We start from the raw sequence: 57,671 nt of genomic DNA on the forward strand, positions 1-57,671 counted from the left end.
ACGGGTCCTGCCCGTACACCGGCTGCCCGTACTGGTCGTACTGCTGCTCGTACGGCTGCTCGTACGGCTGCTGCTCGTACGACTGCGGCTGCTGCGGCTGCTGGTACGCCTGGTAGCCCTGCTGCTGGTAGCCGTACGGGTCCTGCCCGTACACCGGCTGCCCGTACTGGTCGTACTGCTGCTCGTACGGCTGCTCGTACGGCTGCTGCTCGTACGACTGCGGCTGCTGCTGCGGCTGCTGGTAGCCCTGGTACGGCTGCTGGTACTGCCCGGTGGACCAGTCCTCCGGCCGCCGGCCGTCGCTGCGATCAGTCATGCACCGCTCCTGGATCAGTCCCCGCGCGGCGCGTACAGCGCCCGCTTGTCGATGTAGCGGACCACGCCGTCCGGGACGAGGTACCAGACCGGCTCGCCCTTGGCGACCCGGTTGCGGCAGTCCGTGGAGGAGATGGCCAGCGCCGGGACCTCCACCAGGGAGACCCCGCCCACCGGAAGCCCGGCGTCCGACAGAGTGTGCCCCGGGCGCGTGCATCCGATGAAGTGGGCCAGCGAGAAGAGTTCGTCGGAGTCGCGCCAGGAGAGGATCTGGGCGAGCGCGTCGGCGCCGGTGATGAAGAAGAGGTCGGCGTCCGGGTGCAGGGCGTGCAGGTCGCGCAGGGTGTCGACGGTGTACGTCGGGCCCTGGCGGTCGATGTCGATCCGGCTGACCGAGAACTGCGGGTTCTCGGCGGTGGCGATGACCGTCATCAGGTAGCGGTCCTCGGCCGGGGTGACCTGGCGGTCGCTCTTCTGCCACGGCTGCCCGGTCGGCACGAAGATCACTTCGTCCAGGTGGAACGCGCTCGCGACCTCACTGGCGGCGACGAGGTGGCCGTGGTGGATCGGGTCGAAAGTGCCGCCCATGACGCCGAGGCGCTTCTTCACCGGTTCCGGTCCGCCGGGATTCCCGGCCTGCTCTCCCATGCCGCCACACCTTACGCGACACCCGTTACGGTGCGGGAACGGCCGGGTGGGGGTTCTCCGCAGATGCGTGAGGGAGCGGCCGGCCGGTGGCCGGACGCTCCCCGAGCGGTCCGCGCGGCCGGCTCAGCGGTCCCGGTTGAAGCGGGTGGTGATGAAGAGCAGGAGCAGCAGGATGAACAGCGCGGCGCCACCGGTCAGGGCCGGGTTCAGGCTGTCGTGGTTGCCCCCCTCGCCCTCGGCGAGAAGGTTCAGAACGGGGAGTGCGGCAGCAGTGCTCATGGTCGGCGGGACCTTCTCGGCTCGGTGAACGGACCTGTGGGTGGTTCCGGGCCGGTGAGGGCCCACCCGTCATCGTACGGGGGGTTACACGGCAACCGCTCGGCGGCCCACCGCCGCTGACCGGGCGTGAGCACGAGCCGGGGGAACGGGCGGCGGCCGGGCGGCGATCGAACCGCGTAAGGGCCGCGAAAGGGCCGTGAAAGCACCGCTGACGAGCCGGGGGCAGGCCGCCGACGAACCGGGGGGCGGGCCCGGGAAGGCGGTCCTAGTTGTTCTTGAAGGCGCGGGCCATGATCCAGATCAGCAGGCCGATGCCCACGAAGGACGCGACAACGATGATCCGCAGGAACAGGCCCGGACCGGTCTCGTCGGAGATGGGCGCGGCCAGGCTGACAAGCGTGTCGGTGGACATCTGCGGGGGCTCCTCGAACTGCTCGGTACCGCGGCCGGATCCGGTCTCGGTCGTCCAGGCCTCAGGTTAAACCGGCCTCACACCGACGCCGCCCACCGGCCCCGGTGACGCGCCCGCCGACCGCGGTGACGCGCCCGCCGGCCCCGCGGGGGAGCCCGCGTACGCTGCCCCGGGGACGAGTACGCAACCGCACGCGTTGCACAGACAGTCGTTGCAGGCGAAGACCAGCGGGGGGCGGGCCAGCGGGCCGCGGCCGCCGTCGACCAGGAGGTACTCAGACCATGACCGACACGACCGTGAAGACGCCGAGCCGCCGCCGCGAGCGCTTCCCCGGGATCTCCACCCGGGCCTGGGAGCACCCGGCGGACCGCTCGGCCCTGGTCGCGCTGCGCAAGCTCACGGGCTTCGACGACATCCTCAAGAAGCTCGCCGGCCTGGTCTCCGAGCGGGCGGTCCGGCTGATGTTCCTGGCCACCGCCGTGAAGACCTCCGAGCGCCAGTTCCCGGAGCTGCACACCATGGTGCGCGACGCCGCGTACGTGCTCGACCTGGAGCGGGTCCCCGACCTGTACGTCTCCCAGGACCCGACGGTCAACGCGTACTGCATCGGCATCGACACCCCGATCATCGTGGTCACCAGCGGCCTGGTCGAGCTGCTCGACGAGGAGGAGCTGCGCTCGGTCATCGGCCACGAGGTCGGGCACGCGATGTCCGGCCACGCCGTCTACCGGACGATGCTGATGATCCTCACCAACATCGCCACCCGGATCGCCTGGGTGCCGCTCGGCAACCTGGCGATCACCGCGATCATCACCGCGCTCAAGGAGTGGTTCCGCAAGGCGGAGCTGTCCAGCGACCGGGCCGGCCTGCTCGCCGGGCAGGACCTCCAGGCGTCCATGCGGGCCCTGATGAAGCTGGCCGGCGGCCACAACCTGGCCGAGATGAACGTCGACGCCTTCCTGGAGCAGGCCGAGGAGTACGACAAGGCCGGCGATCTGCGCGACGGCGTGCTCAAGGTGCTCCAGCTGCTGCCGCAGACCCACCCCTTCGCGGTGGTGCGGGTCGCCCAGCTGAAGAAGTGGGCGGAGAGCGACGACTACCGCTCGATCATGGCCGGCGCCTACCCGCGCCGCGCGGACGACCCGGACACCTCGGTCTCCGAGCAGTGGAAGGCCGCCGCCGAGCACTACACCACCTCGGTCAAGGAGAGCAAGGACCCGCTGATGGGCCTGCTCCGGGACGTCGCCGGCGGCGCCGCGACCGTCGGCGGCAAGCTCCGCGACACCTTCACCGGCGCCGCCGGCCGCAACGGTTCCTCGGGCAACGGTTCCTCGGGCAACGGCTCCTCGGACCGCGACGGCAGCTGACCCCCGCCCCACGACGGCGGCCGGTGTCCCAGCCCGGGGCACCGGCCGCCGCGCCGTTCCACCGCCCGTTCCACAGCCCGTTCCACCACCCGGCCCCGCCGCCGCCCGCCCCACCGCCCGGGCCGCCTCAGCCGCCCGCGAGCACCCCGCACACCTGCCAGCCGGGCCGGGCGTGGTTGCCGGGGTCGACGGGCGTCGGCGGCGCGACCACCGTGCCCTGCGCGGTGGCCAGCACCGGCTGCAGGAAGCCCGCCATCGAGGTGTCGCAGGGCTCCGGTCCGGCCTGGAGCACCGAGTCCACCAGCCGCAGCTGGGCCGAGGCCAGGTCCACCCGGTCGAACTCGAAGGTCAGCTGCCGCCGCACGGTCTCCAGGGTGACCGGTGCTCCGGCCGGGGCCCCGGCCGGCTTCAGCGCGTAGACGAAGGTGTGGTCGGTGGTGATCTGCAGGGTCCCGCTGTCCGCCTCGTCGATCCGCATCGCGCCGGCCACCTTCACGGTGTTCGAGTCCAGCGCGACCTGCGCCGGGTCGAAGCGGACGATCCAGCCGGTCACCGCGTGGTGCCGGTCGTCCACCGGCTGCGCCACGCTCGCGTCGAACTCCGCCTGCTCACCGGGCGTGACGAAGGCCCGCACCTCGGCGGTGGCGCCCTGGACCAGCGCGGCCGGGGAGAGCGAGGAGGCGACCAGGTAGCGCTGGACGGTGTCGAGCGCCTTGGCCACCTCGACCCGGCTGAAGTGCTCGGTGGCGGCCGCGGTCGGGGTGTTCAGCCCGATCGTGCCCTCCCCGTACCCGGGTTGCAGCGCGGCGAACGGGTCCGCCGGGTCGGCGACCGGACGGACCGCCGACGCCGGGCTCAACGCGACCAGGCTGACGGTCAGTTGACTGCCCTCGGGCCGCACCGCCGTCCCCCTCGGCGAGCTCACCCCGAAGTACACCGCGGCCCCGAAGGCGAGCAGGATGAGCAGCAGCAGGATGAACGCCTGGCGCGGGACGGTGCCCAGCGGGCCGAGCCGCACCCGCGGCCGGGTGGCCTTGCCGAAGGAGCTCGCCAACCGCTCCCGGGCGGAGAGTTCCTGGATGCGGGCAGCCCGCACGAACGATTCGTCGAAGACGACGGACCGGAATTCGTCCTCGTTGCCGGAACCACCCTCGGGCGTACCCTCCGGAGGCTCTCTCGGGTCACCCACACCACCAGGGTAGGCCGACACCAGCGCCGCCACGAGGGTGCGGGCGCACATTCCCGGGAACGCTCGGTGACCACCGCCCCGGGGCGTGCGCCCGCGCCAGGACGGCTGCTAGCCCGCCGGCGCCGTGACCACCAGCGGAGGCTCGGCCGGGGCCTGCCCCGGATCGAGCCCGGCGCTGCTGCTGCCGGACTCGGGGCGCCGGGGCGCGCCCGAGGGGCCGCCCACGCCCTGGTAGATCGCCGCGACCGCGATCGCCACCAGGCCCACGCCCATGATCACGGCGAGCACCCAGGCCACCGGCCGGTGCCAGCGCTGCTGGGCCACGTACCGCCCGCGGGAGCGCACCGGGTCGTAGCCGCGTCGCCACCTCCCCCGGAGCCGGCGGTCGGCCGCCCGGCCCGGCCCCGACCAGGGATCGGGGTAGAGGTGGTCCGCGTCGAGCCCGCTCGGGTACGGACGCAGCTCCAGCGGCAGTCCGTCCCCCGCCGGGGCGTCACGGCCCCAGCCCGGGCCCGCGGCATCCGGCTCGAACCGGGCCTCGGCGGCGGCGAGTTGCCGCTCCTTGGCGGTCGGCTCGTGCACGGCGGCGGACCGGACGAAGGCCTCATCGAAGACCACGGTGGCGAACTCGTCGTCCGCACCACCGTGGTCGGCGCCGTCGGGGTACGGGAAGCCCCCCACATCCTCAGCCACGGATTCAGCGTATTACCGGCCGGGCGATTTGTCTGTGGCTCCCGGCAGTTGGTCCGTCACACGTGTGACGGCGGCCCCTCACCCCTCGTTCAGCGACCGTCCGCGTCCCCGCCGACCGTCTGCGTGACCTCGCCCCGCACGTGCCCGTCACCAGTGACGATGTACTTGGTGCTGGTGAGCTCGGGCAGGCCCATCGGGCCGCGGGCGTGCAGCTTCTGGGTGGAGATGCCGATCTCCGCGCCGAAGCCGAACTCACCGCCGTCGGTGAAGCGGGTGGAGGCGTTGACGGCCACCGTGGTGGAGTCGACCAACCGGGTGAACCGGCGGGCGGCGGCCTGCGAGGTGGTGACGATCGCCTCGGTGTGGCCGGAGGACCAGCGGCGGATGTGCTCGACGGCGGCGTCCAGCGAGGGCACCACGGCGGCGGCCAGGTCCAGCGACAGGTACTCGGCGCCCCAGTCCTCGTCGGTGGCCGGCACCACGGTGGCCGGGCCGCCCTCGGCCGCCTTGCGCACCGCCTCGTCGCCGTGCACCGTCACCCCGGCCTCGGCGAGCGCCGCCAGCGCGAGCGGTAGGAAGGCGTCCGCGACGTCCTGGTGGACCAGCAGCGTCTCCGCCGCGTTGCAGACGCTGACCCGCTGCGCCTTGGAGTTCAGCAGGATGCCGACGGCCATCGCCAGGTCCGTCTCGGCGTCCACGTAGACGTGGCAGTTGCCGGTGCCGGTCTCGATCACCGGGACGGTCGAGCCCTCGACCACGGTGCGGATCAGCGAGGCGCCGCCGCGCGGGATCAGCACGTCCACGTAGCCGCGGGCGCGCATCAGCTCCTGCACCGAGTCCCGGCTCTCCCCGGGCACCAGCTGGACCGCGTCGGCGGGCAGCCCGGCCGCGGCGACGGCGTCGCGCACCACGGCGACCAGCGCGGTGTTGGAGCGGTAGGCCGAGGCGGAGCCGCGCAGCAGCACCGCGTTGCCGGACTTGAGGCAGAGCGCGGCGGCGTCCGCGGTCACGTTCGGACGGGCCTCGTAGATGATGCCGACCACGCCGAGCGGCACCCGGACCTGCCGCACGTCCAGGCCGTTGGGCAGGGTGTAGCCGCGCACCACCTCGCCGACCGGGTCGGGCAGGCCGGCCACGTCGCGCACGTCGGAGGCGATCGCGGCGATCCGCTCGTCGGTCAGGGTCAGCCGGTCGATCACCGACTCGGCGGTGCCGGCCGCCCGGGCCCGCTCCACGTCTTCGGCGTTGGCCGCGACGATCTCGGCACTGCGGGCCACCAGGGCGTCCGCGACCGCCAGCAACGCGGCGTCCTTCGCGGCGCGCGGCAGCGGGGCGAGCACGGCGGCGGCTTCCCGGGCTCGGCGCGCTACGGCGAGGACGGGGCTGTCGGCGGGGGCGAGATCGCTGGTCATGCCGCCAAGGGTAGCGACGCGCCCGCCCCGCCCGGAGGCCATTTCGCCCGATGAGACGCCGCCCCGACGATCCCGGCCCGCGCATCCCCGGCCCGCCCGTCCCGCCGCGGCCCCGCCCGGGCGGCTCGGTACCGGCGGCTCAGCACGGGCGGCTCAGTACGGGTGCACGCCGCCCAGGTGCGGCGGCGGATCGCCGAAGCCCTCCGCCACCCGCTTGTGGTACGTCGCCCGGTCGACCACCTCCAGCCCGACGATCTCCCAGGGCGGCAGCTTCGCGGTGACCTTGTGCTCGCCCCACAGCCGCAGCGCGATGGCCGCCGCGTCGTGCAGGTCCCGGGCCTGCTCCCAGTAGCGGATCTCCGCGTGGTCCGCCGCGTAGCGGGCGGTCAGGAAGAACGAGTGGTCGTGCGCCAGCTGCTCCAGTGAGGCGCGCAGCGAGGACAGCGGGGTGACCTGCCCGGCCACGCTCAGCACCACGTGCCACAGCCGGGCCTGCTCGGGGACCGTGGGCGGCTGGGCCGCCCGGTCGCGTTCGGGCCGCATTCTGCGCGCCCCGCCGGGCCTCTGCGACGGCGGACCGCCCGGCTCGGCGGGGCCGTCCCCGCGCCCGCCGTCGATGCTGGTCAGCCGCCGGCCCGCCGTCCCTGCGGTCAGCGCTGCCTCGCGCCTGCGTTCCACCGGCGGCCTCCTGTTCGGCGATGTCCTGTCGTCCCCACCGGCCCCGTCGACCCTCGGCCGACCGGTACGGCTGCGCCCCTCGTGGCCCGTGGCCGGGCCGCTCCCGGTACGGAGCGGCCCGCCGTCCGCGCTGCGCCGGTCGGCTGGGCGGCCGGTGCCAGACAGGCGCCGGGCCGGTCAGCCGCGCAGAACGACCAGGTCGTCGCGGTGGACGACCTCGCGCTCGTACGCGGCGCCGAACTCCTGGGCCAGGTCGCGGGTGGACCGGCCGAGCAGGCGGGGCAACTCCCTCGCATCAAAGTTGACCAGTCCGCGGGCCACGATGTGGCCGTTTTCGGCAAGAAGGTCCACCGGATCACCCGCGGCGAACTCCCCGTCGACCTTGGTGACCCCGGCCGGCAGCAGCGAGGCGCCGCCGGAGACGACCGCCCGGACGGCCCCCTCGTCCAGGTGCAGCGCCCCGCGCGGGCTGCTCGCGTGGGCCAGCCAGAGCATCCGGTCGGAGGTCCGGCTGCCGGTGCGCAGGAAGAGCGTGCCGGTGGGCCGGCCGGCCAGTGCGTCGGCGGCCTGGCTGGCGGCGGTGAGCACCACCGGGATGCCCGCGCCGGTGGCGATCCGGGCCGCCTCGACCTTGGTGACCATGCCGCCGGTGCCGACCCCGGCCTTGCCGGCGCTGCCGATCTCGATGCCGTCGAGGTCCTGCGGGCCGCCCACCTCGGCGATCCGGCTGGTGCCGGGGCGGGAGGGGTCGCCGTCGTACAGGCCGTCCACGTCGGAGAGCAGCACCAGCAGGTCGGCCCGGACCAGGTGGGCGACCAGGGCGGCGAGCCGGTCGTTGTCGCCGAACTTGATTTCGGCGGTGGCGACGGTGTCGTTCTCGTTGACGATCGGCATCGCGCCCATCGCCAGCAGCTGGTCCAGGGTGCGGTAGGCGTTGCGGTAGTGGGCGCGGCGGCTGGCGTCCTCGGCGGTGAGCAGCACCTGGCCGACCCTGATCCCGTACCGGGCGAAGGAGGCGGTGTAGCGGGCGACCAGCAGGCCCTGGCCGACGCTGGCGGCGGCCTGCTGGCGGGCCAGGTCCTTGGGCCGCCTGTCCAGGCCGAGCGGGGCGAGCCCGGCGGCGATCGCGCCGGAGGAGACGAGCACGACCTCCGGCGCCCCGGGGCGGGCGCGCAGCTTGGCGAGCGCGTCCACCAGGGCGTCGACGCGGTCCGCGTCCAGGCCGCCGGCCGCCGTGGTCAGGGAGGAGGAGCCGACCTTGACGACGATCCGCCGCGCGGTCAGCACCTCGTCCCGCAGAGAGTCCTCGCTCATCTCGCTGTACGCCCTTCCGGTGTGATGCGGGTACGCCGGGGCCGGGCCCGGCCGTCACCCCCGCAATCTACGCGATCGACGCAGGTCGCCCGCGAGGTGTTTCACCGGCTGGACCCGGCCTGGTCACGGGCTCGCCACAGCCCGGTCGGCAATCCGGATGGCTGGTATGGTCCCTGACCGCAAGCCAGATCGGGGGACGGCTTCTTGCCCGCTGGACCCATGTCGTCATCGACCCTTCCTGTCACGACGGGCGGCGCCGCACTGGGCAAAGGCCGGCAACGGTCGCGGCCGCGCGCCCAGGAGAAAAGCGCATCATGCGTTCGTACACCACCAAGCTGACCGTCGCCGCGCTCGCGGCGGCCACCGCCCTGTCGCTCGCGGCCTGCGGGCCGGACAACGCCGACCCGGCCGCTCCGGCGGGCGGCTCGACCGGTGCCGCTCCGGCGCCGACCGGCGGCACTCCGGCACCCGCCACCGGGGGTGCGGCCGGCGGGGGTGCCGCGACCGGCGGCGCGACCGCCGCCCCGTCGGGTGCGGCCACCGGCGGCGCGGCGGGCGCCCCGGGCACCGCCGGTGCGGCGGGCGGCGGGGCCGCCGGCGGAGCCGTCCCGGCGGCCGCCAGCAGCGTGAAGGTCGGCCAGAGCGCCACCGTGGACTTCGCCGACAAGACCGCCAAGGTCGCCACCAAGCTGGAGATCACCGTCACCGGCATCGAGGTCGGCTCGCTCCAGGAGCTCACCGCCGCCAAGGTCAACACCGTCGGCCTGGACAACCGCACCCCGATGTACGTCAGCTACACCATCAAGAACCTCGGGGACGCCAGCCTCTCCTTCACCGCCCCGGACTCGAAGTTCGTCGTCTTCGACAGCACCGGCAAGAAGGGCATCAACGTCATCAGCGCCGCCAACCCGCTGCCCAAGTGCACCGGCGCGAAGTTCCAGGGCGTCGCCAAGGGCGCCGAGGCCAAGGGCTGCACCATCATCGCCACCACCGGCAACACCCCGGCCGCGGTCGGCTACACCGACCTGGTGGACCCGCTGAAGCTCCAGGCCTCCTGGACCAAGTGACGCACCGTCAGTCATGAGCGACGCGAACGGCCCCCGCCGGCTGGACAGTCGGCGGGGGCCGTTCGGCTCGGCGGGCTACCGGGCTCGGCAGTCCTCGTCGTCAGTCCTCGTCGTCAGTCCTCGTCGTCGTCGCCCTCGATGGCGGCCTGGCGGCCGCTGGAGAGCGCCTCGAAGGCGAGGAACTCGGCCTCGGCGGCGTCCCGGCCCTTCTGCTTCTCGCGGCGGCGGTCGACCGCCGGACGCTGGGTCTCCATGCGGTGGTCCTCACCGCGGCGGCCGAGCATCTCGGCGCCGGCGGCCATGGTCGGCTCCCAGTCGAAGACGACGGCGTTGTCGTCCGGGCCGATGATGACGGTGTCGCCCTCGTGGGCCCCGACCTTCCACAGCTTCTCCTCGACACCGAGGCGGGCCAGCCGGTCGGCGAGGTAGCCGACGGCCTCGTCGTTGCTGAAGTCGGTCTGGCGGACCCAGCGCTCCGGCTTGGTGCCGCGGATGCGGTAGGCGCCGTCCTCCTCCTCGATCGTGAAGCCCTCGTCGTCGACGGCCTTGGGCCGCAGCACGATCCGGGTGGACTCCTCGGCCGGCTTGGCGGCGCGCGCGCCGGCGACGATCCCGGCCATCGCGAAGCTCAGCTCGCGCAGGCCCTTGCGGGAGGCGGCGGAGACCTCGAACACCCGGTAGCCGCGCTCCTCCAGGGAGGCGCGGGTCAGGTCCGCGATGTCCTGGCCGTCCGGGACGTCCACCTTGTTGAGCGCGACCAGGCGCGGGCGGTCGTCCAGGCCGCCGTACTCGGCGAGCTCGGCCTCGATCGTCTCCAGGTCGGTCAGCGGGTCGCGGCCGGGCTCCAGGGTGGCGCAGTCCAGCACGTGCACCAGCACCGAGCAGCGCTCCACGTGGCGCAGGAACTCCAGGCCCAGGCCGCGGCCCTGGCTGGCGCCCGGGATCAGGCCGGGCACGTCGGCGACGGTGTAGACGGTGTCGCCCGCGGTGACCACGCCGAGGTTGGGGATCAGGGTGGTGAACGGGTAGTCCGCGATCTTCGGCTTGGCGGCGGAGAGCACCGAGATCAGCGAGGACTTGCCGGCGCTCGGGTAGCCGACCAGGGCCACGTCGGCGACGGACTTGAGCTCCATGACGATGTCACGGGTCTCGCCGGGCTCGCCGAGCAGCGCGAAGCCGGGCGCCTTGCGGCGGGCCGAGGCCAGCGCGGCGTTGCCGAGGCCGCCGCGGCCGCCCTGGGCGGCGACGAAGCTGGTGCCGTGCCCGACCAGGTCGGCCAGCACGTCGCCCTTGCGGTCCAGCACCACGGTGCCGTCCGGCACCAGCAGGACGAGGTCCTCGCCGTCCGCGCCGGTGCGGTGGCCGCCCGCGCCCGGCTTGCCGTTGGTGGCCTTGCGCTTGGGCGAGTGGTGGTACTCGAGCAGGGTGGTGACCTGCGAGTCCACGGTGAGGATGACGCTGCCGCCCTCACCGCCGTTGCCGCCGTCCGGGCCGCCGAGCGGCTTGAACTTCTCGCGGTGCACGGAGGCGCAGCCGTGGCCCCCGTTACCCGCGGCGACATGAAGTTCGACGCGGTCCACGAAGGTGGTCATGGGTGTGCCTCCAGTGCGCGAGAGTCTGCTTGCTACCTGCGTAAAGCGTGAAGGGTGGACCGGAGAATTCCGGCCCACCCCTCACTGTGAGTCTTCCGGGACCCAGGAGGTCCGGTCAGACTCGGGAGTCCGCGGGGACTCAGGCCTCGACGGCCACGATGTTGACGACCTTGCGGCCGCGACGGTTGCCGAACTGCACCGCACCGGCGGTCAGCGCGAACAGGGTGTCGTCGCCACCACGGCCGACACCGGCACCCGGGTGGAAGTGGGTGCCGCGCTGGCGGACGAGGATCTCGCCGGCCGAGACGACCTGGCCACCGAAGCGCTTCACGCCGAGGCGCTGGGCGTTCGAGTCACGGCCGTTACGAGTAGAGCTTGCGCCCTTCTTGTGTGCCATTTTTCGCTATCCCCTTACTTGCTGACCGAGTCGATGCTCGTGATGCGCACCGCGGTGTGCTGCTGACGGTGACCCTGACGACGGCGGTAGCCGGTCTTGTTCTTGTAGCGCAGGATGACGATCTTGTCACCCTTGGTCTGGTCGACCACCTCGGCGTGAGCCTTCACGCCGGCCAGGACCCACGGGTCGGAGGTGACGGCGTCACCGTCGACGACGAGGAGGGTCGAGAGCTCGACCGAGTCACCCGGCTTGGCCTCGATACGGTCGATCTCCAGCACGTCGCCCACGGCGACCTTGTGCTGGCGGCCGCCTGCGCGAACGATCGCGTACATGCGGTACCTGCTTTCCTTGCTCGGTCGGAACCCCCGACGCCAGCCACCTGGGTACGGACACAGGAGCCTCCTCCCGGCCCCCCGCGCGGACGCGGCGACCTCGGGAAGGTGATGTGCTCGGGAGCATGGCGTAGACACGCCGATGGTCAAGAATACGGACCGGCCGCCCGGGGGGCAAACCGGCCCGTACGGCCCGGCGCGGGATCACTCCCGCCCCGGGCGTGGGCATCACTCGGCCGCCGTATCACCCTCGGCGGCCGCGGCCTTCTTGGCCGCCGCGCTCGTCCGCTTGGTGGCGGTCTTGCGGGCGGTGGTCTTCTTGGCCGCCGCGGTGGTCTTCTTGGCGGCGGTCTTCTTCGCGGCGGTCTTGCGGGCGGCCCGCTTCTTCGGCGCCGGGGCCTCCTCGGCCGGAGCCTCGGCGGCGGCCTCGGGGGCCTCCGTGGCCTCAGCGGCCTCGGGAGCCTCGGCGACGACCGCGGCCTCCGCGACCACGACCGGCTCGCCCGGAGCCTCGGCGGCGGCCTCGGCGGCGGTTTCCGCGACCGCCGGGGCGGCGGCCTCCAGGGCCGCCTCCAGCGCCGCCTCGGCCTTCGCCTGGAGCACCACGATCTCGGCGCTGTCCGGGGAACCCGCCGGAGCGGTCGCCTTGCGCACCGCGCGGCGACGCGGACGGCCCGCCGGAGCGGCGGCCGGGGCCTCGGCCACGGGGGCCTCGACGACGGGGGCCGCCACGGCCTGCGCGACCTCCTCGGCCGGAGCCTCGACGCCCGGGACCTCCAGGGCCAGCTGGCCCTCGATCTCCTCGCGCACCGGCTCGGCCGGCTCGGCGACGGCCTCGGCCGACTCGGACAGGATGGTCACCACGGCCTCGACGGCCTGCGGCTCCTCGTGGCCCGCGCCGCCCTTGCCCCGGCGACGGCGCTTGCCGCCGCCCGCGCCGGCCTCGCCCGCCGCCACGGGGGCGTGGACGTGGGCGCTCGGCTGCTCCATGTGGACGATCACGCCGCGGCCGTTGCAGTGCACGCACGGCTCGGAGAAGGACTCCAGCAGGCCCTGGCCGACCCGCTTGCGGGTCATCTGGACCAGGCCCAGCGAGGTGACCTCGGCCACCTGGTGCTTGGTCCGGTCCCGGCCCAGGCACTCCAGCAGACGGCGCAGCACCAGGTCGCGGTTGGACTCCAGCACCATGTCGATGAAGTCGATCACGATGATGCCGCCGAGGTCGCGCAGCCGCAGCTGGCGCACGATCTCCTCGGCCGCCTCGATGTTGTTCCGGGTGACCGTCTCCTCCAGGTTGCCGCCCTGGCCGACGAACTTCCCGGTGTTGACGTCGATGACGACCATCGCCTCGGTGCGGTCGATCACCAGCGAACCGCCGCTGGGCAGCCAGACCTTGCGGTCCAGCGCCTTCATCAGCTGCTCGTCGATCCGGTAGGTGGCGAAGACGTCCACCTCGGAGGTCCACCGCTGGAGCCGCTCGGCGAGGTCCGGGGCCACGTTGGAGACGTACTCGTGGATGGTCTTCCACGCCTCGTCGCCGGAGACGATGACCTTGCTGAAGTCCTCGTTGAAGATGTCGCGGACGACCCGGACGGTCATGTCCGGCTCGCCGTACAGCAGCGCCGGGGCGTTGCCGGTCGCGGCCTTCTTCTGGATGTCCTCCCACTGCTGCTGGAGGCGCTGGACGTCGCGGGTCAGCTCCTCCTCGGAGGCGCCCTCGGCGGCGGTGCGCACGATGACGCCCGCGTCGTCCGGGACGATCTTCTTGAGGATCTGCTTCAGCCGGGCGCGCTCGTTCTCCGGGAGCTTGCGCGAGATGCCGGTCATCGAGCCCTCGGGCACGTACACCAGGTAGCGGCCGGGCAGCGAGATCTGGCTGGTCAGGCGGGCGCCCTTGTGGCCGATCGGGTCCTTGGAGACCTGCACCAGCACGGACTGGCCGGACTTCAGCACCGACTCGATCCGGCGCGGGCCGCCGTGGCCGCCCAGCGCGCCGAAGTTGACCTCGCCGGCGTACAGCACCGCGTTGCGGCCCTTGCCGATGTCGACGAAGGCGGCCTCCATCGACGGCAGCACGTTCTGGACCTTGCCCAGGTAGACGTTGCCGACGTACGAGGTGGCCTGCTCCTTGTTGACGTAGTGCTCGACCAGCACGCCGTCCTCGAGGACGCCGATCTGGGTGCGCTGGCCGCTCTGGCGCACCACCATGACGCGCTCGACCGACTCGCGGCGGGCCAGGAACTCGGCCTCGGTGATGATCGGCACCCGGCGGCGGCCCAGCTCGCGGCCCTCGCGGCGGCGCTGCTTCTTGGCCTCCAGACGGGTCGAGCCCTTGATGGACTGCACCTCGTCCGGGTCGAAGGACGGCTCGGTGGAGCGGCGGCGCGGCTCGCGCACCTTCACCACCGTGCGGACGCCGTCCTCGGTGGTCTCGGCGGTCTCGACGGCGCCGGCCTCACCGCTGCGGCGACGGCGGCGACGGCGGCGGCGCGACGAGGACAGGCCGGCGGCCAGGTCGTCGTCCTCCTCGCCCTCGTCCTCGGCGATCGCCTCGGCCGGCTCCTCGGCGGCGGGCTGCTCGGTCTCGACGGCCTCGGCGGCCTCGAACTCCTCGGCCTCGCCACGGCGACGGCGGCGGCCACCCCGGCGGCGACGGCGCGACGGACGGCCGTCCTCCTCCCACTCGCCCTCGGTCTCCGGACCGGCGGCGGGGGCCTCCACGGCGGGCGCCTCGGCCACCGGGGCCTCGACGACGGGCGCCGGGGCCGGAGCCTTCACCGGAGCCTTCGCCGGTGCCTTCGCCGGTGCCTGGGCGGCCGACTTGCGGCGGGTCGGCTCGACCCGGGTGCGGACCCGGCGACGACGGCCGACACCGCTGTACTCGAACTCGTCCTCGTCCTCCGCGCGCTCGGCCGCGGCCGGGGCGGCCTCGGCCTGCACCGGGGCGACGGCGGGCTGCTGCGGCGCGGCCGCGGCGGACGCGGCCGGCGTGGACGGCGCGACGAAGGGGGCGGGCTCCTGGAACACCGGCGCCTGGAAGATCGCGGTGGCCGGGCGGACGGCGCGGCGGCGCACCCGGTGGTGCGGCTCGGCCTCGGCGGCCGGGGCGGCAGCGGCGGGCTGGGCCGTCGGCTCGGCGGCGGCCTTGGCGGCGGGGGCCTCGGTGGCGGCCTCGGCGGCCTCCTCCTCGGGCTCCTCCTCGACCGCGGGCTCCTCGGCCTGCGGCTCCTCCACCGGAGCCTCGACGACCGGCGCGGCCTCGACCACGCGACGGCGGCGGGGCCGGCGGGCCGGAGCGGCCGGGGCCTCCTCGGCCACCGGCTCGGCGGCGGGGGCCTCGACGACCGGCGCCTCGGCGACGGGCGCCTCGGTCGCGGGGGCACCGGCAGGCGCCTCGGCACGCTTGCGGGTACGGCGGGCCCGGACGGGCTTCTCGACGACCTCGGCCTTCTCGACAGCCTCGGTCTTCTCGACGGCCTCGGCCTTCTCCGCCTTGGCGGCCCTGCCGGCCTTCGCGGCCTTCGGAGCCTTCACGGCGGTCTCGGCCGCCGGGGCCTGCTCGGTCTCCGGCGCGGTCACCACGATCGGGGTGGCCTCCGGCGCCCCGGCCGGGGCCTCGGCACGCTTGCGGGTACGGCGGGCCCGGACGGGCTTCTCGGCGACCGGCTCGGCCGCCGGCTCCACGGCCGGAGCCGGGGTGGCCGCGGCCACCGGAGCCTCGGCCGGCAGCACCGTCTCGGCCGCCTCGGCGGCCGCGCCCTGCGGGGTGCCCGCCGGGCGGGACACCGCGCGGCGACGGCGGCGCGGCGGCGCGGCGGACGCGCCCTCGCCACCGGTCGCGGCGGTTTCGTTCTGTTCCGTGGCCGCAGTCTGCTGCGGATCGGTGTTATCGAGCATGCGGGTGGATCTCCCGTCAGGCCCCCGGGCTCCGCATCCGGGCACGGCACGGCTCCGCTGGGCGGCCGGCATCGAGACGATGCCTGGACCGGACCCTTTGACGGTGCCGCCGCGCGGACGCGAGGCCGCACAGGGGCTCGTAGTCTCGCTCGGCGCCCCGCGCTCGGCGGGGTGTCGAAAGTCTTCTGGTCTGACCAGTCTTCTGAGGTTTTCCCAAGCTGCGCCGTCCCCCAACCCCGGGTGGCTCCCGGACGGGGTCCCGGACCGGCCGACCTTCCTGGTCGGCAGGCCCCGGGTGGCGGGCCTGCGCTGCGACGACGCTCGCTCCCCTGGGGAGCCGCGGGAACCCTGGAGGACCGTCGGGCCCAGTGAGGCACTGGGCCCGGCCTCCCCCCGCTAGGCGGACGCGGTAGCGTGCGGCCCTGCGGCCGGCTCCGAGCCGACCGGGACCGCCGCGCGGTCGAGCGCCAGCGGGTCGGTCACCGTGCCGGTCTCCTCATCGAGCGGCCCCTGCGCCAGCCTGGTCACCTCTGCGGGGACCGGCGGCGCCAGGTCGGCCGTCGCACGGAGACCGGACAATACGTCGTCGGGTCGTACGGCGGGTGTGGCGTGTCGTACTACCAGGCGCAGTATCGCACAGGGACGGCCGGTCCGAACATCGCGGTCGGTTCCGGCCCCGGCGGCCGCACCGGCCTCGACCAGGGCCGGGACGGCTTCCAGCGCCGCCACCGCACCCCGCGCGTCGAAGACCCGCAGGCCGTTCTTGGTGCGGCGCTCGACCTCGACCCGCTCGGCGGCGAGGAAACGCGCGACCGCGTCGGCGGCCACCTCCGGCTCCACGCCGTCCAGTCGGAGCAGCCACTCGGAGGCCTCCAGGCGCTCCACGAAGTTCGGCGTCCGCACCTCGACCGCGTCGATCACGTCCAGGCCCGGCGGCAGCGACTCGTCCAGCTGCGCCCGCAGTTGCTCGGGGTCGCGGACGGCGGCCAGGCCGATCTCCAGGTACTCCGCCTCGCTCGCCACCCCGGTCGGGGCCGCGTTGGCGTAGGAGACCTTCGGGTGCGGGGTGAAGCCGGCCGAGTAGGCCATCGGAACGGCGGACCGGCGCAGGGCGCGCTCGAAGGCGCGCTGGAAGTCGCGGTGGCTGGTGAAGCGGAGCCGGCCGCGCTTGGTGTAGCGGAGACGAATCCGCTGCACCGTCGGCGCGGGCGGCGGACCGTCGGGCGTACGGCGTGCCAGGGTCGCTCAGTCCTTAGTCAGTTGTCCCCGTCCGGCGTGGCGTCTTCCCGCCACTGTCCGGACTCTGTCATCTCAAAGGGTACGCGCCCCACCAGCCCCCTCGCTCCGCCCCTGGTCAGCCTCGGCTCCGGGCACACCGCGACCCCCGGCCGAAACCTTCCGGCCGGGGGTCGCGGATGTGAGACGCGCTACTTGTTGACGACCGTCAGGGGCAGCATCTTCTTGCCGGTGGGGCCGATCTGGATGTGGGTGTCCATCTGGGGGCAGACGCCGCAGTCGAAGCACGGGGTCCAGCGGCAGTCGTCGACCTCGACCTCCTCCAGGGCGTCCTGCCAGTCCTCCCAGAGCCAGTCCTTGTCGAGGCCGCTGTCCAGGTGGTCCCAGGGCAGCACCTCCTCGTAGGTGCGCTCGCGGGTGGTGTACCAGTCGACGTCGACGCCGGTGCCGGACAGGGCCTTGTCGGCGCAGGCCATCCAGCGGTCGTAGGAGAAGTACTCGCGCCAGCCGTCGAAGCGGCCGCCGTCCTCGTAGACCGCGCGGATGATCGCGCCGACCCGGCGGTCACCGCGGGAGAGCAGGCCCTCGACGATGCCGGGCTTGCCGTCGTGGTAGCGGTAGCCGATGTTCTTGCCGTACTTGCGGTCGCCGCGGATCGAGTCGCGCAGCTTGGCCAGGCGGGCGTCGGTGTCCTCGGCGGACAGCTGCGGGGCCCACTGGAACGGGGTGTGCGGCTTGGGCACGAACCCGCCGATGGAGACGGTGCAGCGGATGTCGTTCTGGCCGGTGACCTCGCGGCCCTTCTGGATGACGTTCTTCGCCATCTCGCCGATCTGGAGCACGTCCTCGTCGGTCTCGGTCGGCAGGCCGCACATGAAGTACAGCTTCACCTGGCGCCAGCCGTTGCCGTACGCGGTGGCGACGGTGCGGATCAGGTCCTCCTCCGACACCATCTTGTTGATCACCTTGCGCATGCGCTCGCTGCCGCCCTCGGGGGCGAAGGTGAGGCCCGAGCGGCGCCCGTTGCGGGACAGCTCGTTGGCGAGGTCGATGTTGAAGGCGTCGACGCGGGTGGACGGCAGCGACAGACCGATCTTGTCCTCGGTGTAGCGGTCCGCCAGGCCCTTGGCGATGTCGCCGATCTCGGTGTGGTCGGCGCTGGACAGCGACAGCAGGCCGACCTCCTCGAAGCCGGTCGCCTTCAGCCCGCGCTCCACCATCTCGCCGATGCCGGTGATGCTTCGCTCCCGCACGGGGCGCGTGATCATGCCGGCCTGGCAGAAGCGGCAGCCGCGGGTGCAGCCGCGGAAGATCTCCACGGACATCCGCTCGTGCACCGTCTCCGCGAGCGGGACCAGCGGCTGCTTCGGGTACGGCCACTCGTCCAGGTCCATCACGGTGTGCTTGGACACCCGCCACGGCACGCCCGGGGCGTTCGGCACGACGCGGCCGATCCGGCCGTCGGCCAGGTACTCCACGTCGTAGAACTTCGGGACGTACACCCCGCCGGTGCGGGCCAGGCGCAGCAGCAGCTCGTCGCGGCCGCCCGGGCGGCCCTCGGCCTTCCAGGCGCGGGTGATGTCGGTGATGTCGAGCACGGCCTGCTCGCCGTCGCCGACCACCGCCGCGTCCAGGAAGTCCGCGATCGGCTCCGGGTTGAAGGCCGCGTGGCCGCCGGCCAGGACGATCGGGTCCTCGTCGGTGCGGTCCTTGGCCTCCAGCGGGATGCCGGCGAGGTCGAGCGCGGTGAGCATGTTGGTGTAGCCGAGCTCGGTGGAGAACGACAGCCCGAAGACGTCGAAGGCCTTGACCGGGCGGTGGGCGTCCACGGTGAACTGCGGGACGTCGTGCTCGCGCATCAGCGCCTCGAGGTCCGGCCAGACGCTGTAGGTGCGCTCGGCGAGCACACCCTCGCGCTCGTTCAGCACCTCGTAGAGGATCATGACGCCCTGGTTGGGCAGGCCGACCTCGTAGGCGTCGGGGTACATCAACGCCCAGCGGACGTCGCAGGCGTCCCAGTCCTTGACGGTCGAGTTGAGCTCGCCGCCGACGTACTGGATCGGCTTCTGGACGTGCGGGAGGAGGGCCTCCAGGCGTGGGAAGACCGATTCGACAGTCATGTACTAGGAACCCTTACGACGTGATTCGGTGCCGCGAGTCGGCACGGGAGGGGTGACCCTCAAGGGTAGCCCAATCCGGGGAACGGGCCGTCTGCCCCGGTTCACGGGCCCCGCGCGCTCCGGCGCCTCCCGGGCGGCCGGCATCCGCCCGTGCCCGCTGGTGCCCGCCGCCGCCCGCCCCGGCACGCGCAGTGCGCGCCCGCCGGGCGGCGCCGTCCGCCGTTGACACGCCCGGACGGGCCGTGCGGTACTGACAGGGCTCCGCCAAAGAGACCTGCACCCCTTCCGGACAAGGAAGTTGAGTCGTACGCTCGGCCCCCGTCCGTTTTCCGGCCGGCGCGACCTCCCTCACCACGGGGCTGCTCCGGCACGGCCCCGTCCGCCCCGCCAGGCCCCGTCCCGGCTCCGCTCGGCCGCCGTCCCCGGCCCGCGGCGCCCCGCCCCGTCCCCGCACCCGCCCTCGTCCCCGCCCGCACGCCGTGCCCGGCGGCGCACCCGCACGCCCGCGCCCCGGCGGCCGTACGACCGGCGCAAGGAGAACCATGACCGACACCGGTCGGCGGATCCGCCCCCTCCGGCCCCTCGACGCCCGGCCGGCCCGCTACCCCACGCCGGCCCAGGCCGAGTCCGCCGCCCGGCGGCTCGCCCTGCGGCACCCGGACCGCTGCCGGCTGCGCGAGGTGGGCCGCTCCCGGGCCGGGCGCCCGCTGATGCTGCTCTCCGTGGACCGCGGGCCGCACGCGGTGCTGGTGGTCGGCGGCCCGCACCCCAACGAGCCGATCGGCACCGCGGGGACCGTCCGGCTCGCCGAGGTGCTGCTGGACCGCCCCGCCCGCCCCGGTCTCTCCTGGCACCTGCTGCTCTGCCTCGACCCGGACGGTGCCGCGCTCAACGCCGGCTGGCTGGACGGCCCGCTCACCATGCGGCGCCACTACGAGCACTTCTTCCGCCCCTCCTTCGAGGAGCAGCCCGAACTGCTGCCCGCCGCCGGCTCCGGCCGCCCGCCGATGCCGGAGAGCCTGGCGCTGACCGGCCTGATCGACGAGCTGCGCCCCTTCCTCCAGTGCTCGCTGCATGGGGTGGACTTCGGTGGCGCGTTCGCCCAGCTCACCCGCCCGGTCCGGGGCCTGGCCGGGCGCTTCGCCCGCTCCGCGCAGCGGGCCGGCGTCCCGCTCGACGTGGACTCCTACGACGCGATCGGCTGGGCCAGCCCGGACCCCGGCACCTATCTGATGCCGTCCCCGGGCGCCGGGGGTTCCCGGGCCCTGCCAGACGAGCCGGAGCTGTCCACCTGGTCGTACGCGGCCCGGTACGGCGCGGTCACCGCGGTGCTGGAGGTCCCGATGTGGGCCGTCGACGCGGTCGGCGACGCCCGTCCCCACCCGGCCGGGGCGCAGGCCCTCGCGGCGGCCGCCCGCGACCTCACCGCGCGTGCCGGGGAGCTCGCCGCCCTGCTCCCGGGCGTCGCCGCGCGGCGGGACGAGGCCCACGGCCACGAGGCGTACGGCCCGCTGCTGCGCACCGCCGGGTCCAGCCTGGCGGTCGCCCCGCGGGTGGCCGAGGAGTGGCTGGAGCGCTGGGGCGCCGAGCCGCTCACCACCTCCCGGGTGACCACCGCCGAACTGGTCGCGGCCCGCGTGCCGTTGCGGGTCGCGTCGGTCCTGCTGCGGCTGCTCGCCGACGCCCGAGGCCCCGCCGCCGAGGCCGCCCGCGACCGCGCCCGCGCCGTCGTCACCGACAGCCTCGACCGGCTGCGCCACCGTTTCGGCGCCCGCTGGGTCCCCGTCCAGGAGCAGCTCGCCCACCAGACCCGGGCCGTCCTCGGCACCGCCGACTGCCTCCTCCGGTAGCCCGGGCCGGACCGGGCCGCCGGGCTGCCCGAAGGGCACTCCCGCATCCGCCCGACTCGCCCGCCATGAAAGCGAGTTGGCGACCGCCGCCGGCCGGGCGGGGCGCAGGGGCCGGACACGACGGCGGGGCCGGCCCGGGAAGTCCCCGACCGGCCCCGCCGCGCGGCGCGCTCAGGCCGCTATCGGCCGCTGGCTCCGCACCGCCTGGAGCAGCCCGACGGCCATCCAGTTCGCGAACATCGAGGAGCCGCCGTACGAGACGAACGGCAGCGGGATGCCCGCGACCGGCATGATGCCCAGGCACATCCCTATGTTCTCGAAGGCCTGGAAGGACAGCCAGGCGATGACCCCGGCCGCCACGATCGTCCCGTACAGGTCGGTCGCCTGCCGGGCGATCCGGCAGGCCCGCCAGAGGATGACGCCGACCAGCGCGATGATCGCCAGCGCCCCGACGAAGCCCAGCTCCTCGCCGGCCACGGTGAACACGAAGTCGGTCTGCTGCTCCGGCACGAACTGCCCGACGGTCTGGGTGCCGTGGAACAGCCCCTTGCCGGTCAGCCCGCCCGAGCCGATCGCGATCCGGGCCTGCGCGGTGTTGTAGCCGACGCCGTTCGGGTCCAGCTGCGGGTTGGCGAAGGCGGCGAAGCGGTCGATCTGGTACTGGCTCAGCAGCCCGAACTTCCAGATCGCCACGCACCCGGCGGCACCCGCCATCAGCAGGCCGAGCACCCAGCGGTTCGCCGCGCCCGAGCCGAGCAGGATGCCCAGCACGATCGCGGCCATCACCATCACCGAGCCGGCGTCCGGCATGAGCATCACTATGGCCATCGGCAGCCCGGCCCAGAGCAGTCCCCGGAACACCGCCCGGTGCGAGGGGAACTCCCGCTCCCCCGCGTCCACCTGGTCGGACAGCACGACCGCCATCGCCAGCACGATCGCGAGCTTCGCGAACTCGGCCGGCTGGATCGAGAAGCCGCCGCCGAGCTGGATCCACGAGTGCGCGCCGTTGATGGTCGAGCCCAGCGGGCTGAGCGTCGCCAGCAGCATCAGGATCACGCCGACGTACAGGAACGGCACGATCGTGCGGAAGCGCCGGCTCCCTATCGCTATCACCACGGAGCACAGCACCAGCCCGACCACGAAGTTGGTCAGGTGCCGGTACAGGAAGTACTGCGGGTCCCCGTGGGTCAGCGAGTCGCGCCCGCGGGTGGCCGACCAGACGAGCAGCGAGCTGCCGGCCGAGAGGGCCAGCGCGGCGAGCAGCAGTATCCAGTCCAGCCGCCAGAGCGGGGAGTCCTTGGCCAGGGCCTTGGAGACCCCGCTGCGCTGGGGGGCCAGCCGCAGCTGCCGGTACGAGCCGTAGGAGGTCATGCCCGTCCCCTTCCCGGTCCGCGCTTGGGTTCGAGCGCGGCGTCGGCCGCGGTGTACGACGCCGGGCGGTCGGCCGGTGGCGCCTGGTCGAGGAAGGCCGTCGCGGGGGCCGGTGCGGCGGCCGCGTCGAGCAGCCCGGGGGCCGGCCGGGCGGCGGCCGTGTCGAGCAGCGCCGGAGCCGGTGCGGCGGCCGGGGCCTGGGCGCCCGGCGCCGCGTCGGCGCCGTACGAGACCGGCTTGATGATCGCGGTGCCGTCCGGGTTGAACTTCGGCAGCTCGGCCTGCGGCGCGGGCAGCAGCGCCTTGGTGTTGTCGACGTTGCCCTTGTCGTCCACGCCGTACATCGCCTGGTAGATCCGGCGGACGGCGTCACCGGAACCGCCGGAGCCGGTGCCGCCCTGGCTTATCGTCATGACGATCGCGTAGTCCTTGCTGTACGTCGCCAGCCAGGAGGTGGTCTGCTTGCCCTCGACCTCGGCGGTGCCGGTCTTGGCGTGCAGCGCGATTTTGTCCTGCGGCCAGCCGGCCTGCGAGAACTTCCAGGCGGCGGTACCGCTCTTGACGACGCCCTCGGTGGCCTGGTTGATGTAGCTCAGCAGCTTCTCGTCGCCGGGGAACTTGGCGTCCGCCTGCGGGGCGATCTCGCGGACGAGGTCCCCGCCCGGGTTTATCACCGCCTTGGCGATGGTCGGCCGGTAGAAGGTGCCGCCGTTGGCCAGCGCCGAGTAGATCCGGGCCATCTGGACCGGGGTGACGAGGGTGTCGCCCTGGCCGATCGCGAAGTTGACGGCGTCACCGGCGCGCATCTGGTAGCCGTCGACGCAGTTCTCCCGGGCGATCTGGTCGGAGTAGCTGTTGCCGCCCTTCTGCCCCTGGGCGCACCAGGCGTCCTTGTTGTTGTCGTAGAAGGACTGCTTCCACTGCCGGTCCGGCACCCGGCCGGTCACCTCGGACGGCAGGTCGATGCCGGTCTTGGCGCCGAGGCCGAACTGGTGGGCGGTCTTGAAGAACCAGTCGCCCGGCTCCTTCTTCGGCTTGATGCCGCCGTCCTTCACCCATTGGTCGTTCGCCAGGCCGTAGAAGACGGTGTCGCAGGAGACCTCCAGGGCCTTCTCCAGCGTGATGGAGCCGAAGCTCTCGCTCTCGAAGTTCTTGAACTCGCGACCGCCGATGACCATGCTCTTGGGGCACGGGTAGGTGCCGTCCAGCGAGTAGCCGGCCTGGACGGCGGCGGTGGTGGAGATGACCTTGAAGGTCGAACCGGGGGCGGACTGACCCTGTATGGCCCGGTTCAGCAGCGGGAAGTTGGACTCCTTGCTGGTCAGCGCCTGGTAGTCCTTGCCGCTGATGCCGCCCACCCAGAGGTTCGGGTCGTAGGTCGGGGCGCTGGCCATCGCGATGATCTGCCCGGTGTGCACGTCCATCACCACGGCGGCACCGGAGTCGGCCTCGTAGTTGCGGTTGGTGACCTTGTCGAAGGTGTTCCGGGCGTCGTTCATGGCCTGCGCCAGGTTGTCCTCGACCACCTTCTGCACCCGGGCGTCGATGCTGGTGACCAGGTTGTCGCCGGTCTGCGGGGCGACGGTGCCGGCGTTGCCGATCACCCGGCCGAGGTTGTCGACCTCCAGCTTGGTGATGCCCGCGGTGCCGCGCAGGTCGCGGTCGTACACCGACTCCAGGCCGGCCCGCCCGATCTGGTCGGCCGGCAGGTAGCGGTCCAGGCCGGTCTTGGCGGCGGTCTTGCCGACCTCCTCGTCGGTGACCGGCGAGAGGTAGCCGAGCACCTGGGCCATGTTGGCGCCCTCGGCGCCGGTGTAGCGGCGCACGGCGGTGGGCTGCGCGGTGACCCCGGGGAAGTCCTCGCGGCGCTCCATTATCTGCATCGCCTGCTGGGTGGTCGCCTCCTTGGTGACCGGGATCGGCTGGTACGGCGAACCGTTCCAGCAGGGCTGCGGGGTCTTGGCGTCGCAGAGCCGGACCTTCTCCTGCACGTCCTTGGCGGGCATCCCCAGCACCTCGGCCAGCCGGGACAGCACCGCCTTGCCGCCGTCCTTCTGCTGGAGCAGCGAGGTGCGGCTGACCGAGACCACCAGCCGGGTCTCGTTGCCGGCCAGCACCCGCCCGGAGGCGTCCAGGATCTCGCCGCGGACGGCCGGCTCGACCACCTCGCGGATGTGGTTGCCGGTCGCCTTGGCGGTGTACTCCTTGGCGTTGCGGATCTGCAGGTACCACAGCCGCCCGCCGAGGGTGGCGAGCAGCGACAGCACCAGGATCTGCAGCACCACCAGACGGATCGTCACCCTCCGGGTGCGGCCGGTCTCGGGGATGTTGCTCACGTCTCGTGCGCTCCAGGATGCGGGGAGGTCGGGAGGTCGGGTGTCGGGGCCGGACCGGTTACGGGCGGCGGACGAAGCCGGGCAGGCGCCGCTTCTTGTACGACGGGCCGGACGAGGCCTCGCGGGTGGTGCGGTAGCGGGCCAGGGTGCCGAGGCCGGAGCCGCTCTCGTCGTCGTCCGCGGCGGCCACCGGGTCGCGCCCGAAGCGGCGGCCGAGGTACATCACCAGCGGCACCACGAAGGGCGCCAGCAGCAGGTCGTACAGCAGGGCGCTGATCACCAGTCCGCCGAGGCCGACGTGCCGGGCCGCGGTGTCGCCGACCAGGGCGCCGACCATCGCGTAGAGCAGGGTGGAGGCGACCGCCGCGGCGCCGACGACCAGCAGCGAGCCGGCCACCGAGCGCTGGCGGCCGTGGTCCGGGCGCAGCAGTCCGGCGGCGTAGCCCATCAGGCAGAGCACCAGGGCGTAGCGGCCGATCGCGTGGTCGGAGGGCGGTGCGAGGTCGGCCAGCAGGCCTCCGGCGAAGCCGACCAGGCAGCCGCCGGTGGGCCCGTAGACCATGGCCAGGCCGACCACGACGAGCAGCAGTATGTCCGGGGTGGCTCCCGGGAGCTGGAGCCGGCCGAAGACGCTGACCTGGAGGATCAGGCCGAACAGGACGAGGCAGGCGGAGACGGGGATGCGGGCGAGGCGCATGGCTCAGTTCCCCCCAGTGGGCTTGGCGGGCGGGGCGGCGGGCGCGGTGGCCGGGGCCGGGCCGGGCGCGGAGGCCGGGACCTGGCCCGGTGCGGCGGTCGGCTGGCCCGCGGCGGGGGCTGGCGGCAGGACGGCGTCGCGCGGGTCGGCGCGCGGCGGCACGACCACGACGCCGACCAGGTCCAGCCGGGTGAACTGGACGAAGGGCTCGACCAGGACGGTCTTGGTCAGCTGGCCGGCGTTGGCCTGGACCTCGACGACCTTGCCGACCGGGACGCCGGGCACGAAGGGGCGGCCGCTCTGCGAGCCGAAGGTGACCAGCCGGTCGCCGGCCTTGACCTGGGCCTTGCCGTTGAGCAGCGAGACCTTCATCGGGCTGTCGCCGCCGCCGGAGGCGAAGCCGATCTCGCCGGTGCCCTCCAGTCGGGTGCCGGCCGAGAAGCCGGGGTCGGAGGCGAGCAGCACGGTGGCGGTGGTCGGGGCGACGGTGGTGATCCGGCCGACCAGGCCCTGGCCGTTGATCACCGTCATGTCGCGGGTGAGGCCGTCGTCGCTGCCGGCGTCGATGGTGATGGTCCAGGAGAAGCCCTGGGCCGGGCCGATCGCGATGACCTGGGCCGCCTTGACGGTGTAGCCGCCGGCTCCGGCGGTGCGCAGCAGGTCGTCCAGCTGCTTGGTGCGCCCGGTGGCCATGTCGGAGGAGGCGAGCTTCTGCCGCAGTTCGGTGTTCTCGCGGGCGAGCTGGTCGGTGCGGCCGCTGTCGGTGGCCGCGTCCCGGAAGGCGCGGACGGTGTCGGCGACCGGGTCCACGACGGTGGCGGCGCCGCGCTCGACCGGTCCGAGGACACTGGCGGCGGCGTGCCGGGCCGGGCCGAGCGGGGAGTCCTCACCGCCCTTGATGTCCACGGTGATGAGCGCGAAGGCGACGGCCACCAGCAGGATGAGCAGCAGCCGGCTCTCTCGTGTGTCCCTCACGGTGCTGGTACTGCCCCTTCGTACCTGGCCGCCGCCCGGGGCTGTGGGGCCCGGGCGGCGGCCCGTTCAGTCGAGTGTCGGATGTGACGCGTGGTGCCGGTGGTGCGGCGGCCTGTCAACGACGCGGCGAGGCGTCGAGTACCTGCTGGAGCGCCTCGAACTCCTCGACGCACTTGCCGGAGCCGAGGGCGACGGAGTCGAGCGGGTTCTCCGCGATGTGGATCGGCATGCCGGTCTCGCGGCGCAGCCGCTCGTCCAGGCCGCGCAGCAGGGCGCCGCCGCCGGTGAGCACGATGCCCCGGTCCATGACGTCGCCGGCCAGCTCGGGCGGGCACTGGTCGAGGGTGGTCTTGACCGCGTCGATGATCGAGTTGACGGGCTCGTCGATGGCCTCGCGCACCTCGGCGGCGGAGATCACCACGGTCTTGGGCAGGCCGCTGACCAGGTCGCGGCCGCGGATCTCGGCGTGCTCGTCCTTCTCGCCCTCCAGGCCGAAGGCGCTGCCGATGCTCATCTTGATCTGCTCGGCGCTGCGCTCGCCGAGGAGCAGCGAGTACTCCTTCTTGATGTGCTGGACGATCGCGTTGTCCAGCTCGTCGCCGGCCACCCGGATGGACTGGGCGGTGACGATGCCGCCGAGCGAGATCACGGCGACCTCGGTGGTGCCGCCGCCGATGTCGACGACCATGTTGCCGGTGGCCTCGTGGACGGGCAGGCCGGCGCCGATCGCGGCGGCCATCGGCTCCTCGATGATGTGCACCTGGCGGGCGCCGGCCTGCGAGGAGGCCTCGATGACGGCGCGGCGCTCGACGCCGGTGATGCCGGAGGGCACGCAGACCACGACGCGGGGGCGGGCGAGGTAGCGGCGGCGGTGGATCTTGAGGATGAAGTACCGCAGCATGCGCTCGGTGATCTCGAAGTCGGCGATCACGCCGTCCTTGAGCGGGCGGATGGCGACGATGTTGCCCGGGGTGCGGCCGATCATCTTCTTGGCCTCGGCGCCGACCGCGAGGATCCCGCCGGTGTTGGTGTTCACCGCGACGACGGACGGCTCGTTCAGGACGATGCCCTTGCCCCTGACGTACACCAGCGTGTTGGCTGTTCCGAGGTCGATCGCCAAGTCGCGGCCGATGAACGACAGGTTGCTCGCCATGGGGTGTGGGTGCCTTCCCGGGCTCGGAGTTCATGGGGGGGTGGACGGATGCGCGCGCCCACGCTTGGGCGGAGACCAGCTGAGCTGCCTTACCGGGCCCTTGAGTCGCGTCCATCGTAGTCACGCCTCGCGGTACGGACGTCGACGTGGGGCATGCCGTCCATTGTCCGGGGCGTGATCGCATCTCCGAGGATTGGGACGCCGTGTCGGCACCCCCAGTTCCCTATTTCACGATAAGAATGCCCCGGCCGGGCCAATGGTCCCGACCGGGGCGGTACTAACGTCCCGCCGGGCGTGTCGCCCGGTTCCCGCCCGCCTGATCAGGCGTGCGCGGGGAAGAAGATCTTGATCTCGCGCTCGGCGGACTCCGGGGAGTCGGAGGCGTGGATCAGGTTCTCGCGGGTGATCGTCGCGTAGTCGCCGCGGATGGTGCCGGCCCCGGCCTCCAGCGGGTTGGTGGCGCCGGCCAGCATGCGGATGCCCTTGACGACCTCCTCGCCCTCGACGATCAGCGCGATCGACGGGCCGGAGGTCATGAACTCCAGCAGCGGCTCGTAGAACGGGCGGCCGACGTGCTCCGCGTAGTGCTGCTCCAGCGTCGCCCGGTCGAAGGTGCGCAGCTCGACGGCGGCGAACCGCCAGCCGGCCTTGCGCTCGATGCGGCTGATGATCTCGCCGGCCAGGCCGCGGCGGACGGCGTCGGGCTTGAGCAGGACGAGAGTGCGCTGGGACACGGTGCGTCTCCTGGGGATTCGGTTCGGCAGACAGGTTCGGCAGACAGTCGGGCGACGAGCGGCGCCGACAGGGCAGAGGTTACCTTGCGTACACGGCGTGTCGGTCCGCCGGTCCGGGCCTCAGACCTGTACGGCGGCGGCCTCCGCGGCGGCCCGGGCGGCCTTGAACTCGTCCACCTTGCGGCCGTAGTGCACCGAGCACCACCACAGGCCGGCGAAGACCACGCCGAGGCCGAACATGGTCGGCAGGATGAAGCCGGCGGCGATCAGTCCGATCTGCAGCGCCCAGCCGATCTGCACCGCGCCGGGGCGGTTGATCATGCCGCAGAGCAGCACGCACAGCGCCATCGCGATGCCGCTGACCGTCCAGATCTCCGCGGTGGAGACATCGGAGAGCCGCATCGCGACCAGCGCCGCGAACATGATCAACAAGAATTCGCCGATCAGCGTCGAGGAGCAGAGCGTCCTCATGTCACTTCCTCCCGAGCAGCAGGCGGGCCTCGCCCACCGTGATGACCGAACCGGTGACCAGCACCCCGGCGCCGCCGAGGTCGCCCTCCTCCTCGGCGAGGGTGACGGCGGCGGCGATGGCGTCGTCGAGGCGGGGCTCCACCTGGACGCGGTCCTCGCCGAAGACCTCGACGGCCAGGGCGGCGAGCGCGTCGACGTCCATCGCGCGGTGGGTGGAGTTCTGGGTGATGACCACCTCGGCCAGGATCGGCTCGAAGGCCTCCAGCACGCCGGCCACGTCCTTGTCCCCGGAGGTGCCGATCACGCCGACGAGCCGGGTGAAGCCGAAGGACTCGGTGAGCGCGGCCACGGTGGCGCGGGCGCCGTGCGGGTTGTGGGCGGCGTCCAGGACGATCGTGGGGCTGCGGCGGACGACCTCCAGGCGGCCCGGCGAGGAGACGCCGGAGAAGGCCTGGCGGATCTTGTCCACGTCCAGCTGCCCGCCGCGCGCGCCGCCGACGCCGAAGAAGGCCTCGACCGCGGCCAGGGCGAGGGCCGCGTTGTGCGCCTGGTACTCGCCGTGCAGCGGGATGAAGACGTCCTCGTACTCCTCGCCGCCGAGTCCGCGCAGCGTCACCAGCTGGCCGCCGACGGCGAGTTCACGGCGGATCACGCCGAACTCCATGCCCTCGCGGGCGACCGTGGCGTCCACCTCGACGGCGCGGCGCAGGATGGTCTGGGCGGCGTCCAGCTGCTGCTGGGCGACGACGGCGACGGCGCCGGACTTGATGATCCCGGACTTCTCGACCGCGATCTCGCCGGTGGTCTCGCCGAGCTTGTCGGTGTGGTCCAGCCCGATCGGGGTGATCACCGCGACGGCGGCGTCGATGACGTTGGTGGCGTCCCAGGAGCCGCCCATGCCGACCTCGACCACGGCGACGTCCACCGGGGCGTCGGCGAAGGCCGCGTAGGCCATGCCGGTCAGCACCTCGAAGAAGGACATCGGCACCGGCTGCGCCGCGTCGACCATCTGCACGTAGGGCTCGATGTCGCGGTAGACCTCGACGAAGCGCTCGGGGGTGATCGGGGCGCCGTCCAGGCTGATCCGCTCGGTGACGGACTCCACGTGCGGGCTGGTGTAGCGGCCCGTGCGCAGCTCGAAGGCGTTGAGCAGCTGCTCGATCATCCGGGCGGTGGAGGTCTTGCCGTTGGTGCCGGTGATGTGGATGGAGGGGAAGGACCGCTGGGGCTGGCCCAGGATGTCCATCAGCGCCTCGATCCGGTCGAGCGAGGGCTCCAGCTTGTTCTCCGGCCAGCGCTTGGAGAGCTCCGCCTCCACGTCGCGCAGGGCGTCGCCGGTGCCGCCGTCGGCGGGGCGGATGGTGTACGGGTTCGGGTCGGCCTTGTCGCTCACGACCACAGTCTACGGAGCGCCGGGGGGTCCTCCTCACGGGGTGAGAACGACCACTTTGCCCGTTCTCTCCCATGATCAGCTAGTTTCCTCCCTTTACTATTGATTTAGCGATTTGACCCGCAATGAAGCATCGATATCGCAACCGACAGGAGTCATCTGCCTTTGATCACGAGGAGCGCTGAGCCATGCCCGACGCCCTGCACGAGTGGATCGTGCTTCGCCAGGACACCGTCGTCGGTGTCGCCGGACTGATCTCCCTGGGACTCGTCGGCTACATGCTGCTGGTCTTCGGACGCTTCCTCGTGTACTGGGCGGGCTCCCGGCACGCCTTCCGGCACAGCCGCCCCGCCGAGCCCGGCGACCCCGCCGCCTTCCGGTGGCACCTGGTGATCCCCTGCCGCGACGAGGAGGCCGTGGTCACCCAGACCCTGGACGGCCTGCGGGCCTCCGCGCCCGAGGCCCACCTGTGGGTGATCGACGACGACAGCGAGGACGCCACCCGCGAGCTGGTGCTCGCCGCCGCGGCCCGCGACCCGCGGATCCACCTGGTCCAGCGCCGCCGCCCGCACGCCCGGATCGGCAAGGGCGCCGCCCTCAACGCCGCCTACCGGGCGATCTCCGCCTGGCTGCCCGAGGGCACCGACCGCTCCCGGGTGGTGATCGGCGTGGTCGACGCCGACGGGCGGCTCGACCCGGGCACCCTCGCCCAGGTCTGCAACGCCAAGGCGCTCGGCCGGCCCGACACCGGCGCCGTCCAGATCGGCGTCCGGATGCGCAACGCCGACGACGAGCTCCCGCTGCCCGGCCGCGGCCGGGCAGCCAACGCCCTGGCCCGCGCACTGGTGCGGATGCAGGACGTCGAGTTCCAGGCCACCAACACCGGCATGCAGCTGCTGCGCCGCCGCACCGGCAGCGTCGGCCTCGGCGGCAACGGCCAGTTCGTCCGGCTCACCGCCCTCGACTCGCTGACCGCCGAGGAGGGCCGGGCCGGCCGCCCCTGGCCGGAGCGCGCCCTGCTGGAGGACTACGAGTCCGGCCTCGACCTGCGGCTGGCCGGCTGGCGGCTCACCCACGTCACCGAGGCCCAGGTCTCCCAGGAGGGCCTGATCTCGCTGCGCCGCTTCCTCACCCAGCGCACCCGCTGGGCCCAGGGCAACATGCAGTGCCTGCGCTACACCGGCCGGGTGCTGCGCTCGCCGCACTACACCCCGTCCGGCAAGGCCGAGGTGCTGTACACCTTCCTCCAGCCGGTGGTCTGCGTCCTGCTGGTGCTGCTCTTCCCGCTCTCGCTCGGGATCACCGGCGCCGGGCTGGTGCTCTTCCCGGCCGAGACCGCCGACTTCCAGCTCAGGTTCGGCCCGTGGATGCTGCTCGCCTTCGTGCTCGCCACGCTGCCGATGGTGTTCTGGGGCTTCGCCTACCGCAGGGCCGTCCACCCCGACCGCGGCCGGCTCACCGGACTGCTCTGGGGCTTCCTGGTCTGGCTCTACGCCTACCACCTGTTCGTGGTCGCCACCCGGGCCGCGGTCCGGATGCTGCTCGGCCGCAACGGCTGGGCCAAGACCCGCCGCAACGCCGAGAAGGTCGCCCTCGGCGCCCCCACCGCGCTCGAGTCCTGAGCCGCCCCCACGCTTCCCCTCCCCCACGCCCCACCGGAGTCCCGCATGAGCCCGTGCCTGCCCCCGTCCAGCGTCGCCGTCGTCCTCGGCACCCGCCCCGAGCTGGTCAAGCTCGCCCCGCTGATCCACGAGCTCGGCGACGCCACCCGGCTGGTGCACACCGGCCAGCACTGGGACGAGGCGATGTCCGGCCGCTTCCTGCGCGACCTCGACCTGCCCGCGCCCGAGCTGCTCACCGGTGTCGGCGGCCGCCCCCGGGCCGGCCAGATCGCCCAGTCGCTGGGCCAGCTGGACGCCGCCTTCGCCGAGGACCGCCCCGCGGCCGTGGTCGTCCAGGGCGACACCAACGCCACCCTGGCCGGGGCGCTGGCCGCCAACGCCCGGGGGATCCCGCTGGTCCACGTCGAGGCCGGGCTGCGCAGCTTCGACCGGGCGATGCCCGAGGAGCACAACCGGGTGATGGTCGACCACGTCTCCGACCTGCTCTGCGCGGCCACCGGGGAGAACGTCGCCAACCTGCGCGCCGAGTCGCTGGCCGAGGAGCGGATCGAGCTCACCGGCAACACCGTCGTCGAGGTGGTCCGCCGTCAGCTGCCGGACGAGGCCGCCCGCGCCGCGCTGCTCGCCGCGCACGGGCTGCGCCCGGACGGGTACGTGCTGGCCACCGTGCACCGCCCGGAGAACACCGACACCGCCGAGGCGCTCGGCGCGGTGCTCGCCGAGCTGGACCGGATCGCCCGGGCCGGCACCCCGGTGCTGTTCCCGATGCACCCGCGCACCCGGGCCGCCGTCGAGCGCTTCGGTCTGGACGGCCTGCTGGAGCGGCTGGCCGTCACCGGCCCGGTCGGCTACGGCGACTTCCTGGGCCTGGCGAGCCACGCGGCGCTGCTGGTCTCCGACTCCGGCGGCGTGCAGGAGGAGTGCACCGTGCTCGGCCGCCCGCTGCTGGTGGTGCGCCGCTCCACCGAGCGCCCGGAGGCGGTGGCGGCCGGCTTCGCCGCGCTGGTGCGGCCCGGCGAGGAGCTGGGCACCCTGGCCCGCGCCTGGCTCTCCGACACCCCCGAGCGGCTGGCCCGACTGGCGGCCACCCCGAGCCCGTACGGCGACGGCCTGGCCTCGGCCCGGATCGCCGCGCTGACCTCGGCGATCGCCGGGTCGGCCGAGGTCGAGTCCGAGCTGTCGGCCGCCTAGGTCCTCGCCCAGGCGCTCTTGACAGCAGAATTGGTCTACTCCACCTTGTGAGGCAAGTCTCCGTTCCCGACCGGGACTTGAGTTGTCGGTAGCTCCCGCACGCGCACCATCGACACCCCGGACGGCGTTCCTCCCCCACGAGGCGCCGCCGGGCCTCCCCCACTGGAGATGGAGTCATGCCACCTGCCCGACACCGGCGCCCGCGCGCCGTCCGTTCGCTGCTCGCCGGAGTGAGCGCCCTGGCCGTCGGCCTGGGCGGACTCGCCCTGGCCGGCGGCACCGGCGCCCACGCGGCCGACACCGACCTGATCGTCAACGGCGGCTTCGAGACCGGGAACCTGTCCGGCTGGACCTGTTCGAGCGGCACGGCCCAGAGCACCAGCGCGCACTCCGGCACCTACGCCCTGCGGTCCGCCCCCGGCGGGAGCGACACCGGCGAGTGCACCCAGAGCGTCCCGGTGAAGCCCTCCTCCGCGTACACCCTGAGCTCCTGGGTCCAGGGCTCGTACGTCTACCTGGGCGCCCGCGGCACCGGCGGCACCGATCCGAGCACCTGGACCCCCGGCGGCACCGGCTGGACCCAGCTGAGCACGAGCTTCACCACCGGCCCGAACACCACCAGCGTCACCGTCTACCTGCACGGCTGGTACGGGCAGCCGGCCTTCGCCGCCGACGACGTCTCGCTGCTCGGGCCCGGCGGACCGCAGCCGTCCCCGAGCCCGACCGTCACCGCCACCGCCACCGCCACCGCGTCGCCGAGCCCGACGGCCACCGCCACGGACACCGGCGGCCCCACCCCCACCGGGACGTCGACCCCGACCAAGCCCCCGGGCCTGCCCAAGCACATCCTCACCGGCTACTGGCAGAACTTCGACAACGGCGCCACCGTCCAGCGGATCAGCGACGTCCCGGCCGCCTACGACATCATCGCGGTCTCCTTCGCGGACGCCACCGCCACCCGCGGCGGCCTGAGCTTCACCCTCGACCCCGCCCTCTCCTCCCGCCTCGGCGGCTACACCGACGCCCAGTTCAAGGCCGACATCGCGGCCAAGCGGGCGGCCGGAAAACGGGTGGTGCTCTCCGTCGGCGGGCAGAACGGCACGGTCTGGGTCGGCGATTCCGCCTCCGCCGCGAACTTCACCGACACCGCCTGGGCCCTGATGCGGGGCTACGGCTTCGACGGGATCGACATCGACCTGGAGAACGGCATCAGCTCCACCTCCATGGGCCAGGCGCTGCACGCCCTCGCGGCGAGGGCGGGGAGCGGATTCGTCCTCACCATGGCGCCGCAGACGATCGACATGCAGTCGACCGGCATGGAGTACTTCAAACTGGCGCTGAACGTGAAGGACATCCTCACCATCGTCAACATGCAGTACTACAACTCCGGCGCGATGAACGGCTGCGACGGGAACGTCTACTCGCAGGGCACCGAGAACTTCCTCACCGCGCTGGCCTGCATCCAGCTCAAGGGCGGACTGCGGCCCGACCAGGTGGGGCTCGGGGTGCCGGCCTCCACCAGCGCCGCCGGCGGCGGGTACCTCGCCGCCGGTACGGTCAACAACGCGCTGGACTGCCTGGCCTCCGGGACCAACTGCGGCAGCTACAAGCCGGACACCACGTGGCCGGGCATCGGCGGCGCGATGACCTGGTCGACCAACTGGGACGCCAAGGCGGGCAACCCGGTGGCGAACACCATCGGTTCGCACCTGCACGCCATGCCGTAGGGCCGCACAGGCCCCGAGCCGCGGCTCGTGGCCGCCCGGGCCGGGGCTCAGACCCCGGCCCGGGCCTCCGGCACATGCGCGGCGCCGCCGTGCCGACGGCGCAACTCGGCCGTGATCTCGGCCAGTTCACCGTCGGGCAGCAGCGGCAGCATCATCGCGACACCCTGCAGCAGACCGCCGAGCAGGAAGGTGGTGTCGGGGGTCGCGGCCACCAGACCGCGCACCTCGGCCACCTCGCCGGCCGCCACCGCCTCGATCAGCCGGGCGGCGTTCGCGGTCTCCTCGTCCACCTCGACCGCGCCGGTGTCCTCCGGGGCGCGCCGGGCCATCGCCCGCAGCACCCGGTCGCCGACCTCGGGGGCGTACGCCTTGCGGACGGCCTCGGCGGCGATCCAGGTGAGCAGGGTGGTCACCTCGCGCTCGGCGTGCTCGGCGAACAGCAGGTCCAGCTCGTGGTCGAACGCGATCTGGTTGCCGTGCCGGAACGCGAGCAGCAGGGTCGCCGCCCTGGCCTTGGCCTCCGCCACCGCCTCCACAGGCAGTTCGTCGGCCAACTCCTCGGTCACCACCACGCCATGCCCTCCCGTCCGTCGCTCAGCAGGAACGCTCAGCGGAAAACGCCCATTCGGAAACTCCGTGCACACGGTACACAGCGGACCTGCAAACTTCCGCGAACCCGCGCGGGCAAGACCGGAATCAATTCGCTCGGAATAGGACCTCACCCGGTCGCAGGATGATAATTCGCCGGAAGGGAGCAATGTCCCTGGGCTATTTGGTGTAAGGAAAGCACCCGCGAAGCCGTTCCCGGAACCGGAGCCGGAAAACGCCGAGGGGCCGCACCCCGCGCGTCGCGGAGTGCGGCCCCTCGGGGAGCCTGCCGGGATCAGCCCTGCGGCAGCGCCGCGAGCTGGGCGGTGATCCGGGCGATGTCGGCCTCGGCGGCCTCCTGACGGCCCCGGATCTTGGCGACCACCTCGTCCGGCGCCTTGGCGAGGAACGCCTCGTTGCCGAGCTTGGCGGTGGTCTGGGCCTTCTCCTTCTCGGCGGCCGCGAGGTCCTTGGCCAGGCGCTTGCGCTCGGCCGCGACGTCGATGGTGCCGGAGAGGTCCAGCGCGACGGTGGCACCGGCGACCGGCAGCGAGGCGGTGGCCGCGAAGCCCTCCTCGGGAGCGGTCAGCCGCAGCAGCGAGCGGATCGCGTCCTCGTGGACGGCCAGCACGGTGCCCGCCAGCTCCAGCTGGGCCGGGACGCGCTGCGCGGGCTGGAGGCCCTGGTCCGAACGGAACCGGCGGACCTCGGTGACCACCTGCTGGAGCGTGGCGATCTCCGACTCGGCCGCCGCGTCACGGTAGCCGCTGTCCTTCGGCCACTCGGTCACGACCAGCGACTCGGCGCCGGTGAGCGCCGTCCACAGCGCCTCGGTGACGAACGGGACGACCGGGTGCAGCAGCCGCAGGGTGACGTCCAGGACCTCGCCGAGCACCCGGCGCGAGGCGTCGGCCTGCGCGCCGCCCTTGGCCAGGGTGGTCTTGGAGAGCTCGACGTACCAGTCGAAGACCTCGTCCCAGGCGAAGTGGTACAGCGCGTCCGAGACCTTGGCGAACTCGTAGTCGTCGTACAGCGCGTCCACCTCGGCGACGGTGGCGTTCAGCCGCGACAGGATCCAGCGGTCGACCGCGGTCAGCTCCTCCGGCGCGGGCAGCGGGCCCTCGACGGTGGCGCCGTTCATCAGCGCGAAGCGGGTCGCGTTCCAGATCTTGTTGCAGAAGTTGCGCGAGCCCTTGACCCAGTCCTCGCCGATCGGGACGTCGGCGCCCGGGTTGGCGCCGCGGGCCAGGGTGAAGCGGACGGCGTCGGCGCCGTAGGCGTCCATCCAGTCCAGCGGGTCCACGGCGGTGCCGGAGGACTTCGACATCTTCTTGCCGAACTCGTCGCGCACCAGACCGGTCAGGGCGACGGTCTTGAACGGCGCCTCGCCGTCCATCGCGTACAGGCCGAACATCATCATCCGGGCGACCCAGAAGAAGATGATGTCGTGGCCCGTCACCAGGACGTCGGTCGGGTAGAACTTCTCCAGGTCCGCGGTGCGCTCCGGCCAGCCGAGCGTGGAGAACGGCCACAGGCCGGAGGAGAACCAGGTGTCCAGGACGTCCGGGTCCTGGACCCAGCCCTCGCCGGTCGGCGGCTGCTCGTCCGGACCGACGCAGACGACCTGGCCCTCGGGGCCGTACCAGACCGGGATCCGGTGGCCCCACCAGAGCTGGCGCGAGATGCACCAGTCGTACATGTTGTCGACCCAGTCGAAGTAGCGGCGCTCCAGCTCCTTCGGGTGGATCTCCACCTTGCCGTCGCGGACGGCGTCGCCGGCGGCCTTGGCCAACGGCTCGACCTTGACCCACCACTGGAGCGACAGCCGCGGCTCGACCACGGTGTGGCAGCGCGAGCAGTGGCCCACGGCGTGCATGTACGGGCGCTTCTCGGCGACGATCCGGCCCTGCTCGCGCAGCGCGCCGACGACGGCCGAGCGGGCCTCCAGCCGGTCCATACCGAGGAACGGGCCGTGCACGGTGATCGCACCGCGCTCGTCCATGACCGTCAGGTTGGGCAGGTCGTGGCGCTGGCCGATGGCGAAGTCGTTCGGGTCGTGCGCGGGCGTCACCTTGACGGCACCGGTGCCGAACTCCGGGTCCACGTGCTCGTCGGCGACGACCGGGATCTCACGGTCGGTCAGCGGCAGCTTGATGGTGCGGCCGACCAGGTGCCGGTAGCGCTCGTCCTCGGGGTGGACGGCCACCGCGGTGTCGCCCAGCATCGTCTCGGCCCGGGTGGTCGCGACGACGATCGAGTCCTCGCCCTCGCCGTAGCGGATCGAGACCAGCTCGCCCGGCGTCTCCTCGTGCTCCACCTCGATGTCGGACAGCGCGGTGAGGCAGCGCGGGCACCAGTTGATGATGCGCTCGGCGCGGTAGATCAGGCCGTCGTCGAAGAGCCGCTTGAAGATGGTCTGGACGGCCTGGGACAGGCCCTCGTCCATGGTGAAGCGCTCGCGCGACCAGTCCACGCCGTCGCCGAGGCGGCGCATCTGGCCGAGGATGCGGCCGCCGTAGCTCTTCTTCCACTCCCAGACCTTCTCGACGAAGGCCTCGCGGCCCAGGTCGTGCCGGGACAGGCCGTCCTCGGCGAGCTGCTGCTCGACCTTGTTCTGGGTGGCGATGCCGGCGTGGTCCATGCCGGGCAGCCAGAGCGTCTCGAAGCCCTGCATGCGCTTGCGGCGGGTCAGCGCGTCCATCAGCGTGTGCTGGAAGGCGTGGCCCAGGTGCAGGACGCCGGTGACGTTCGGCGGGGGGATGACGATCGTGTACGCGGGCTTGTCGCTCTTCGCGTCCGCGGTGAAGTACCCACGCTCCACCCAGCGCTCGTACAGCTCGCCCTCTACGTCCGCGGGGGTGTAGGTCGTCGGGAGGGTTGCTGCTTCGTCCCCGGCAAAGGTGCTCACGGGGCGCTGGTTCGTCGTGTCGGTCACGACGCACAGTTTACGTAACCGGGGGGAGGGTCACGAACCGCTTTCGGTTCGCGGACCTGCCCCGTACGGGCGGCCTCCGGGCGATCACCGTGCGGTAGCGTGCCCGGGCGCTCGTCCGGCGGACCGGACGGGCGCGGGACGACTTCACACCACCGGGCCATCCGCGACGCCATGAAGGTTGCCAAGTGACCGACCAGACCCCCTACGGCGCACCGGCGCCGTCCCCCAACCCGCCCTACGGCGCCCCCGTACCGCCGCAGGCGCCGTACGGCCAGCCCGGACAGCCCGGCTACCCCGCGCCCGACCAGGCCGGCTACCCCGGCTACGGCGCGTACGCGCCGGTGCCGCCGCCGCGCAAGTCCCGCAAGACGCTGTGGATCGTGCTCGGCACCCTCGGCGCCGTGCTGCTCCTGGGCGGCGGCACCCTGGGCTACTTCGCCTGGAACGTGGCCAGCAACGCGGGCACCCAGAAGGTCGTCCTGCCGGCCACCTTCAAGGACCTCACCCTCAGCAGCGACAACGCCGTCACCTCCGCCATGGAGAAGGCGATGACCGACAGCCTCGGCAAGGGCGACGGCAACTGGAAGCCCGTCGGCGTGGCCGGCCTGTACGAGAACGCCCAGTCGGAGCCGCAGCTCATAGCGGTCGGCGCCTACGGCAAGGTCCTGATGCCGAAGCAGGAGCTGGACCAGGCCTTCAAGGGCGCGGCCGGCGGCGGCACCAAGATCAACGACCGGCGCACCATGGACGCCGGGCCCAAGGGCGGCACCATGGAGTGCGGCGTGATGGTCGAGGCCGACGGCAACGTCGGCATGTGCGCCTGGGCCGACAGCAGCAGCCTCGTCATCGTGATGCGGATGCCGGACGAGAACGGCGGCCAGCCCGACCTGGACAAGCTCGCCGGCGAGACCCGCGACCTGCGCGCGGCGGCCGAGGTCGCGAAGTAGGCGCCACCCGGCACACGCGAAGGGGCCCCGCACCGATCCGGTGCGGGGCCCCTTCCGTGTCGCAGGCCCGGGTCAGGCGCTCTTCTCCCGGCGCTCGCGCTTGATCATGTCGCGCGGCACCAGGGTCGGGATGGCGTGCTTGGAGACCACGTCGCCGGTGACCACCACGCGGGCGACGTCCTGGCGCGAGGGGACCTCGTACATCACGGACATCAGCACCTCCTCCATGATGGCCCGCAGCCCGCGCGCGCCGGTGCCGCGCAGGATCGCCTGGTCGGCGATCGCCTCCAGCGCGTCCCGCGAGAACTCCAGCTCCACGCCGTCCAGTTCGAACAGCTTGCGGTACTGCTTGACCAGCGCGTTGCGCGGCTCGGTGAGGATCTGGAGCAGCGCCTCGCGGTCCAGGTTGTGCACGCTGGTGATCACCGGGAGACGGCCGATGAACTCGGGGATCATGCCGAACTTCACCAGGTCCTCGGGCATCACCTGGCGGAAGTGGTCGCTGGCGTCCGACTCCCGCTTGGAGCGGATGTTGGCGCCGAAGCCGATGCCCTTGGCACCCGCGCGGCCCTCGATGATGCGCTCCAGGCCGGCGAACGCGCCGCCGACGATGAACAGCACGTTGGTGGTGTCGATCTGGATGAACTCCTGGTGCGGGTGCTTGCGCCCGCCCTGCGGCGGCACCGAGGCCGTGGTGCCCTCCAGGATCTTCAGCAGGGCCTGCTGCACGCCCTCGCCGGAGACGTCCCGGGTGATCGACGGGTTCTCGCTCTTGCGCGCGACCTTGTCGATCTCGTCGATGTAGATGATCCCGGTCTCGGCCTTCTTGACGTCGTAGTCGGCCGCCTGGATCAGCTTGAGCAGGATGTTCTCGACGTCCTCGCCGACGTAGCCGGCCTCGGTCAGCGCGGTGGCGTCCGCGATCGCGAACGGCACGTTGAGCATCCGGGCCAGGGTCTGCGCCAGCAGCGTCTTGCCGGAGCCGGTGGGGCCCAGCAGCAGGATGTTGGACTTGGCCAGCTCGATGGCGTCCTCGCGGCCGTTGCCGCCGCTGCGGCCCGCCTCACCGGCCTGGACGCGCTTGTAGTGGTTGTAGACGGCGACCGACAGCGCCTTCTTGGCGAGGTCCTGGCCGACCACGTACTGGTCCAGGAACTCGTAGATCTCGCGCGGTTTCGGGAGTTCCTCGAAGCGCACCTCGGAGGTCTCGGCGAGTTCCTCCTCGATGATCTCGTTGCACAGGTCGATGCACTCGTCGCAGATGTACACGCCTGGGCCGGCGATCAGCTTCTTCACCTGCTTCTGCGACTTGCCGCAGAACGAGCACTTGAGCAGGTCGCCACCGTCTCCGATGCGTGCCACGAGGTGCTTCCCCTTCGCCAGGGGCCCCGCAAGGTTCCGGGGCCTGGTGCTGTGGACCGTCAACGCCGACGGCGCTCGGTCTCGCTATCCGACGGTACTCTGCCGGGCCCGTGATTCCGGCCTCTTCGTCAGGTCTGCCCTACGCCCTGGGCGAATTGATACCGAACAGATGCCGTCGCGCGGGCCCGCCGATGGGCCGGGGCGGGGTGCGCAACCGTGTGCGCACCCCGCCCCGATGGGCCCTCTCCCCCAGCCCGGCGGCTGGACGGTACCCAGCCCGGTGGCAACCGGGAGGAGAGGGAGCCGACCTCAGGAGGTCAGCGAGGTCTTGCGGGTGGAGATGATCTGGTCGACCAGGCCGTACTCGACGGCCTCCTCGGCGGTCAGGATCTTGTCGCGCTCGATGTCGTCGCGCACCTGCTCCGCCGTCCGGTTGGAGTGCTTGGAGAGCATCTCCTCCAGCTGCTCGCGCATCCGGAAGATCTCCTTGGCCTGGATCTCCAGGTCGGACACCTGGCCGCGGCCGGTCTCGGTGTACGGCTGGTGGATCAGGATGCGGGCGTTCGGCAGCGCCATCCGCTTGCCGGGGGTGCCGGCGGCGAGCAGCACGGCCGCGGCGGAGGCCGCCTGGCCCATGCAGACCGTGGTGATGTCCGGCTTCACGTACTGCATCGTGTCGTAGATGGCCGTCAGGGCCGTGAACGAGCCGCCGGGCGAGTTGATGTACATCTGGATCTCGCGGTCCGGGTCCATCGACTCCAGGCACAGCAGCTGCGCCATGATGTCGTTCGCCGAGACGTCGTCGACCTGCGAGCCGAGGAAGATGATGCGCTCCTCGAACAGCTTGGCGTACGGGTCGTACTCACGGATGCCCTGCGTGGTGCGCTCGACGAAGCGCGGGACGATGTAGCGGCCCTCGGCGCGCATGTCCTCGACGCGGGCCTTGGCGGCCGACAGGCTGGGGATGTTCATGGGGGTCCTTGTCCTCCGGGGCGTTGTGGCTGTGGTCTCGCGGGCCGGGCCGAGGCTCAGGCAGCGCCCGTGCCGCCGCCGCCGGGGACGTCCGCGGCGCTGTGCATGATCGCGTCGATGAGGCCGTACTCCAGGGCCTCCTCCGGGGTGAACCAGCGGTCGCGGTCGGAGTCGGCGGTGATCTGCTCGAAGGACTGGCCGCTGTGGTGGGCGATCAGCTCGGACATCCGCTTCTTGGTGCGGAGCAGCTGCTCGGCCTGGATGCGGATGTCGGTGGCGGAACCGCCGAGGCCCGCGGAGGGCTGGTGCATCAGGATGGTCGAGTTCGGCAGCGAGAAGCGCTTGCCGGGGGCACCCGCGGTGAGCAGGAACTGGCCCATCGAGGCCGCCATGCCCATCGCGATGGTGACGACGTCGTTCTTGATGTACTGCATGGTGTCGTAGATCGCCATGCCGGCCGAGATCGAGCCGCCCGGGGAGTTGATGTAGAGGAAGATGTCCTTGTCCGGGTCCGCGGCCAGCAGCAGCAGCTGCGCGGTGATCTTGTTGGCGATGTCGTCGTCGACCGCCTGGCCGAGGAAGATGATCCGCTCGTTGAGCAGCCGGTTGTAGACCTGGTCGCCAAGGCCGCCGAGCACGTCACCAGCGGCGGCGTGCGGCGCCATCGGGCCAGGCATCTGCATCTGCGGGAACGTCACTTAGCCACCTGCTCAGTCGGTTTGGACGGTCGCTCCACGGCCGTCACGATGTCGCACAGCTTCCGGGTATCACGTCGTGATTGTCGCTGTCCAAGGACCCTAACGCGCAGGCCGGGCCGCAGAATCCCTCACGCAGAACTGTTCGCTGTGAGCGCAGGGTCGCGGCGGCCGCGGCCGGGACGACAGCGGGCCCGGACACCGTACGGCGTCCGGGCCCGCTGCAGCCTGGAGGGGCTACCGGGGCGCTCAGGCCTCGGTCTTCTCCTCGGCGGCGGTCTCCTCGGCGGCGGCCTCGACGGTCTCGGCCGTCTCGTCCTCGTCGTCGAAGTTGATCTCGTTGCCCTCGGTGTCGACGACCTTGGCGGCCTCGACCACGGTGGCCAGCGCCTTGCCGCGGGCGACCTCGCCGACCAGCAGCGGAACCTGGCCGCCCTGGACGACCTGCTGGGCGAACTGGTCCGGGGTGAGGCCCGAGCCGGCGGCGCGGCGGATGAGGTGCTCGGTCAGCTCCTCCTGGTTAACACCCAGCTCCTCGTTGGCGACGATCTGGTCCAGGACGAACTGGGTCTTGATGCCCTTCTTCGCCTGCTCCTCGATCTCCGCGTCCCACTCCTCGCGGGTCTTGCCCTGGGTCTCCAGGAAGGCGTCGAGGGTGAGGCCCATCGGCTGGAGCTGGTGGTGCTCCACGTTGTGCTTGCGGGTCTCGACCTCGTCCTTGAGGAGCTTCTCGGGGTACTCGATCTCAACCAGGGCGAGCAGCGCGTCCAGGACCTTCTCCTGGGCCTGGGTGGCCTGGTCGTACTCCTTCATGCGCTCCAGGCGCTTGCGGGAGTCGGCGCGCAGGTCCTCCAGGGTGTCGAACTCGCTGGCCAGCTGGGCGAACTCGTCGTCCAGCTCCGGCAGCTCCTTCTCCTGGACGGCGGTGACGGTGACGGTGACCTCGGAGGTCTTGCCCGCCTGGGTGCCACCCTTGAGCTCGGTCTCGAAGGTCTTCTCGTCGCCGGCCGACAGGCCGACGACGGCCTCGTCGATGCCGTCGATCAGGCGGCCCGAGCCGATCTCGTAGCTGACGCCGTTGGCGGTGCCGTCCTCCGGCACCTCGCCGTCGACCTTGGCGACCAGGTCCACGACCACGATGTCGCCGTCGGCGGCGGCGCGCTCGACGTCCTTGACCGACGAGAAGCGCTCGCGCAGCTGCTCCAGCGACTTCTCGATGTCCTCGTCGGAGACGGCGATCGGGTCGACGGCCACCTCGATGGAGGAGAACTCCGGCAGGGTGATCTCCGGACGGATGTCCACCTCGGCGGTGAACTTCAGGTCACCGCCGTCGGCGATCGTCTCGACACCCTCGATGTTGGTGATGTCGGGCTGGCCGAGGACCTCGATCTTGCCCTCGTCGACGGCCTGCGTGTAGAAGCGCGGCAGGGCGTCGTTGACGGCCTCCTCCAGCACGGCGCCACGGCCGAAGCGCTGGTCGATGACCCGGTTCGGGATCTTGCCCTTGCGGAAGCCCGGGACCGAGACCTGCTGGTTGATCTTCTTGTACGCCGCGTCGAGGCTGGGCTTGAGCTCCTCGAAGGGCACCTCGACGGTGAGTCGAACCCGGGTCGGGTTCAGAGTCTCGACGGCGCTCTTCACGGTTTGGTCTCCTATGGGCTTGCGGTCGGTTGTCTCCGCCCGTCCCCGTCACCCGGCCGGAGCCGGAAGGTGGGGTCGGACGAGACGGGCGATGGGCGGTTGGAGCTGCATCTCCCGTGGGGGGTGGACGGTGAGCTTGACTCCTCGCCCTCGTGCGGTCGACCTGGGTTGACGCCACAGGGACTACCGCCAGCGCCCCATCCTACCGGTACCACGAAAGGCGGACGCCAGACGCCACCGTACCGCCGTCGCGCGGCTCCGACACAGAACAGGGCCCCGCCCCGGTGGGCGAGACCCTGCCGCACTGTCGGGGTGACCGGATTCGAACCGACGGCCTTCCGCTCCCAAAGCGGACGCGCTACCAAACTGCGCCACACCCCGTGGTGCCGAGAGGAAGCGTACACGCCGGGCCTGCACGGCTCGCCGACCATTCCGCGCGGGCGCGACCGCGACGTATACCGCGCGGGCGCGGGAGGGGTGCGCACGGGGCGATCCACGAACGGGGTGTGCACGCGGGCGGCCGGACCAGGTAGGCTGTCCCCCGAACTTCCGGCCGGTGACGGTTGGGAGCGTCGTGCGGGCGTAGCTCAATGGTAGAGCCCTAGTCTTCCAAACTAGTCACGCGAGTTCGATTCTCGTCGCCCGCTCTCCGATCCGGCCCCGGTGTGCCCAGCGCACCGGGGCCGTCGGCGTTTGCGAGCCCCCGCGGCCGCCGGCCTCAGAGCCCGAGCCGGGCGGCCCGGGCGGCGGCCCGGTCCAGCAGCTGGTGGACGTCGCCCTCCCGGGTGGTCGGGCGGTCGTTGTACTCGTCCGGGGAGCGCGCCGGGCGGCCGGTGGCGTGCAGCACCTCCATCAGCTGGGTCCGCGCGGTGCGCACGGTGGCCGGGGTGCCGTAGCCGTGCGCCAGGACGGCGGCCTGCGCGCCGAGCAGGCAGACCCGGCCGGCCGCGTCCCACATCGCGCCCTGGAGCCAGCCGTGCGCCCCGATGTAGCGGGAGGCGAGCCGGAGGTGGTCGGCCGCGCTGACCGGGACGGGGCGGGCGGGCCGGCCCAGCGCCCGGTCGAGCAGCGTGGCCCGGGGCTCGGGGTGGCCGGCCCGCCAGGGCCGCAGGACGCTGCCGTACGGGCAGACGTACGGCACCGGGGTCCGCGCGGGGGCGGGCAGCGAGGCGAGGTAGGCCTCGATCTCGGCGACCAGCCCCGAGGCGACCAGTGCCGAGGCGGCCGCCCCCGAGTCGGCCTGGCCGAACGGCGGCGGCCCGGGGGTGACGAGGACGGACGGGCGCGGGGCGGTGGTGCGGGGCATGCGGGTCCTCCGGGCGGACGGCCTTCAGGTTCCGCTGCCCAAAATGGGGCATTCAGGACTTTTCCGCGACCGGAGAGCCGTGGGATCCGCATGGTTTCCCGGCGGGCTGTCGGGCCGATAGCCTCGGCGGCGTTCGAGCGCAGTTCGAGCGCGAGCTCATCCGCCGCGCTCCCGAGGTGGAGGAGTCCCGGTGCGTCCGCAGGAGCGACTGGCCGTCATTCAGCGCTGTGTGGTCCGGGAGATGGCGCGACTGGGCCAGGTCTTCCACCCGGACGGCGAGGTGGTCCGCGGCCCCGGCACCACGGCGGTGGCGGTGCGCGAGCACCCCGGGGACGACGGCGCCGGGCACGTGGACCTCGGCTTCGTGCTGCACCTGGGCCGGGCGGACGCCCCGGTGGTGTGGGACTGCGCGGCCGGCCTCGGCAAGACCGAGGAGGAGAAGCTCGCCAACGCGGTGAAGATGTGGGCGACCACCACCGCCCCGGTGCTGGTCGAGGCGGCGCAGGGCCACGGGGCGCGCGCCGACCGCCCGCACCTGCCCGAACTCCCGGGCTGGCGCGCGGCGCAGGGCCCGGCCGCGGTGTTCGGCTTCGGCAACGAGCACCTGGCGGGCTGGCTGGCCGAGCACCGGGTGCTGCCGGCCCTGGCGCCCGCGCTGCGCGCGGAGTTGACCGGGCCAGGGCCGGTGGGCGTCAAACTCTTCCTGGGCGGGAAGGCGGGGGACGACGTCGCCGAGGTCCGGGTGGGCGGCGAGGTGTCGGAGGCGGCGTCGGCGGCGCTGCGCGCGCTCGACTGGCCGCGGGGTGAACGGCTGTGCTGGGCGCGGCTGTTCGTCCTGCTGACGGCCGAGCCGACGGCATCGGGGCAGCACACGCCGGCGGGTGCCGTGGCACCCGCACCGATGCGTGTCCCGGCCCCGGCGGCGGCGCGGCCCCGGGGACTGTTCGCTCGCTGGCGGGAAGCCAGACGGGCCGGCCGGTGACCCCTCGGCAGGAGTGCGGACGGCCCGGCCGGATCAGCCTCCGGTGATGCCGGAGATGCTGTGCGCGAGGTTGGCCAGCAGCGAGTTGATGGAGCCGGCGACCGTGGTGTCGTGGAGCATGAAGCCGAACAGGGCGGCGACGATCGCGTGCGGGATCTTCATCTGCTTGTTGCGGATGAAGATGATGCACAGGATCGCGAACAGGACCAGTGCGGAGACGGAGAGTGCCACCCGGACTCACTTCCTCGTTTTCATAGCGGGGTGCCGCCGCCCGGCGGCACCTGCGAAAGCCGGACCCCGGCCTGTCCGACGGTCCCGAGGCGGAATCGCGGACCGTCCGGCACAGCGCCGGCGAGGGAGCCCACAGTCGACCGCTGCCTGTCGTGCCGCACGTGACGCCCCCATCCCCCGAATCCTGAACAGTCCCGCCCGGACTCAGTGTGGTCGACCGTGCCGATTGCGTAAAGGTCTGAAAGTCAGCCCAACGCCGATATCCTGCGATGCGAGACGAGTTTCCGCCGACCGGGACGATAGCGGAGCCGCCCTGACGAATCGTCGGCGGGGCCGTGCTGAGCGGCCGGAAAACGGCCGGGGACGGGTAACGGAAGCCGCTGGTCCGCTCCGCCGACGGGGCCTCCGAATTGGCTGAAGATCAGCTGCCAGGCTTGACAGCGGCGGCTGCCCCCGGCATGTGCCCCGGCGGCGGTGTCAGTCGCGCCAGAGCAGCAGGACGGCGCGGTCGTCGTTGATGTCCCGGGCGACCGTCTCGATCAGCGCGGCCGCGGTGCCCGAGCCCGTCCCGGGGCCGCCGCCGGGCACCAGCCGGTCCGCCTCCCCCATCAGCCGGTCCATGCCCTCCGCGAGGTCCCGGCCCGGGGCCTCGACCATGCCGTCGGTGCAGAGCATCAGCACGTCGCCCCGGTTCAGCCGGCCGCGCACGCCGTCGAACTTGGCGCCGTCGTAGATCCCGAGCAGCGGGCCCTCGGCCTGCTTGACCTCCCAGCGCCCCTCCCCGGCCAGCCGCTGCATGCCCGGCAGGTGCCCGGCCGAGAGCAGTTCGTACTCCCCGGTGTCCAGGTCCAGCACCAGGTGGACGGCGGTGGCGAAGCCCTCGTCCCAGGACTGGCGCAGCAGGTAGCCGTTGGCGGCGGGCAGGAAGTCGTGCGCGGGCAGCGAGCCGACCAGGCCGCCGAAGGCGCCGGAGAGCAGCAGCGCGCGGGAACCGGCGTCCATGCCCTTGCCGGAGACGTCCGCGAGGACCACCTCCAGCAGCCGCTGGCCGGGGCCGGTGCGGGCGGCGACCACGAAGTCCCCGGAGAAGGACTGGCCGCCGGCCGGGCGCAGCGCCATGTCCGCGTGCCAGCCGTCCGGCAGCTCGGGCACCCGGCTCTGCACCCGCAGCCGCTCGCGCAGGTCGAACAGCATGGTGGAGCCGCCCCACCAGGGCACGCCGACCCGGGCCCGGAACTGGGCGAGCAGCAGGCCGCCGACCCCGGCGGCGCCGACCACCAGGGCCGCGCCCGGGGTCACGCCGTAGAGGTACGCCTCGGGGTTGTCGCTGGCGACCCGCTGGCCGGTGTGGATCACGGACTCGGAGGAGAGGCCGAGCGCGGCCAGCGCGTAGAGCACCACCAGGCTGCCGGGGCGCAGCAGCAGGGCGCCGGCCAGGATCGGCAGGACGAGGGAGGTGGGCGGGGCCCAGCCGGGGAACCAGATGTTGAGCAGGATCAGCAGAGGGACGAGCAGGGCGAGCGCGCAGAGCACGGGCCAGTCGGCGGCGCCGCCGCGGAAGTAGTCCACACCGGCCGTGCGCAGCCTTCGGCGGACCCGGCGGACCCTCTTGCGCAACCGGGCCGTCACGGACTCGGACGCCGTGGCGGCGCCGGGCCTCGTCGCAGTCGTCTGGGGCGTTGTGCCCGGCGCTCTGCCAGCCATGGGGTCCGACCCTATCCACGGCACGGCCCGGCGTCGACGGGCCGGGGGCGGGCACGGGGGCCGGAGCGCGGGGCGCGCAGCGGGTTTCGGCCGATCGGCGGGGTTGCGGGCGTGCCGTCAGGAGGCGTACGCCGGTTGGGCGTACGAACCGGGCGGGCGGCGCGTGTGCCCCGCGTGCGGGGGTTTTCGCGCGCCGGGGCCTGTGGCCGATCCCACAGGCGGCGCGGGGCCTCTCCGGGCCCGTCGCGCGGGGTCCGGGGCCGTCGCGCGGGGTCCGGGGCCGCCCGGACCCGGCGGCCGGACACAGCGGCGGCCGGTCGCACGGGAGCGTGCGGCCGGCCGCCGGGGCGGGTGGGTGGCGGGATCAGCCCTGCGGGTGGTGGGCCGGGATCGGCGGGAGCTCGCCGGTGGTCTCGTACTCGCTCAGCATCTCGATCCGGCGGGTGTGCCGGGGCTCGCCGCTGTACGGGGTCTTGAGGAAGACCTCGACGAACTCGGTGGCCTCCTCCTGCGTGTGCATGCGGCCGCCGATGGAGATCACGTTGGCGTTGTTGTGCTGACGGCCGAGCTCGGCGGTCTGCACGCTCCAGGCCAGCGCGGCCCGGACGCCCTTGACCTTGTTGGCGGCGATCGCCTCGCCGTTGCCCGAGCCGCCGATCACGATGCCCAGGGCGTCCTCGTCGGCGGCGGTGCGCTCGGCGGCACGCAGGCAGAACGGCGGGTAGTCGTCCTCGGCGTCGTAGATGTGCGGCCCGCAGTCGACCGGCTCGTGGCCGGCCCCCTTGAGCCACTCCACGAGGTGGTTCTTCAGTTCGTATCCGGCATGGTCGGAGCCCAGGTACACGCGCATGCCATGAGTGTGGCATGCGCGTGTGCCGGGGCCCGACAACGGGGGCGCCGGCCGGGTGGGTCGGCGGGGCGGGAGGGCCGGGTGGCCGGCGGATCGGCGCCGGCCGGGCGGATCAGCGCCGGCCGGGCGGATCAGCGCCGGCCGAGCAGCTTCCAGGCCAGCGGCAGGGCGCCGGCCGCGAGGGCGGCCTTGAGGGCGTCGCCGACCAGGTACGGGTAGAGGCCGAGCTCGGCGGCGCGGGCGAGCGACACGTGCAGCGACAGCGCGAGGTACGGGACGCCGACCGCGTAGATGGCGAGGCTGCCGAGGACCATGGTGACGGCCGTGTTGACCGGGGTGCGGTCGGCGCCGCGGCGGGCCAGCGCGCCGGTCAGGGCGGCGGCGAGGACGAAGCCGATCACGTAGCCGAAGGAGGCCGTCGCCCAGCCCGAGGTGCCCTCGGCGAACCAGGGCAGGCCCGCCATGCCGGCCAGCAGGTAGAGCGCGAGCGAGGCGACGCCGCGGCGGGCGCCGAGCGCGGTGCCGACCAGCAGGGCGGCGAAGGTCTGGCCGGTGACCGGCACCGGCGAGCCGGGGACGTTCACCGACAGCTGGGCGGCCAGGCCGGTCAGCGCGGCGCCGCCGGCCACCAGGGCCAGGTCGCGGGCCTGGGCGCCGAGGCGGGTGGAGGCGGCGGGCAGCAGGTCGGCGAGGACGGTGCGGCGCGGTATCGGGGTGGTGGCAGTGGCCATCGGGGCTCCTCCGTGAGAGTCCAGGTGAGTGAACACCTGTGAACCTACGCGGTGATCCACTGGGCGAACGGCACGGTTTCGGACAAACCCCCGGCCTCGGGCGTTGTCGGAACCGAACCGGAACAACTCCTGGTCACAGCATGATCACGGTAGGTTTCGGCGTGGTCCGCATGGTGGGCCCGAATCGAACATTCTTGGCATGGACAGCGGTGCCGCCGGATATTGGACAGCTCATGTCGCATACCGCACAGTCTGGAACCACCCCTATGGCCCCCACTTCCGCCCCTACGGCGACCGGGACCCCGAACGGCACCCAGCCGGCCGCTGGTCCGGCGCCGGGTGGACAGCAGCTCTCCCACGGGCTGAAGCAGCGCCACCTGTCCATGATCGCCCTCGGTGGCGTGATCGGCGCCGGCCTCTTCGTCGGCTCCGGCGCCGGCATCGCGGCCGCCGGCCCGGCGATCATCCTGGCGTTCGCGCTCTCCGGCCTCCTGGTCATGCTGATCATGAGAATGCTCGGCGAGATGTCCGCCGCCCGCCCCGCCTCCGGCTCGTTCTCGGTGCACGCCGAGAAGGAGATCGGCCCCTGGGCCGGGATCACGGCCGGCTGGATGTACTGGGTGATGCTCTGCTGCGGCGTCGCCGCCGAGGCCACCGCCGCCGGGAAGATCGTCAACGGCTGGATACCCGGCGTCTCCGCCTGGGTCTGGGTCGGCCTGTTCATGGTCTTCTTCTGCGCCAGCAACCTCACCGCGGTGAAGAACTTCGGCGAGTTCGAGTTCTGGTTCGCCGCGATCAAGATCGCCGCGATCGTCGCCTTCCTGGTCCTCGGCGGGCTCGGCATCGCCGGCGTGATCGGCCCCGGCGCCCCCGGCACGACGAACCTCACCGGCCAGGGCGGCTTCCTGCCCAACGGCGTCGACGGGCTGATCGTCGGCCTGCTCGCCTCGGTCTTCGCGTACGGCGGTCTGGAGACCGTCACCATCGCCGCCGCCGAGTCCGAGGACCCCAAGAAGAACGTCGCCAACGCCGTGCGCACCGCGGTGTGGCGGATCGCGATCTTCTACATCGGCTCGATGGCCCTGGTGGTCACCCTGGTCTCCTGGAAGGACCCGAAGGTCGTCGCCGACGGCCCGTACGTCACCGTGCTGAGCCACCTCGGGGTGCCCTCCGCCGGAACGATCATGCAGGTGGTGGTGCTGATCGCGCTGCTGTCCGCGATGAACGCCAACATCTACGGCGCCTCCCGGATGGCGTACTCGCTGGTCGGCCGCGGCCAGGGCCCGAAGGCGCTGGCCAAGGTCAGCGGCGGGGTGCCGCGCAGAGCCGTGCTGATGTCCTGCCTGTTCGGCTTCGGCGCCGTGCTGGCGGCCAAGTTCTGGCCGGAGACCGTGTTCACCTGGCTGATGAACACCACCGGCGTGGCGATCCTGGTGGTCTGGCTGTTCATCTGCGTCGTCCAGCTGCGGATGCGCCGCCGACTGGAGCGCGAGGCGCCCGAGCTGCTCACCGTGAAGATGTGGGGCTACCCGTACCTGACCTGGGTCGCGATGGCCGCCGTGGCCGCCATCCTCGCCCTGATGACCACCACCGAGGGCAACCGCGAGCAGCTGTACGCGGCCGGCGTGCTGGTCGCGGTGCTCACCGTCGCCGGGCTGCTCAAGCAGCGCCGGGACGCCGCCGCCCTGCGCTGACCTTCCCGTCGCACGGCGAGGGCCCGGTACCGATCGGTACCGGGCCCTGCCGCGTCTCCGGGTCCTGCCGCGTCTCCGGGGCCGTCGGGACTACTCGAAGGACGGGCCGGCCGTACGGGTGCGCTTGATCTCGTAGAAGCCCGGGGTGGAGGCCACCAGCAGGGTGCCGTCCCACAGCCGGGCCGCGGCCTCGCCCTTCGGGGCGGGGGTGACCACCGGACCGAAGAAGGCCACCCGCTCGCCGTCCGCGCCCTCGACCGCGATCACCGGGGTGCCGACGTCCTCGCCGACCAGGGTGATGCCCTCCTTGTGCGAGGCGCGCAGGGCGTCGTCGTACTCCTCCGAGCCGGCCGCGTCGGCCAGCTCCGCGGGCAGGCCCGCGGCCACCAGGGCGGCCTCGATGGTCTCCCGGTTCTGCGGCAGGCCCTGGTTGTGGAAGCGCACGCCCAGCTCGGTGTAGAGCCGGCCGAGCACGTCCTGCCCGTGCTGCTCGGCGGCGGCGATGCAGACCCGCACCGCGCCCCAGGCGTTGTCCAGCAGCTCCCGGTAGTTCTCCGGGAGGTCCCGGTGCTCGTTGAGCACCGACAGGCTCATCACGTGCCAGTGCACGTCGACCGGACGCAGCTGCTGGACCTCGACCATCCAGCGGGAGGTCATCCACGCCCACGGGCAGGCCGGGTCGAACCAGAAGTCGGCGGTCTTGCGCTCAGTGGCAGTCGTCACTGGATGTGTCCTTCGTGAGGCGATCCGAGGCAGGGAGGAGTTCCACCCCCGCAACGCCAACGCCCGCCCGACACCGCTGATTCCGGCACGGACGCGGCGTCTGTGCAATGGTACTGACGGGGCGGGGCGTGAAAGGATGGCCCCGCGCGGAGACACCCCGCGCCGAACCGCACCACCCACAGGCGCACCACCGTGCGAGCCGGACAAAGGAGTACCGCCGTGCCGGGCAAGAACCTCAGCCGCGACGAGGCGCAGCAGCGGGCCAGCATCCTGACCGTGGACGGCTACCACGTCCGGCTGGACGTGACCTCGGCCCCGGACCGGGCGGCCGGCACCTTCCGCTCCACCACCACCGTCACCTTCCGCTGCTCCCAGCCCGGTGCCGGCACCTTCCTCGACCTGCTCGCCCCCGCCGTCCGCTCGGTCACCCTCAACGGCCGCGCCCTCGACCCGGCCACCGCCTACGACGGCGCCCGGGTGCACGTCGACGGCCTGGCCGTCGAGAACGTGCTGACCGTCGAGGCCGACTGCGCCTACAGCCGCACCGGCGAGGGCCTGCACCGCTTCGTCGACCCGGTGGACGGCGAGACCTACCTCTACACCCACTACGAGCCGGCCGACGCCCGCCGGGTGTTCGCGAACTTCGAGCAGCCCGACCTGAAGGCCCCGTTCACCTTCACCGTGACCGCCCCGGCCGCCTGGGACGTGTGGTCCAACGCCCCGCACGAGAACGTCACCGCGCAGGACGCCACCGAGCAGAACGGCACCGCGCAGGACACCGGCCGCACCTGGGAGTTCGCGCCGACCAAGCCGATCTCCACCTACCTCACCGCCGTCGTCGCCGGCCCGTACCACGTCGCCCGTGACCACTACCGCCGCGAGCTGGCCGACGGCACCGCGCTGGAGATCCCGCTCTCCGCGATGTGCCGCAAGTCGCTGGCCCCGTACTTCGACGCGGACGAGATCCTCGGCGTCACCAAGCTCGGACTCGACTTCTTCCACGAGCAGTTCGACTACCCGTACCCCTTCGGCAAGTACGACCAGGCCTTCGTCCCCGAGTACAACATCGGCGCGATGGAGAACCCCGGCTGCGTCACCTTCCGCGAGGAGTTCGTCTTCCGCTCGAAGGTCACCGACGCCGCGTACGAGGGCCGGGCCAACGTCATCCTGCACGAGATGGCGCACATGTGGTTCGGCGACCTCGTCACCATGCGCTGGTGGGACGACCTGTGGCTGAAGGAGTCCTTCGCCGACTTCATGGGCTCCTACGGCCTGATCGGCGCCCGCACCCGCTACTCCTCGGCCTGGGTCACCTTCGCCAACCAGCGCAAGGCCTGGGCCTACCGGCAGGACCAGTTCCCCACCACCCACCCGATCACCGCGGACATCCGGGACCTGGAGGACGCCAAGCTCAACTTCGACGGCATCACCTACGCCAAGGGCGCCTCCGTCCTCAAGCAGCTGGTGGCGTACGTCGGTTCCGAGGCCTTCTTCGAGGGCGCCCGCCGCTACTTCAAGCGCCACGCCTTCGGCAACACCGAGCTGGGCGACCTGCTGGAGGTGCTGGAGGAGACCAGCGGCCGCGACCTCAGGACCTGGGCCGCCGCCTGGCTCCAGACCTCCGGGGTCAACGCGCTCACCCCGCAGGTCACCACCGACGCCGAGGGCCGGATCACCGAGCTGGCGGTGCTCCAGGACGCCGCGGACGACCCTGCGGCTCCGTCGGGTGGGGTGCTGCGCCCGCACCGGATCGCGGTCGGCCTGTACGACCGGGACGCCGACGGCGCGCTGGTGCGCACCGCGCGGATCGAACTGGACGTCACCGGCGCCCGGACCGTCGTCGCCGAGGCGGCCGGCCTGCCCCGCCCGGCGCTGGTGCTGCTCAACGACGACGACCTGACCTACTGCAAGATCCGCTTCGACGAGGAGTCGCTGGAGAACCTGCGCGGCGGCCTCGGCGACATCCGCGACGAGCTGGCCCGGGCGCTGACCTGGTCCGCGGTCTGGAACCTCACCCGGGACGGCCTGATGCCGGCCCGCGACTACGTCGCCCTGGTGCTGCGGTTCGCCGGCCAGGAGGGCAACATCGGCGTGCTCCAGTCGCTGCACGCCCAGGCCAAGACCGCCGTCGACCTGTACGCGGACCCGGCCTGGCGCGGCGAGGGCGGCCGGCTGCTCGCCGACGGCGCCCTGCGCGAGCTGCGCGAGGCCGTCCCCGGCAGCGACCACCAGCTGGCCTGGGCCCGCTTCCTCGCCCAGACCGCGGGCGGCGCCGAGCACCTCGGCCTGGTCCGCGGTCTGCTGTCCGGCAGCGCCCGGATCGACGGCCTGGAGGTCGACCAGGACCTGCGCTGGTCGCTGTGGCTGGCGCTGGCCGCGTCCGGCCAGGCCACCGACGAGGAGCTGGACGCCGAACTGGCCGCCGACAACACCGCGAGCGGCAAGCGGCACCACACCCAGTGCCTGGCCGCCCGGCCCACCGCGGAGGCCAAGGCCGCCGCCTGGTCGGCCGTGATCGACTCGGACGAGCTGCCGAGCGCCCTGGTCGAGGCCAACACCGCGGGCTTCTCGATCCCCTCCCAGCGCGACCTGACAGCCCTCTACGCGGCGCCGTACTTCAAGCTGCTGGAGCGGGTCTGGGCCGACCGGACCATCGAGATCGCGATGCGGATCGTCGGCGGCCTCTTCCCGATCGCCCAGACCGACGAGCAGACCCTGGCCGAGGCCGACGCCTGGCTCTCCGGGCACCCGCAGGCCGCTCCGGCGCTGCGCCGCCTGGTGCTGGAGCGCCGCGACGACCTGGCCCGCGCGCTGCGGGCGCAGGCCTGCGACCGGGCCTGACGGTCGCTCCGGGTCGCTCCGGGGGCCCGCCGCGGATGTTTCCGCGGCGGGCCCCCGCGCTGTCACACGCCTCGCGTTGTCGCACACCTCGTGGTGCGGGACGCCTCGTGCTGCGGGACGCCTCGTGCGGCGGGACTGGGTGGGGAAGCCGTCAGTCGCGGCGCAGGCCGCGGTCCAGCGCGGCGATCGCGCTGCCCTGGGCGTCGTCGCCGTCCAGCGACCAGACCATCACCCCGGCCAGGTCGTTCCAACGCGTGTACCGCGCCTTCTGGGTGAGCACCTCGGCGGTGTCGTAGCTGTAGAAGGTGGTGCCGTCGTACTTCCAGGACGCGCCGTGGTCGCGGTCCAGGTAGACCTTGCCCGGCAGTGCGTTGATCTCCTGGTACGAGTGGTCGGGCGCGGCCGCGGTGGCGCTCTGGAAGAGGCCGCCGCGCTTGCCGGGGGCGACGCCGGTCCAGCCGTGGCCGTACAGCGGGGCGCCGAGGACGAGCTGCTCGGAGGGCATGCCGCGCTCCTGGTAGTGCGTCACGGAGGTGTCGGCGCTGCGCCGGCGCGGGTCCGGGTCGGTCGGGTCGGAGTACAGGTTGGCCTGGTGGTTGGCCGGACCCTTGCCCTCCCACGGGCCGTGCAGGTCGTAGGTCATGACGTTCAGCCAGTCCACCGACTCGCTGAGCAGGGGCAGTTCGAGCCGGTCGGCGACGGTCTCGTTGGCGGCCACGGCGGCGGTCAGCAGGTAGTGCTTGCCCTTCTTGCCGCTCAGGGCGTCCAGCTGGTCGCGGAACTCCTGCATCAGCAGGGTGAAGTTGCGGCCGTCCTCGGGGCGGACCACGTTGCCCGCGTCCCCGCCGCCGCCCGGGTACTCCCAGTCGATGTCGATGCCGTCGAAGACGCCCGCGGCCGCGCCCTTGCCGCCCTCCGGGGAGTCGGCCAGCACCGGCACGTCGCCCTTGACGTACAGGTCGATGCAGGAGGAGACGAACTTCTTGCGGGCCTCGTCGGTGGCGGCCGCGTCGGAGAAGTACTTGGACCAGGACCAGCCGCCCAGCGAGATGACGGTGCGCAGCTGGGGGTTCTTCGCCTTGAGCTTGCGCAGCTGGTTGAAGTGGCCCTTCAGCTTCTGGCCCGGGGCGTCGGCCACGCCGTCCACCGACTCGGCCGCGGAGAAGGAGCGCTGGTAGTCGTTGCGGGCGTCACCCTGGCCGGCCTCGTTGCTCTCGAAGCAGGTGCCCTCGGCGGAGACGTTGCCGAAGGCGTAGTTGATGACGGTGAGCTTGGCGGCCTGGCCGGACTCCTGCACCCGCTTGGCGGAGCTGTCGGCGCCCCACTGGGTGAAGTAGCCGACCCGCTGGCCCTTCAGCTTCGGGCCGTGCCGCCCGTCGGCGGCGGAGGCGGTGGCGGGGGCGGCGAGCAGCGCGGCGACGGTGGCGGCGGCGAGCAGGGCTGAGGCGCGAGTGGGCATACCGGACCTGTTCTCTGAAGCGGCGTCAAATGGTCTGGACCAGATGAGAGAGAGGTTTAGTCCATCTGCCGTTCACCGCACAAGAGGACGGGCCCGGTCGGTGCAGCATGCAAAAGGAGGGGCCGGACCGCGATGTGCGGTCCGGCCCCTCCTCAGGCCTGTGCCGGGACTCAGCCGATCAGCGAGCGCAGCACGTACTGCAGGATGCCGCCGTTGCGGTAGTAGTCCGCCTCACCGGGGGTGTCGATGCGGACGACCGCGTCGAACTCCTTGTCGCCCGCCTTGACCTTGACGGTCTTCGGGGTGCGGCCCTCGTTGAGCTCGGTCACGCCGGTGATGGAGAAGGTCTCCTCGCCGGTCAGGCCGAGGGACTCGGCGTTCTCGCCCTCGGGGAACTGCAGCGGCAGGACGCCCATGCCGATCAGGTTCGAGCGGTGGATGCGCTCGTACGACTCGGCGATGACGGCCTTGACGCCCAGCAGCGCGGTGCCCTTGGCGGCCCAGTCGCGGGACGAGCCGGAGCCGTACTCCTTGCCGGCCAGGACGACCAGCGGGATGCCGGCGGCCTGGTAGTTCTGCGAGGCGTCGTAGATGAACGACACCGGCGCGTCGGCCTGGGTGAAGTCGCGGGTGTAGCCGCCCTCGGTGCCCGGCGCGATCTGGTTGCGCAGGCGGATGTTGGCGAAGGTGCCGCGGATCATCACCTCGTGGTTGCCACGACGGGAACCGTAGGAGTTGAAGTCGCGCTTCTCGACACCGTTGGCGGTCAGGTACTGCGCCGCCGGGGTGCCCGGCTTGATGTTGCCGGCCGGGGAGATGTGGTCGGTGGTGACCGAGTCGCCCAGCTTGGCCAGGACGCGGGCGCCGGCGATGTCGGTCACCGGGCTCGGGGTCTTGGCCATGCCCTCGAAGTACGGGGGCTTGCGGACGTAGGTGGACTCGGCGTCCCACTCGAAGGTGTCGCCGGTCGGGACCGGGAGCGACTGCCAGCGGTGGTCACCGGCGAAGACGTCCTGGTAGCCCTTGTCGAACATGGCCTCGTCGATGGAGCCGGCGACGGTGTCGGCGACCTCCTGCTCGGACGGCCAGATGTCGGCGAGGAAGACGTCGTTGCCGTCGGCGTCCTGGCCCAGGGCGTCCTTGGTGATGTCGACGTTCATGTTGCCGGCGAGGGCGTAGGCGACCACCAGCGGCGGGGAGGCCAGGTAGTTCATCTTGACGTCGGGGTTGATCCGGCCCTCGAAGTTGCGGTTGCCGGAGAGCACCGAGACGACCGCCAGGTCGGACTCGTTGACGGCGGCCGAGACCTCCTCGGGCAGCGGGCCCGAGTTGCCGATGCAGGTGACGCAGCCGTAGCCGACCAGGTTGAAGCCCAGCTTCTCCATGTACGGGAGCAGGCCGGCCTTCTCGTAGTAGTCCATGACGACCTTGGAGCCGGGCGCCAGGGTGGTCTTGACCCAGGGCTTGACGTGCAGGCCCTTCTCCACGGCCTTCTTCGCCAGCAGGGCGGCGCCCAGCATGACGGAGGGGTTGGAGGTGTTGGTG

47 protein-coding genes and 2 tRNA genes (1 of these 49 running past the window's edge) are annotated in these 57,671 nt (G+C 72.6%); 11 read left to right on the forward strand and 38 right to left on the reverse strand.

What is annotated here, in order from left to right; genetic code table 11:
• The 4 genes from ACFWP2_RS28435 to ACFWP2_RS28450 all read right to left on the reverse strand — a co-directional run.
• A partial coding sequence (locus tag ACFWP2_RS28435) for a hypothetical protein (RefSeq protein WP_380456563.1) occupies positions 1 to 316 on the reverse strand: 316 nt, incomplete at its 3' end.
• A 14-nt stretch (positions 317 to 330) separates the two neighbouring features.
• Positions 331 to 963 (reverse strand): nicotinate-nucleotide adenylyltransferase, encoded by a 633-nt coding sequence (nadD, locus tag ACFWP2_RS28440; RefSeq protein WP_380456565.1) that lies wholly within the window; start codon positions 961 to 963, stop codon positions 331 to 333.
• A 123-nt stretch (positions 964 to 1,086) separates the two neighbouring features.
• Positions 1,087 to 1,242, reverse strand: a complete 156-nt coding sequence (locus ACFWP2_RS28445) for a hypothetical protein (protein ID WP_355669510.1) — start codon at positions 1,240 to 1,242, stop codon at positions 1,087 to 1,089.
• A gap of 265 nt (positions 1,243 to 1,507) precedes the next feature.
• The gene (locus ACFWP2_RS28450; protein ID WP_380456567.1) at positions 1,508 to 1,654 is read right to left on the reverse strand and encodes a hypothetical protein; all 147 of its coding nucleotides are present in this window, start codon (positions 1,652 to 1,654) and stop codon (positions 1,508 to 1,510) included.
• 281 nt (positions 1,655 to 1,935) lie between these two features.
• On the opposite strand from ACFWP2_RS28450, the gene ACFWP2_RS28455 reads away from it, so the two are divergent.
• On the forward strand, positions 1,936 to 3,021 hold the full coding sequence (locus ACFWP2_RS28455; RefSeq protein ID WP_380456569.1) for a M48 family metallopeptidase: 1,086 nt from the start codon (positions 1,936 to 1,938) through the stop codon (positions 3,019 to 3,021).
• Positions 3,022 to 3,148: 127 nt separating this feature from the next.
• Here the strand turns inward: ACFWP2_RS28455 and ACFWP2_RS28460 are convergent, their stop codons facing one another.
• The 5 genes from ACFWP2_RS28460 to proB form a co-directional block, all read right to left on the reverse strand.
• Positions 3,149 to 4,210 (reverse strand): hypothetical protein, encoded by a 1,062-nt coding sequence (locus ACFWP2_RS28460; RefSeq protein WP_380456571.1) that lies wholly within the window; start codon positions 4,208 to 4,210, stop codon positions 3,149 to 3,151.
• A 108-nt stretch (positions 4,211 to 4,318) separates the two neighbouring features.
• The gene (locus tag ACFWP2_RS28465; protein ID WP_380456573.1) at positions 4,319 to 4,903 is read right to left on the reverse strand and encodes a hypothetical protein; all 585 of its coding nucleotides are present in this window, start codon (positions 4,901 to 4,903) and stop codon (positions 4,319 to 4,321) included.
• A gap of 89 nt (positions 4,904 to 4,992) precedes the next feature.
• Positions 4,993 to 6,315: a glutamate-5-semialdehyde dehydrogenase gene (locus ACFWP2_RS28470; RefSeq protein WP_380456575.1), complete on the reverse strand. Its 1,323-nt coding sequence runs from the start codon at positions 6,313 to 6,315 to the stop codon at positions 4,993 to 4,995.
• 153 nt (positions 6,316 to 6,468) lie between these two features.
• Positions 6,469 to 6,993 (reverse strand): hypothetical protein, encoded by a 525-nt coding sequence (locus ACFWP2_RS28475; protein ID WP_380456577.1) that lies wholly within the window; start codon positions 6,991 to 6,993, stop codon positions 6,469 to 6,471.
• A 177-nt stretch (positions 6,994 to 7,170) separates the two neighbouring features.
• The gene (proB, locus tag ACFWP2_RS28480; protein ID WP_380456579.1) at positions 7,171 to 8,307 is read right to left on the reverse strand and encodes a glutamate 5-kinase; all 1,137 of its coding nucleotides are present in this window, start codon (positions 8,305 to 8,307) and stop codon (positions 7,171 to 7,173) included.
• Positions 8,308 to 8,621: 314 nt separating this feature from the next.
• Between proB and ACFWP2_RS28485 the strand changes: the two genes are divergently transcribed.
• Positions 8,622 to 9,374: a hypothetical protein gene (locus ACFWP2_RS28485; protein ID WP_380456582.1), complete on the forward strand. Its 753-nt coding sequence runs from the start codon at positions 8,622 to 8,624 to the stop codon at positions 9,372 to 9,374.
• Between the two features lie 113 nt (positions 9,375 to 9,487).
• Here ACFWP2_RS28485 and obgE read toward each other — a convergent pair whose 3' ends face one another.
• From obgE to ACFWP2_RS28515, 6 genes are all read right to left on the reverse strand, one after another.
• Positions 9,488 to 10,966: a GTPase ObgE gene (gene obgE / locus ACFWP2_RS28490; protein WP_380456584.1), complete on the reverse strand. Its 1,479-nt coding sequence runs from the start codon at positions 10,964 to 10,966 to the stop codon at positions 9,488 to 9,490.
• A 139-nt stretch (positions 10,967 to 11,105) separates the two neighbouring features.
• Positions 11,106 to 11,363 carry a 50S ribosomal protein L27 gene (rpmA, locus tag ACFWP2_RS28495; protein ID WP_030058248.1) on the reverse strand — a complete coding sequence of 86 codons (258 nt, stop codon included), beginning with the start codon at positions 11,361 to 11,363 and terminating at the stop codon, positions 11,106 to 11,108.
• A 14-nt stretch (positions 11,364 to 11,377) separates the two neighbouring features.
• Complete coding sequence (gene rplU / locus ACFWP2_RS28500; protein WP_189923681.1) at positions 11,378 to 11,695, reverse strand: 50S ribosomal protein L21; 318 nt, start codon at positions 11,693 to 11,695, stop codon at positions 11,378 to 11,380.
• 228 nt (positions 11,696 to 11,923) lie between these two features.
• Positions 11,924 to 15,592, reverse strand: coding sequence for a ribonuclease E/G (locus ACFWP2_RS28505; RefSeq protein ID WP_380456586.1), 3,669 nt, complete (start codon positions 15,590 to 15,592; stop codon positions 11,924 to 11,926).
• Between the two features lie 396 nt (positions 15,593 to 15,988).
• The gene (locus ACFWP2_RS28510; RefSeq protein ID WP_380456588.1) at positions 15,989 to 16,789 is read right to left on the reverse strand and encodes a TIGR03936 family radical SAM-associated protein; all 801 of its coding nucleotides are present in this window, start codon (positions 16,787 to 16,789) and stop codon (positions 15,989 to 15,991) included.
• 230 nt (positions 16,790 to 17,019) lie between these two features.
• A complete protein-coding gene (locus ACFWP2_RS28515) occupies positions 17,020 to 18,948 on the reverse strand; it encodes a TIGR03960 family B12-binding radical SAM protein (protein WP_380456590.1) in 1,929 nt (642 codons plus the stop codon).
• 542 nt (positions 18,949 to 19,490) lie between these two features.
• Between ACFWP2_RS28515 and ACFWP2_RS28520 the strand changes: the two genes are divergently transcribed.
• Positions 19,491 to 20,798, forward strand: a complete 1,308-nt coding sequence (locus ACFWP2_RS28520) for a M14 family zinc carboxypeptidase (RefSeq protein ID WP_380456592.1) — start codon at positions 19,491 to 19,493, stop codon at positions 20,796 to 20,798.
• Between the two features lie 171 nt (positions 20,799 to 20,969).
• Here ACFWP2_RS28520 and rodA read toward each other — a convergent pair whose 3' ends face one another.
• The 8 genes from rodA to ACFWP2_RS28560 form a co-directional block, all read right to left on the reverse strand.
• Entirely contained in the window at positions 20,970 to 22,169 is a 1,200-nt protein-coding gene (gene rodA, locus ACFWP2_RS28525; protein WP_380456595.1) for a rod shape-determining protein RodA, read from the reverse strand.
• On the reverse strand, positions 22,166 to 24,505 hold the full coding sequence (gene mrdA / locus ACFWP2_RS28530; protein WP_380456597.1) for a penicillin-binding protein 2: 2,340 nt from the start codon (positions 24,503 to 24,505) through the stop codon (positions 22,166 to 22,168). Before mrdA ends, rodA begins: the two co-directional genes overlap by 4 nt.
• Positions 24,506 to 24,563: 58 nt before the next feature.
• Entirely contained in the window at positions 24,564 to 25,202 is a 639-nt protein-coding gene (gene mreD, locus ACFWP2_RS28535) for a rod shape-determining protein MreD (protein WP_380456599.1), read from the reverse strand.
• Between the two features lie 3 nt (positions 25,203 to 25,205).
• Complete coding sequence (gene mreC, locus ACFWP2_RS28540) at positions 25,206 to 26,177, reverse strand: rod shape-determining protein MreC (protein ID WP_380456601.1); 972 nt, start codon at positions 26,175 to 26,177, stop codon at positions 25,206 to 25,208.
• A gap of 115 nt (positions 26,178 to 26,292) precedes the next feature.
• Complete coding sequence (locus ACFWP2_RS28545; RefSeq protein ID WP_031076009.1) at positions 26,293 to 27,318, reverse strand: rod shape-determining protein; 1,026 nt, start codon at positions 27,316 to 27,318, stop codon at positions 26,293 to 26,295.
• A gap of 332 nt (positions 27,319 to 27,650) precedes the next feature.
• Positions 27,651 to 28,064 (reverse strand): nucleoside-diphosphate kinase, encoded by a 414-nt coding sequence (gene ndk, locus ACFWP2_RS28550; protein WP_380456603.1) that lies wholly within the window; start codon positions 28,062 to 28,064, stop codon positions 27,651 to 27,653.
• A 120-nt stretch (positions 28,065 to 28,184) separates the two neighbouring features.
• Positions 28,185 to 28,535, reverse strand: a complete 351-nt coding sequence (locus ACFWP2_RS28555) for a DUF4233 domain-containing protein (protein ID WP_380456605.1) — start codon at positions 28,533 to 28,535, stop codon at positions 28,185 to 28,187.
• A 1-nt stretch (position 28,536) separates the two neighbouring features.
• Positions 28,537 to 29,928, reverse strand: a complete 1,392-nt coding sequence (locus ACFWP2_RS28560) for a bifunctional folylpolyglutamate synthase/dihydrofolate synthase (protein WP_380456607.1) — start codon at positions 29,926 to 29,928, stop codon at positions 28,537 to 28,539.
• Positions 29,929 to 30,113: 185 nt separating this feature from the next.
• On the opposite strand from ACFWP2_RS28560, the gene ACFWP2_RS28565 reads away from it, so the two are divergent.
• The 3 genes from ACFWP2_RS28565 to ACFWP2_RS28575 all read left to right on the forward strand — a co-directional run bounded on the left by ACFWP2_RS28565 (position 30,114) and on the right by ACFWP2_RS28575 (position 34,465).
• Entirely contained in the window at positions 30,114 to 31,547 is a 1,434-nt protein-coding gene (locus ACFWP2_RS28565; protein ID WP_380456609.1) for a glycosyltransferase family 2 protein, read from the forward strand.
• Between the two features lie 45 nt (positions 31,548 to 31,592).
• On the forward strand, positions 31,593 to 32,738 hold the full coding sequence (wecB, locus tag ACFWP2_RS28570) for a non-hydrolyzing UDP-N-acetylglucosamine 2-epimerase (protein ID WP_380456611.1): 1,146 nt from the start codon (positions 31,593 to 31,595) through the stop codon (positions 32,736 to 32,738).
• Between the two features lie 176 nt (positions 32,739 to 32,914).
• Positions 32,915 to 34,465, forward strand: a complete 1,551-nt coding sequence (locus ACFWP2_RS28575; RefSeq protein ID WP_380456613.1) for a chitinase — start codon at positions 32,915 to 32,917, stop codon at positions 34,463 to 34,465.
• Between the two features lie 47 nt (positions 34,466 to 34,512).
• Here the strand turns inward: ACFWP2_RS28575 and ACFWP2_RS28580 are convergent, their stop codons facing one another.
• Positions 34,513 to 35,037 carry a hypothetical protein gene (locus tag ACFWP2_RS28580; protein ID WP_380456615.1) on the reverse strand — a complete coding sequence of 175 codons (525 nt, stop codon included), beginning with the start codon at positions 35,035 to 35,037 and terminating at the stop codon, positions 34,513 to 34,515.
• Positions 35,038 to 35,348: 311 nt separating this feature from the next.
• Complete coding sequence (locus ACFWP2_RS28585; protein WP_380456617.1) at positions 35,349 to 37,988, reverse strand: valine--tRNA ligase; 2,640 nt, start codon at positions 37,986 to 37,988, stop codon at positions 35,349 to 35,351.
• Between the two features lie 185 nt (positions 37,989 to 38,173).
• Between ACFWP2_RS28585 and ACFWP2_RS28590 the strand changes: the two genes are divergently transcribed.
• Positions 38,174 to 38,935: a hypothetical protein gene (locus ACFWP2_RS28590; protein WP_380456619.1), complete on the forward strand. Its 762-nt coding sequence runs from the start codon at positions 38,174 to 38,176 to the stop codon at positions 38,933 to 38,935.
• A 72-nt stretch (positions 38,936 to 39,007) separates the two neighbouring features.
• Here the strand turns inward: ACFWP2_RS28590 and clpX are convergent, their stop codons facing one another.
• The 5 genes from clpX to ACFWP2_RS28615 form a co-directional block, all read right to left on the reverse strand.
• Positions 39,008 to 40,297 carry an ATP-dependent Clp protease ATP-binding subunit ClpX gene (gene clpX / locus ACFWP2_RS28595; protein WP_045696864.1) on the reverse strand — a complete coding sequence of 430 codons (1,290 nt, stop codon included), beginning with the start codon at positions 40,295 to 40,297 and terminating at the stop codon, positions 39,008 to 39,010.
• A 309-nt stretch (positions 40,298 to 40,606) separates the two neighbouring features.
• A complete protein-coding gene (locus ACFWP2_RS28600; protein ID WP_380456621.1) occupies positions 40,607 to 41,269 on the reverse strand; it encodes an ATP-dependent Clp protease proteolytic subunit in 663 nt (220 codons plus the stop codon).
• A 56-nt stretch (positions 41,270 to 41,325) separates the two neighbouring features.
• A complete protein-coding gene (locus tag ACFWP2_RS28605; RefSeq protein WP_380353544.1) occupies positions 41,326 to 41,946 on the reverse strand; it encodes an ATP-dependent Clp protease proteolytic subunit in 621 nt (206 codons plus the stop codon).
• A 267-nt stretch (positions 41,947 to 42,213) separates the two neighbouring features.
• A complete protein-coding gene (gene tig / locus ACFWP2_RS28610; RefSeq protein WP_380456623.1) occupies positions 42,214 to 43,605 on the reverse strand; it encodes a trigger factor in 1,392 nt (463 codons plus the stop codon).
• 307 nt (positions 43,606 to 43,912) lie between these two features.
• A tRNA-Pro gene (locus ACFWP2_RS28615) sits at positions 43,913 to 43,986 on the reverse strand.
• Between the two features lie 195 nt (positions 43,987 to 44,181).
• Between ACFWP2_RS28615 and ACFWP2_RS28620 the strand changes: the two genes are divergently transcribed.
• Positions 44,182 to 44,252: transfer RNA gene (locus ACFWP2_RS28620), tRNA-Gly, on the forward strand.
• Between the two features lie 71 nt (positions 44,253 to 44,323).
• On the opposite strand, the gene ACFWP2_RS28625 is transcribed toward ACFWP2_RS28620, so the two are convergent.
• The gene (locus ACFWP2_RS28625) at positions 44,324 to 44,911 is read right to left on the reverse strand and encodes a hypothetical protein (protein WP_380456625.1); all 588 of its coding nucleotides are present in this window, start codon (positions 44,909 to 44,911) and stop codon (positions 44,324 to 44,326) included.
• Positions 44,912 to 45,101: 190 nt separating this feature from the next.
• On the opposite strand from ACFWP2_RS28625, the gene ACFWP2_RS28630 reads away from it, so the two are divergent.
• The gene (locus tag ACFWP2_RS28630; protein ID WP_380456627.1) at positions 45,102 to 45,893 is read left to right on the forward strand and encodes a DUF6348 family protein; all 792 of its coding nucleotides are present in this window, start codon (positions 45,102 to 45,104) and stop codon (positions 45,891 to 45,893) included.
• A 33-nt stretch (positions 45,894 to 45,926) separates the two neighbouring features.
• Here the strand turns inward: ACFWP2_RS28630 and ACFWP2_RS28635 are convergent, their stop codons facing one another.
• The 4 genes from ACFWP2_RS28635 to ACFWP2_RS28650 all read right to left on the reverse strand — a co-directional run bounded on the left by ACFWP2_RS28635 (position 45,927) and on the right by ACFWP2_RS28650 (position 49,409).
• The gene (locus ACFWP2_RS28635) at positions 45,927 to 46,124 is read right to left on the reverse strand and encodes a hypothetical protein (RefSeq protein WP_380456629.1); all 198 of its coding nucleotides are present in this window, start codon (positions 46,122 to 46,124) and stop codon (positions 45,927 to 45,929) included.
• A gap of 477 nt (positions 46,125 to 46,601) precedes the next feature.
• A complete protein-coding gene (locus ACFWP2_RS28640) occupies positions 46,602 to 47,741 on the reverse strand; it encodes a PP2C family protein-serine/threonine phosphatase (protein WP_380456631.1) in 1,140 nt (379 codons plus the stop codon).
• 451 nt (positions 47,742 to 48,192) lie between these two features.
• Positions 48,193 to 48,678, reverse strand: coding sequence for a ribose-5-phosphate isomerase (locus ACFWP2_RS28645; RefSeq protein WP_359914820.1), 486 nt, complete (start codon positions 48,676 to 48,678; stop codon positions 48,193 to 48,195).
• Between the two features lie 131 nt (positions 48,679 to 48,809).
• Complete coding sequence (locus ACFWP2_RS28650; protein WP_380456633.1) at positions 48,810 to 49,409, reverse strand: biotin transporter BioY; 600 nt, start codon at positions 49,407 to 49,409, stop codon at positions 48,810 to 48,812.
• A 266-nt stretch (positions 49,410 to 49,675) separates the two neighbouring features.
• Here ACFWP2_RS28650 and ACFWP2_RS28655 point away from each other — a divergent pair, with 266 nt between their 5' ends.
• Positions 49,676 to 51,103: an amino acid permease gene (locus ACFWP2_RS28655; protein WP_380456635.1), complete on the forward strand. Its 1,428-nt coding sequence runs from the start codon at positions 49,676 to 49,678 to the stop codon at positions 51,101 to 51,103.
• 90 nt (positions 51,104 to 51,193) lie between these two features.
• On the opposite strand, the gene ACFWP2_RS28660 is transcribed toward ACFWP2_RS28655, so the two are convergent.
• Positions 51,194 to 51,826, reverse strand: a complete 633-nt coding sequence (locus tag ACFWP2_RS28660; RefSeq protein WP_380456637.1) for a DsbA family protein — start codon at positions 51,824 to 51,826, stop codon at positions 51,194 to 51,196.
• 219 nt (positions 51,827 to 52,045) lie between these two features.
• On the opposite strand from ACFWP2_RS28660, the gene pepN reads away from it, so the two are divergent.
• Positions 52,046 to 54,667, forward strand: coding sequence for an aminopeptidase N (pepN, locus tag ACFWP2_RS28665; protein ID WP_380456639.1), 2,622 nt, complete (start codon positions 52,046 to 52,048; stop codon positions 54,665 to 54,667).
• 151 nt (positions 54,668 to 54,818) lie between these two features.
• Here pepN and ACFWP2_RS28670 read toward each other — a convergent pair whose 3' ends face one another.
• Positions 54,819 to 56,126 carry a glycoside hydrolase family 18 protein gene (locus tag ACFWP2_RS28670; protein ID WP_380456641.1) on the reverse strand — a complete coding sequence of 436 codons (1,308 nt, stop codon included), beginning with the start codon at positions 56,124 to 56,126 and terminating at the stop codon, positions 54,819 to 54,821.
• Between the two features lie 170 nt (positions 56,127 to 56,296).
• Positions 56,297 to 57,671: the 3' portion of an aconitate hydratase AcnA gene (gene acnA / locus ACFWP2_RS28675; protein WP_380456643.1), read on the reverse strand. The gene runs 1,271 nt beyond the window's last position; only the last 1,375 of its 2,646 coding nucleotides appear in the window; its start codon lies beyond the right edge, outside the window; the stop codon is at positions 56,297 to 56,299.

It is taken from the genome of Kitasatospora sp. NPDC058444 (assembly GCF_042721415.1).
In the GTDB taxonomy this organism is placed as follows: Bacteria; Actinomycetota; Actinomycetes; order Streptomycetales; family Streptomycetaceae; genus Kitasatospora.

Coding starts and splice junctions, on each gene's coding strand:
- ACFWP2_RS28605 (WP_380353544.1), bottom strand. CDS start 41,946: ATGCCTGGCCCGATGGCGCCGCACGCCGCCGCTGGTGACGTGCTCGGC.
- ACFWP2_RS28455 (WP_380456569.1), top strand. CDS start 1,936: ATGACCGACACGACCGTGAAGACGCCGAGCCGCCGCCGCGAGCGCTTC.
- ACFWP2_RS28485 (WP_380456582.1), top strand. CDS start 8,622: ATGCGTTCGTACACCACCAAGCTGACCGTCGCCGCGCTCGCGGCGGCC.
- rodA (WP_380456595.1), bottom strand. CDS start 22,169: ATGACCTCCTACGGCTCGTACCGGCAGCTGCGGCTGGCCCCCCAGCGC.
- ACFWP2_RS28655 (WP_380456635.1), top strand. CDS start 49,676: ATGGCCCCCACTTCCGCCCCTACGGCGACCGGGACCCCGAACGGCACC.
- ACFWP2_RS28470 (WP_380456575.1), bottom strand. CDS start 6,315: ATGACCAGCGATCTCGCCCCCGCCGACAGCCCCGTCCTCGCCGTAGCG.
- ACFWP2_RS28505 (WP_380456586.1), bottom strand. CDS start 15,592: ATGCTCGATAACACCGATCCGCAGCAGACTGCGGCCACGGAACAGAAC.
- ACFWP2_RS28520 (WP_380456592.1), top strand. CDS start 19,491: ATGACCGACACCGGTCGGCGGATCCGCCCCCTCCGGCCCCTCGACGCC.
- ACFWP2_RS28650 (WP_380456633.1), bottom strand. CDS start 49,409: ATGGCCACTGCCACCACCCCGATACCGCGCCGCACCGTCCTCGCCGAC.
- rplU (WP_189923681.1), bottom strand. CDS start 11,695: ATGTACGCGATCGTTCGCGCAGGCGGCCGCCAGCACAAGGTCGCCGTG.
- ACFWP2_RS28555 (WP_380456605.1), bottom strand. CDS start 28,535: ATGAGGACGCTCTGCTCCTCGACGCTGATCGGCGAATTCTTGTTGATC.
- ACFWP2_RS28445 (WP_355669510.1), bottom strand. CDS start 1,242: ATGAGCACTGCTGCCGCACTCCCCGTTCTGAACCTTCTCGCCGAGGGC.
- ACFWP2_RS28625 (WP_380456625.1), bottom strand. CDS start 44,911: ATGCCCCGCACCACCGCCCCGCGCCCGTCCGTCCTCGTCACCCCCGGG.
- ACFWP2_RS28670 (WP_380456641.1), bottom strand. CDS start 56,126: ATGCCCACTCGCGCCTCAGCCCTGCTCGCCGCCGCCACCGTCGCCGCG.
- ACFWP2_RS28450 (WP_380456567.1), bottom strand. CDS start 1,654: ATGTCCACCGACACGCTTGTCAGCCTGGCCGCGCCCATCTCCGACGAG.
- obgE (WP_380456584.1), bottom strand. CDS start 10,966: ATGACCACCTTCGTGGACCGCGTCGAACTTCATGTCGCCGCGGGTAAC.
- mreD (WP_380456599.1), bottom strand. CDS start 25,202: ATGCGCCTCGCCCGCATCCCCGTCTCCGCCTGCCTCGTCCTGTTCGGC.
- ACFWP2_RS28565 (WP_380456609.1), top strand. CDS start 30,114: ATGCCCGACGCCCTGCACGAGTGGATCGTGCTTCGCCAGGACACCGTC.
- ACFWP2_RS28575 (WP_380456613.1), top strand. CDS start 32,915: ATGCCACCTGCCCGACACCGGCGCCCGCGCGCCGTCCGTTCGCTGCTC.
- rpmA (WP_030058248.1), bottom strand. CDS start 11,363: ATGGCACACAAGAAGGGCGCAAGCTCTACTCGTAACGGCCGTGACTCG.
- ACFWP2_RS28645 (WP_359914820.1), bottom strand. CDS start 48,678: ATGCGCGTGTACCTGGGCTCCGACCATGCCGGATACGAACTGAAGAAC.
- ACFWP2_RS28600 (WP_380456621.1), bottom strand. CDS start 41,269: ATGAACATCCCCAGCCTGTCGGCCGCCAAGGCCCGCGTCGAGGACATG.
- ACFWP2_RS28515 (WP_380456590.1), bottom strand. CDS start 18,948: ATGACTGTCGAATCGGTCTTCCCACGCCTGGAGGCCCTCCTCCCGCAC.
- proB (WP_380456579.1), bottom strand. CDS start 8,307: ATGAGCGAGGACTCTCTGCGGGACGAGGTGCTGACCGCGCGGCGGATC.
- wecB (WP_380456611.1), top strand. CDS start 31,593: ATGAGCCCGTGCCTGCCCCCGTCCAGCGTCGCCGTCGTCCTCGGCACC.
- nadD (WP_380456565.1), bottom strand. CDS start 963: ATGGGAGAGCAGGCCGGGAATCCCGGCGGACCGGAACCGGTGAAGAAG.